A 48,696-nucleotide genomic window follows, 5' to 3' on the forward strand; every position below is an offset into this window, starting at 1 on the left:
CGGTACATAGCGATCATTTTAGCTTCAGTGATTTAATGAACTCCCCCACACTGATCCGCTTATCTGGCGATACTCTTACCATGACGCTGGGTGATTTTTTGACCCAACAACAAGAGGCAGGGCTGGCGAGCATTGTTGAATTGCGTGGTTTTAACCGCACTCCGCCAGAAACTCTGCTCCCTGAACTCCACGAGTGTTTATTCAGAACTCCCCATCCTGCCGCATGCAGTTGGACGGATCGGCAGCAGGCTCTACGACATTTACCCATTCGGCACCCGATACTTTTTTTACTCACATTCACCACCGGGAAAAGCACGTTTCCATTACAGGCTCCTCTTGCTTACCAGTTACCCCTGTTTCTGGCAGAGAATATATGGTCGGATGAACGGCCATTTGAGCAAAATACTGACATCACGCCTTCTCGTATTCCCCCAGAACTATGGCAGGCAATCTTTGTGGACAACCACCGGCCAGAGTACCAAGCTTGTGCGCCATGGGAAGCGCTAAAAGCAGCGCTACTCTCTTTACTTCCTGATGAACAAGCGCAAGCCGTTTCCCGTCTGGCTTATGGTCTCGGCCGTAGTACAACACTAGATATTGCGGCCACGATTGACGTTCTTGCCCCAGAATTAGGGCCATATGTTCAGGAAATGACTAGCGGCGAATCGGCAAGCGTACTTGAGCACCTTTTCCAGTTATAAGCAAAGGAATAACAATGAATAACCCTCTGGAAACATTTGAATCAATAAGAGATTTTTATATTTCGTATCTTGAAACGGCCTTCCGTATTGATTCATCAGACATACAGTCTGGACGGCGAGCGTTACTGGAACAGCAAGGGACATTATGCGCTGATCTATTTCTTGAACCGATGCCCCGATATCAGCACTATGGTTTAACTATCAGTGAATTACGAAATGATACTCATGGTCAGACATGGTTGCCTGGGTTTAATGCGCAACAAAGGAGGGCATTCATCGACCTCTGTTTAGGTGGACTTCTGCCCCGCAATAAAACAGATCCGACTAAGGGACGTTTTAATCTCTATACCCATCAACTGGACATGCTGAAAAGAGGGGTACAGCCAGGGAAGCCGGGCATCGTCACCTCCGGAACCGGCTCCGGTAAAACAGAATCATTTTTGCTACCGGTTCTGGCGCAGATCGCAAAAGAAGCCACTGGCTGGCCGAAAAGTCCGGCGTTGAAGCACTGGCAACCGTGGTGGCATAAGGTAGCGGATAAACAGCCCAGCTTCATGCGCGAGCATGAGGCCGCTGCACGTCCGAAAGCGGTACGCGCGCTGATCCTCTACCCGATGAACGCCCTGGTAGAAGATCAACTGGTACGTATGCGACGGGCACTGGATTCCAGCGAAGCTCATGATGTCATGGATGCGCATTTTGGCGGCAACCGAATCTTTTTTGGCCGTTATACCAGCGCAACTAAAGTAACTGGCTGGCTCAAACATCCCCGACTCAGTGAAGAAAAAAATGAGAAAAAGCGCGTGGCTAAAAAAATCACTGAGCTACGTGAGTATATGCAATTAACGGAAGAGACCCATCAGGAGGCTGTACGACAAGCACAGCAGGGCAAGGATAACGAATTGTCGTTTAATTTCCCCAGAACTGCTGGTGGAGAGGTTCTCAGCCGCTGGGAAATGCAAAAGACACCGCCCGATATTCTGATCACCAACACCAGCATGCTCTCAACGATGCTGGTTCGTGAGGTGGACGATCCTATTTTTGAACAAACCCGACAGTGGATTGAGCGTGACCCTGATGCCTATTTTTATCTTATCCTTGACGAACTTCATCTACAGCGAGGAACCGCCGGTACCGAAGTCAGCTACTTGCTTAAGCATTTGATCAGTCGGCTGGGGCTGGATCAGGAAAAACACCGACATAAATTGCGTATTCTGGCCTCCAGCGCCTCTTTACCCGTTGAAGGTCCTGAAGGTGAACAAAGCGTCGAATATTTATGGGGAATGTTTGGTCAGAGGGGACTACCCTCAGGTGCCACCTCCAGCGACTGGAGGGAATGTATTATCAAAGGCGACACCCTTCGCCCGGGCAATATGTCTCTTTTCCAGGGGGACTTGGATGCGTTTTATCACGCAGTGCTTCAGTTACAGCAAGCACCACTTACATCATTACAACATTGGCAAAATGTCGCCCGCAGCATGGGAATGACAACCAGTGAAGCTTCTACAGAGCAATTGGCGCAACGTGTCGTCTTACAGGCTGCCAACCTGCTTGAAAGTGGCTGCTATACGGACGATCATTCTCCGAGAGCCACGTCAATTACAATGCTCAGTTCACGCCTGTTTAATGCCCAACCCCATAGTGAAATAGCGCTCCGGGCATTAATCTGGTTGCGCTCGACTGAAGGAGACTGGCCGCAATGGTTTTCAAATGATTTTCCTGATGATATCGGCGCGCCGCGTTTCCGCGCGCATGCTTTTTTGCGCGCACTGGAAGGGTTATATGCCGCGCCATTGCCTGCCTCCAGTGTTGCATCTGCGCAAGAAGTCAATCACCGCTATTTTGGCGATCTTACCGTAGAGTCCGGCTTACGTTACGGCAAAGATAAAACATCGCGGCGTGTCGAATTACTCTATTGTGAATGTTGCGGCAATCTCTTTTTGGGCGGTAAACCTTCAGTCTTTTCTGGTTCAGAAAGTCGAATTGAACTTTTACCCAACGACCCGGATACGGAACAGCTACCGGAACACGCAAAATCAGTCATGGTAGAACGCCGATCTGCTGAAGAATACGCGCTATTTATGCCGGTCGTTGAACGTTTCTGGCCTAAAGGCAACGAAATGTTAAATGACGACGATGCTTTCGGTACATGGGGCGAAGCCAGCTACGATCCATTTACCGCCACTATTCAACACCCAGTATCGCTCTTAAAACCGCTACCGGAAAACCATATCGCGGGCTGGTTCTATTACGTCAAACCCGGTGAATTTGCCTCTCCGGAAAGAGGCCAGTCATCCAGCCAGTCACCGGGAACGGCGCTACCTTTTCAGTGTCCGGCATGTGGTACATCCTACAAATACGGCAAAGGTAAGCTCTCTCCAATCCGTAGCTTTCGCGTCGGTTTTTCGAAAACGACACAGCTACTGGCCAGCTCGCTAATGGCGGAACTACAGCGATCGGGTAACCGTGAGCAACTGGTAACGTTTTCAGACAGTCGTCAAGATGCCGCAAGGGCGGCGCTCGATCTGGAATCGGGTCATCATGACGACGTCAGACGAGAAATTGTTGTCCATTCGCTGCAGTCCATTGCGGCTGATAAACCGTCCCATAACCAACTAAAACTACGCCAGGCAGAGATAGATAACCGGAACAAAACACTGATTAACCTCAACGTAAGGTCGGATGAGGAAGAGGATGAACTGGATAAACTTGCTGATGAACGAAAGAAAATCAGAGGGTTATTATCAAAGCCTGAAGCTGACAGTATACCTCTGCGTGAAATCCTCGAACCTGAATCGCCGGATGCAGGTCAACCACTTGGCTTGCTGTTAAGGGCGCAGGTAGATGCAGGCATTCACCCTTCCGATCGTACTGGTATTGCCCCGGTTCCCGATCCTGAAAAATATGGAGAAGGCACGCTGACCTTTGCATGGCAACAACTCTTTGAAAAGAACGCGGAGGGGGCGTGGTGCTGGAAGGCGCTTCCATCCTATGAAGACAACCTGCTTGTGGCACGACAGGAGATTTCACGCGATCTGAAACGGCTGGTGGGGGAAAGCGTATTCAGTAAAACCTACTTCGCGCTGGAAGAGTCCGGTTGGGGTTATCCCTGCCTTCCCATTACCGGAAACGACTCACGGGAACATCTCGCGATTTATGACGCAATGTTTCGTGTGTTGGCAGACGCGTACCGGGTTACTCCTTCACAATATACAAAGCCAGAAACCCCATGGAGTTCAGCGCGCGATGTCAATCGTAGAAACCGCCTGTACCGCTTTACGCAGGAGATATGCCAGCGTTCAGGAGGCGAGCCATTATCTTTAATTGATAGTTTTCTCCGGCGACTGGAGCTGGCGGGTCATCAGGGCGGTATTATTGATATTGGTAAAGTGCACTTTCGCCTGGCGGAACCTACCGATCGCGTCTGGCGCTGCTCCCGTTGTGGGCGTATACACATGCACACCGGCGCTGGAATCTGTACTCGCTGCTACTCTCCTTTACCCGAAACGCCGTGCAGTGATGCAAAAACGCTCCAGATGCAACATTATCTCGGCAAACGCCTCTCGCATTCTTCTGGTATTCACCGGATGCGCTCAGAGGAGCTGACTGGAATGACCGAAAATCCGGCAGCAAGGCTACGCCGGTTTAAAGGTATTCTGATTGCCGACGATGATGATATTTTGCCAGAAGGAATGAAAGATTTTACGCCCGATCGAGATCTTGACCGGGCAGCTCGCGTAGTAGATGTGCTTTCCGTAACCACAACCATGGAAGTGGGAGTGGATATCGGTGATTTACGTGCGGTCTTTCAGGCCAACATGCCGCCACAGCGCTTTAATTATCAACAACGTGTCGGACGTGCCGGACGACGTGGACAAGCGTTTTCATTCGTATTAACCGCGTGTCGTAGCAAAAGTCACGATCTGTTTTACTTCCGGCATCCGGAAAAAATTACCGGCGATCTCCCTCCTCCACCGTTTTTGACCACAAAACTGGAAATGATCTGCCAGAGACTGGTACGAAAAATCTGGTTGGTGTCAGCATTCAAATGGTTAAGGCAGCAAACGGAAAAAGCAGATCACCCATGGTCAGTTGACGACTACGCACACGTCCCTGATAACCACGGTGAGTTTTTCCCGGTGCACTGGCTGAAAGAAAACCAAACGGACTGGCTGCCAAAAATCCGGCAGGCTATCGAAGCAACCATCCTGGCGCGCGATGAATTTGCACGGACTTGCACGCAGCAAGACCACCATTTGTTCCAGAAAATTATTCAGCCTTTGACGCCGGAACAACTGATTCAAGATATTAACGCCGTACTGAACGACAGTGCAATGGAGGCGAAAGGACTGGCAGAAGCGCTGGCGGAACACGGTAAACTCCCAATGTATGGCATGCCGACCCGATCACGCCTTTTGCTGACAAGGCCAGTCAGCTCAGGTGAAAAAGAAATCGAATTTGCCAGCATGGATCGCGATCTGGATATTGCGATACAGGAATTTGCCCCCGGAAAAATTCTGGTTCAGGATAAACGACGCTACTTTACAGCAGGTTACAGTGGAATGCTTAAACAGAGCAGAAAAAATCCACGATCATTTTATTCAAATGCCTGCGAACCGGGTGAACTCAGAACAATGACCGCATGTCCGGTGTGCAACATCTGGGTTCCGGCAAACTCTTTGACCACCGAATGTACGATATGCGGCGCCGTTATGGATAAGGCGGAACGCTATCAATGCTATGTTCCTTATGGATTTATCACAACGCTGGAACCAAAATCGGCAAAAGAGGATTTTGATCAAATCCTGACCACGGCCAGTCGTGTATCAATTGCAGAAGCCTACACTTTCTCTGCAATGCCAGAGCCTGACGTTAATGTGGCGATACAGCTTCAGCCGCAAACATGTCTGCACCGCCTGAATCGGGGAATTTACACCGATAAAACATGGCGTGGTTTCAGCGCAACACAGGGGAGCTTATCAGTTCCTTTCAGAAAACAGGGGAGTTCCCAGCCGCTTTGGGCGAACCGGATTTGGATGGATAGTCAAATTATTGAGGCCGATCTGTTAGTTAAAAATCGCTTTACCGATCGGGGAGAAACTCGAAACACATTTTATCTTGCCGCGCCTAAAGTGACTGATCTACTTGCGCTGATGGTTGCCCAAACCCCGCCGGGACTCCGGCTACAGTATTCTACTCTAACTCCTGCATTCAGAGCTGCTGCGCTCTCTGCGTCTTTTATCATTGTTAACTATGCATCAAAAGAGCTACTGGATATTGATCCTGAAGAAATCGAAATTCTGGAACCCCGCGTTCAAATGCTGAAAAACGGCAAGTCGGTACCGGTTCTGCAAATGGCCGATCGTCTGGTAAATGGTTCAGGGTTATGTGAACGGCTACAGCAGAAGGACGCATCCGGTTCTCTCATTATCCTTGAGGTCATGAAGAAGATTTTAAATAACAAAACGGCCTACCCACTGGCTGAGTTTCTGCAATCCGAACATCGCGAACGCTGTTTTCAGGGGTGTTATCACTGCCTGCACCGATACGGAAACCAGCCGTATCACGGATTGCTGGACTGGCGTCTGGGACTGGATGTTATTCAACTTCTTCTGGATCAAACCTATAACGCTGGGCTGAACGGTGATTTTACCTCTCCGGGCGTAGCTGACTGGCCGGAAAATGCCCTGCGATTAGCCAAAGAAGCCGCTTCGCTATACAGCGACAGTGACGTAAAAGTGATGGGGAATATACCCGTGATTCGCACCGGGGACGGGCGCTGGGCTGCCGTACTACATCCATTCTGGGATCCCGATGCTGCATTTGCTGCAAACCCCGAACTTGAGGCATTTTCATATGAGGTGGACATAGACGCTACGAATACTTTTGCTTTGTCCCGCCGCATGGGGACTGAAATGGCGAAATTACGGACTCAGGCGTCTTCACCTCAGGAGTGATAATGCAATGAATGAAATGACGCTATTGCGTACTCGTCCGGTGCTTCCTTCCCTGTTGGGGTGTTTCGCCGTTTGCCCGGCGAAATACCTACTGGAAAGTGAAGCTCATTCTTACGCTCGTTTACCGCTGCACCCGGGAGTGATTCTGGGCCAGGTAATACATCAACGGGTCAATTCAGTGATACGCAGGGAGGCCACTTTTGAGAATTATACCCTCAGGCAACTGGAAAATGATTTTTCGATCGAGCTGACAGCCAATCGACGTGCCGGGCCGGTAGCAAACTGGATATATGACCGTCACGGCGTTGCCGGGCTGGTGTCACGCCAAATGCTTGTTACCCAGATCCGCTACGTCAGATCGCTTATGCCGCCTGTTTTCGTAAAAGGGGGCCCTGCACACGAAAAAACATTACCCGTTGGCCGGGAGGTTATGCTGACCAGCAATGATTTCGATATGCATGGGCGGGCCGACTTCATATATCAGGAGCGGCCCGATCGGTTAAACGTAGTTGATTTGAAAACCGGAAGGATAACAGACGAACAAAACCAGCCGAAAGAAGCTAACCTGTTACAGATTGCGGCCTATGGCATAATGGTAAAAGAGCGAGCACCTGATATGAACATTGGGTTAGTTCTGACGGGGAGCCGTGATAGTTGGGAAGGGACACTGAATACAGACCTGATTGAACGGGTCACTACAATTATCAAAAATATTAATCGACTTTTGCCACGGAATATCCCGCTTTCAGTATATGAGTTGGCTTGTCCAGGTACGTACTGCTCCCATTGTTCCTGCCGTTGCTCGTGCCCGGCCTGGACAGAAAAGCTACGCAAGCAGATGCAACCGTCTCTTTCTGACCATCTGCATGGCGGAATCGATATCAGTGGAAAATTACTTGATGCCGAAAGTGATGATCATCTTCTTACGCTGAAGATCCTGCTACCCGATAATTCAGTTGTTAAGGTCTTTCGTGTGCCTTCAAGCACCATCCCAGATCCAACGGAAATAACAGGAAAGCAAATTGCATTGTACGGATTAAATACCTTCAGTGAGACACCAACAGAGTATTTTCCCCGCAACCTCTACGTCATCAATATGCAGGATACAAGAAGATCGGCGTTTCAGTTTCACTGGCAGAGTGAAGAAGAGAATTAGACCTAGGGAAAACGCTTACCTTAAACAACGCTTGATGATCTTACCCGTCATATATTGACGCTTAGCCAGCGGTGATTACTCATGACAAAACCAGCATCGACCAGCAAAATGGCTCGTAAGCAGTACACACTCTAATTCCTCTATGAAGCCCTGAAACTGGCTGAACGTATTGGTATCGCTGCCGCTGCCCGTAAGCTCAGCCTGTGACCTGCTCCCTTTTGATTAATACATGCGATTCTTTTTAATGTCTGCATATGGCACGGAGCGCACATATAGAGTCAATTAAGTTAGCGCGTCGGAACAACGCCGGCGGTCATTGATTGGTCACAGTTTCTAACATTACTAATGTATAGCATGAATGTCTTCGGCTGTTGTGCCCATCTGAATTAATCCCATTGTAAGCATACCTGTTTTAGTTCCATGCACTTTTTGAGAGTTCCGGGTTTTCAGCCATCAGCCGGTACTCTTCCGGCGTCAGGTTATTCAGAGATTCATGAGGTCGCTAGCTGTTGTATTCCATCAGCCAGTGCTCGATAATTTCCCTCGCTTCATTCAGGGTTCTGAACAGATAAAAATCCAGGATTTCTGTCCGGTACGTCCGGTTAAACCGTTCGATAAAAGCATTTTGTGTAGGCTTACCCGGCTTGATAAATTCGAGCTGCACGCCATGCTCTTCAGCCCACTGTGCCAGCGTCAGTGAGACCAGTTCTGGTCCGTTGTCCATCCGCAGTTTCAGTGGATAACCCCGGTTTGCCACGCTCCTGTCCAGCACCCTGACCACCCGCTGTGCCGGGATATTTAGATCGATTTCTATTGCGAGGGTCTCGCGGTTAAAGTCATCAACCACATTGAAGGTCCGGAAGCGTCTGCCGCAGACCAGCGCATCATGCATAAAATCGATGGACCAGCTCTGGTTAAGCGCTTCCGGCGTCGCCAGTGGCGCCGGGTTACGCGCGGGTAAACGCTGTTTTCCCTTGCGACGAAAATTCATTTTCAGCAGGCAGTAAATCCGGTGAACGCGTTTATGGTTCCAGGTATTGCCCTGCCTGCGCAGTAGCTGGAAAAACTTCTTAAAACCGTAGCGCGGATAGCGTTCTGCCAGCTCAGTCAGTGCATGGATCACCGGTTTATCACGCCGGGTATCTGGCTGATAAAAATACACTGTCCTGCTCAGCGATAACGTCCTGCAGGCCTGACGTAAACTCATGGCAAATTGTGCCGTCAGATAGCTGACAAGTTCACGCTTTATCGCTGGTTTTAAAGCTTTTTTCGATGACGTCTTTAAGTGCCCGGCACTCAAGGCTGAGATCAGCAAACATCTGTTTCAAACGTCGATTCTCATCCTCAAGGTCTTTGATTTTTTTAATATCGGCCGCTTCCATCCCGCCATATTTCGCCTTCCAGTTGTAGTAGCTGGCTTCCGAAATAGCGGCCTCACGGCACACATCCTTGACGGTACGTCCGGCTTCGACGGACTTCAGAACGGCGATGATCTGGTGTTCAGTGAATCGGGCTTTACGCATAGCGATCTCCTCAGGGGGACATAATCAGTATGTGGGAAGATCTCTAAAAGTGAATGGGCCGTTTTTTCGGGATGCTTACAAGTTGAGACATTATGAAATGAAAAATCCACGCAATTGCGTGGATTTTATAGCATTTTTCTATTTTTATGAGATTTAGCAAAACCTCATGAGACGATAAATTTTATTTAGACGTTAAACAAGAAGTTCATCACGTCGCCGTCTTTGACGATGTAGTCTTTACCTTCGGAACGCATTTTGCCGGCTTCTTTGGCGCCTTGCTCACCCTTGTAGGTGATGAAGTCGTCATAGGAGATGGTTTGGGCGCGGATAAAGCCTTTCTCGAAGTCGGTGTGGATCTTGCCGGCCGCCTGCGGGGCGGTGGCGCCGACCGGGATGGTCCAGGCGCGCACTTCTTTCACGCCGGCGGTGAAGTAGGTCTGCAGGTTCAGCAGCTCGTAACCGGCGCGGATCACGCGGTTCAGGCCCGGCTCTTCCAGGCCCAGCTCGGCCATGAACTCGTCGCGCTCTTCGTCTTCCAGCTCGGCGATGTCGGATTCCACGGCGGCGCACACGGCAACCACCACGGAGCCTTCGGCGTCGGCGATTTTACGCACGGTGTCCAGGTACGGGTTGTTCTCGAAGCCGTCTTCGTTGACGTTGGCGATGTACATGGTCGGCTTCAGCGTCAGGAAGCTCAGGTATTTGATCGCCGCCTTGTCTTCCGCGGTCAGATCCAGCGCGCGCAGCATGCCGGCGTTTTCCAGGTGCGGCAGGCATTTCTCCAGCGCCGCCAGCTCGGCCTTGGCGTCTTTGTCGCCGCCTTTGGCTTTCTTCTGCACGCGGTGGATGGCGCGCTCGCAGGTGTCCAGGTCAGACAGCGCCAGCTCGGTGTTGATGACGTCGATATCTTCGGCCGGATCGACCTTGTTGTTGACGTGGATGATGTTGTCGTTCTCGAAGCAGCGCACCACGTGGCCGATGGCTTCGGTTTCGCGGATGTTGGTCAGGAACTGGTTGCCCAGGCCTTCACCCTTGGACGCGCCTTTCACCAGGCCGGCGATGTCGACGAATTCCATGGTGGTTGGCAGAATGCGCTGCGGTTTGACGATCTCGGCCAGCTTATCCAGACGCGGATCGGGCATCGGCACCACACCGGTGTTCGGTTCAATGGTGCAGAACGGGAAGTTGGCTGCTTCAATGCCCGCTTTGGTCAACGCGTTGAACAGGGTGGATTTGCCTACGTTAGGCAGGCCGACGATACCGCATTTGAATCCCATGTTGTAATCACCTTAAATATCTTAACTATCAGTCGGTTAGGTTTAACCAACTGCATAAAGGGCAAAATAATGCCGCCATTATACACGTAATGGGCGTTTATCTCGATCAGACTTGCTTGGCCGGGGCGAACGCAGCGCGGACGGCCGGTTTTTATTTGAGATTTGCATCACATTTACCCATACTGGCCATTCCGATTAACCGACAGGAAACGCGCCGGATGTATTTCTTGCCTACGCCACCCTGAGCTGTGCCCGCCTGCACTCTGCCGCCCCTTGCGGCTCCCCATACCCGCTACGCGGGGAGATGATGTCATCTGTCATGAGTGAATAATGCATGTTTAACCTGAGTAACGTCAGGATCGCGGACGTTAAAAATGAAGTCCTGGCGGGCTTTGTGGTGGCGGTTTCGATGATCCCCGAGGCGGTCGGCTTTTCGCTGGTCGCCGGTCTTTCGCCAATTGTCGGCTTGCATACCGCGTTTATTATCGGCCTGGTCACGGCGCTGTTCGGCGGCAAACCGGGCATGGTTTCCGGCGCCGCCGGCTCCATTGTGGTGGTGCTGATGAGCCTGGCGGCGCAGTACGGCATGGGTTACGTGCTGTGGGCCACGCTGTTTGCCGGGGCGATTCAAATCCTGATCGGCGCCTTCCGGCTGGGCAAGTTCATTCGTCTGGTGCCGCTGCCGGCGATCCACGGCTTCGTCAACGGCCTGGCGATCGTCATCATGCTGGCGCAGCTGAAGATGATCGCCGGGCAGGGGCCGCTGATGTACGGCCTGGTGGCGCTGGCGATTGCGGTGGTGGTGCTGTTCCCGCGCCTCACCAAAGCCATTCCGTCTTCGCTGGCGGCGCTGCTGGTGGTCTCGGCGTTGGCGATTGGCCTCAACCTGCACACGTTGCGGGTGGGCGATCTGGCGGACATTTCCGGCGCGCTGCCGCACTTTAGTCTGCCGACGGCGCCGTTTACCCTGGAGATGGTGCGGGTGGTGCTGCCCTACGCGGTGGTGATCGCCCTGGTCGGTTTGATTGAATCGCTGCTGACCATGACGGTGCTGGATGAAATGGGCGGCAAGAAGGGCAACGGCAATCGCGAGAGTATCGCGCAGGGCGCCGGTAACGCGGTATGCGGCCTGTTCGGCTGCTTCGCCGGCTGCGCGATGATCGGCCAGTCGATCATCAACTTCACCTCGGGCGGGCGCGGGCGCATCTCCGGCACGGTGGGCGCCATCCTGCTGATTCTGTTCGTGGTCAGCCTGTCGCGCTATATCGGCCTGCTGCCGGTGGCGGCGCTGGCCGGGGTGATGCTGGTGGTGTGTTACAACACCTTCGAGTGGAGCTCGCTGCGCCGCTTGCGCCGCATGCCGAAAGCCGACGCGCTGGTAATGATCGTCGTCACGCTGATCACCATCTTTACCGATCTGGCGGTGGCGGTGATCAGCGGGGTGATTATCTCAGCGCTGGTGTTCGCCTGGCAGCAGGCGCGCATCCGCGTGCGCCAGCGGCAGGTGACGGGCGACGTGGCGGTGTATCAACTGGATGGCCCGCTGTTCTTCGGCTCCGCCGCGGCTTTCGCCGAGCTGTTCGATCCGCAGAGCGATGCGCAGAATGTGGTGCTGGATTTTGCCGGCACCCGGGTGATGGATTCCAGCGGCGTGGAGGCTATCGATAAGCTGACGGCGCGTTATCTGGCGGCGGGGAAAAGCATTCGTCTGCGCCACCTGAGCGCTGACTGCGTGCGCCTGCTCAAACGCGCCGGGCCGTTCTGCAGCCATGAGCTGGACGATCCGCAGTATTACGTGGCGGAAGAGGGCTTCACCGCCGATGAGCGCCGCGTGAGCGAGGAAACCTTCAACCCGCGCGGCTAAAAGCAGGCAGTGGGCAGGGCGCCCGCTGCGGCAAGGTTCAGGCCTGCGCCTTGAAGCTGTGCAGGCGCTGAACGGTTTTTTCCAGCCCGTCTTTCATCAGCATTTCGGTGCAGCGCAGCGACTCATCGATCGCTTCGTCAATCATCTTCTGCTCGCTGGCCGGCGGCTTGCCGAGCACGAAGCCCACCACCTTGTTCTTGTCGCCCGGATGGCCGATGCCGATGCGCAGGCGGTAGAAGTTCGGGTTGTTGCCGAACTTGTTCTGGATGTCCTTCAGGCCGTTGTGGCCACCGTTGCCGCCGCCGAGCTTGATTTTGGCCACGCCGGGCGGCAGATCCAGCTCGTCGTGCGCCACCAGGATCTCGCTGGGTTCGATGCGGTAGAAGTTGGCCATCGCCAGCACCGCTTTGCCGCTCAGGTTCATGAAGGTGGTCGGCACCAGCAGGCGAACGTCGTTGCCCGCCAGGTTCAAACGGGCGGTGTAGCCGAAGAACTTGCTCTCTTCTTTTAACTGCTGATTGTGGCGCTGGGCCAGCAGATCGACGTACCAGGCGCCGGCGTTGTGGCGTGTCTGGGCGTATTCCGCGCCCGGGTTGGCGAGGCCGACTATCAATTTAATACTGCTCACTGGGAGATTCGCTATGATCAGGGTAATGGAAAGTGCCTTAGTCTACCTGTCGGGGCGATGAATGACAAAACCCGATCTCTGCCGTCACCCTGGGTAAGAAAGATGAATGATTCATTAGCTTAATAATTCAATTTGTCCGCTAATTTTCAGCACTGTGTTAAGAAGTGTCAATAATTCTTTACCATTTGTGATCGCCTCCGCAATCCCCTTGCCGCAACAGGGACTATACTTAACTTATCAAAGTGGGTTAACAAGTTGCAGCGTTATCCCGGTTGGCACATGGCAATCATGGAGGTGGCATATGAAACGTAGAAGCGCGGACAGAGTGGGCAACTTTTTTATGGGACTGGGGCTGGTCGTGATGATCGGCGGTGTCGGATACTCAATTATTGCTGAAGTATCCCAGTTCAATCTGCCGCAATTTTTCGCCCACGGCGCCATCATGAGCATCTTCGTCGGCGCGCTGTTGTGGCTGGTGGGCGCGCGTATCGGCGGCCGCGAACAGGTGGCGGATCGCTACTGGTGGGTAAAACACTTTGATAAACGGTGCCGCAACGATCAACATCGTTCGTCGCATTGATTAAAAAAGCAGAAGGGAAGCAAGAGCGGGGCAAGGGAACATCTGCCGTGCATTAAGGTTTGAGGTCATGTCGGACTACAAGTAGAAAACCCGTTGTTGCTCGCGCACCAACGGGTTTTTCTTTTCTGCTGTCGGGCTCGCTATCTTTCCGGCGCAGTGGGCGCCGCACCGGAAAGACGACGAATTAATGCTCGAACATCGCAGAGATCGACTCTTCGTTGCTGATGCGGCGAATAGCTTCAGCCAGCATGCCGGACAGGGTCAGAGTGCGAACGTTTTTCAGTGCCTTGATTTCCGGCGACAGCGGAATGGTGTCGCAGACGATCACTTCATCAATCACCGAGTTCTTGATGTTGTCCACGGCGTTGCCGGAGAAGATCGGGTGCGTCGCGTAGGCGAATACGCGCTTGGCACCGCGTTCTTTCAACGCTTCAGCCGCTTTACACAAGGTGCCGCCGGTGTCGATCATGTCGTCGACCAGCACGCAGTCGCGGCCCGCCACGTCACCGATGATGTGCATCACCTGAGAAACGTTCGCGCGCGGGCGGCGTTTGTCGATGATGGCCATGTCGGTGTCGTTCAGCAGTTTGGCGATGGCGCGGGCGCGCACGACGCCGCCGATGTCCGGGGAAACCACGATCGGGTTTTCCAGGTTCTGCTGCAGCATGTCTTCCAGCAGGATCGGGCTGCCGAACACGTTGTCTACCGGTACGTCGAAGAAGCCTTGAATCTGCTCAGCATGCAGATCCACCGTCAGAACGCGGTCAACCCCTACGCTGGAGAGGAAATCGGCAACCACCTTGGCGGTGATTGGCACACGCGCGGAACGCACGCGGCGATCCTGGCGGGCATAGCCGAAGTAAGGGATAACGGCGGTAATACGACCTGCGGAGGCGCGACGCAGGGCGTCGACCATCACAACCAGTTCCATCAGGTTGTCGTTGGTCGGGGCACAGGTGGACTGGATGATGAAAATATCACCGCCGCGTACATTTTCGTTGATTTGCACGCTCACTTCGCCGTCGCTAAAACGACCTACAGCGGCGTCACCAAGGCTGGTGTACAAACGGTTGGCAATACGTTGTGCTAGTTCCGGGGTGGCGTTACCAGCAAAAAGCTTCATATCAGGCACGAGAAGAACCTCAGGCTTGCGTCCAGAGAAGATATTGTCATACGACCTCGCCAAGGAGCAGTCGGCGACGCCGGCGCAATATACATACGGGTATGTAAAACTAAAATTGAGATCGCAGGCAGCGCAGGGATAACAGGGCCAGGTGTGCATGACCCTGCGCAGCGAAACGTTGAGCTACGACTCAAACCGCCCGGAACGAATGCGATGTAGTGGGGAGACGTTAACGCCGCGCGCTACAAAACCACACAACCACTCCGGGGCTTGATTTAACACCTGACGGGCGGCGATTTCTGTGTCGAATTCAGCAAACACACAAGCACCTGTGCCAGTCAGGCGTGACGGGGCGTATTCTAACAGCCATGAAAGAAGCTGTTCAACCTCGCGAAAACGTTTTCTTGCGATCGGTTCGCAATCATTTGCGTACGGCGCCTGCAACAGCTCACTTAAGGAGCGAACCGGGGTGTCTCTTTTCAATTCGGGGTCGCCGAAGATAAGCGGTGTCGGGATACCGACGCCGGGATGCGCCACCAGATACCATTTTTCCGGCGGCTCGGCCGGCAGCAGGCGTTCGCCGATGCCTTCGGCGAAGGCGGCGTGGCCGCGCACGAACACCGGCACGTCGGCGCCGAGGCTAAGCCCCAACGCAGCCAGTTGGTCGTCGTCAAGGCCGCAGCGCCACAGTTCGTTCAGCGCCACCAGCACGGTGGCGGCGTTGGAAGAGCCGCCGCCTAGGCCGCCGCCCATCGGCAGGCGCTTGTCGATGCTGATGTCGGCGCCGCGCGGTGCGGTCTGCAGACCCTGTTCATCACAATAGCGCTGCAGCAGGCGGGCGGCGCGCACGATCAGGTTCTGCTCGTCCGGCACGCCGTCGACCGGCGTCAGCAGGTTAATGCGATCGTCCTGGCGCGGGTCAATGGTCAGGGTGTCGCCGTAGTCCAAAAACTGGAACAGCGTCTGCAGCAGGTGATAGCCGTCTTCACGACGGCCGGTGATGTACAGAAACAGGTTGAGCTTCGCGGGGGAGGGCCACTGGCGGATCATTTGAGCGTCCAGTTATCCATTTTCAGCTTGATGCGTTGGTCGCCCTGCTGCAGCTCCAAACGGTTCGGCAGCGTCGGCTGCACCTCGGTGCTGTAGCTCTGGTAATCCACTTTCCAGGTTTGACCGCCTTGCTGGTAGGTCAGTTTGCTCAGGCGATATTGGTCATCCAGCGCAAAATCGCTGGCTTCGCCCGGCAGGCCGACCATCCACTGGCGCAGGTTGTTCAGCGGGATCGCCATCCCGGTCAGCTTGCGGATCATCTCTTCCGGGTTGTCGCTGACGTAGCGTTTGCCCTGGTTGTCGGTCAGCTGAACCACGTTTTTCTGTACGTTGAGATCCATTTCCGTGCTGCCCAGCGGGTTAGTCAGCAGCAGGCGGTAGCGCTCCGGCGAAAACTGCTGCCAGAAGAAGCGGGCATAGACTTTTTTCTGATCAGACAAGTAGGCGAAGGAGCCGCGGGTCTGATAGGTGCTAAGCTGCTGCACCGCCTGCTCATGGGCGCGCCACTGCGGTGAGGTCGGGCTGGTGGCCGGGCCGGTTGGCTTGGTGGTGGTACAGGCGGCCAGCACCAGGCTGGCCAGCGGGATCAGACGGAGCAAACTAACTTTGCGTATTGGCATAACTTTTTCTTGTCCTTTTGTCCTTGCGGGCATGCGCGACGAAACCCGGATTCAGCGCTCACGCTAACGGGGCGGCGGCGGCGCGTCAATTTTTTGCTGCATCGCGTTGAATCTTGCCGCGTTTATCGGCGTAGTGCCAACGCGGCGCGCGCGTCGGGGTTGCCATTAAGCGTAACACAATCGCCTGAAGGCGGGGGAGGCGCTCCCGATAAGCGGTGCAGAGTTGCGCAAACGCCAACGTTATGTGCGCCGAATAGCGTGCGCGTCTTCGCAAACTGCGCTAAAATTTAAACCATCAACCTACCCTTTGACTATTTATCCCGCTGTATTTATTACTTATTCATTAATTGATGTCGTCTATGACAGCGATTGAACGGAAGATGCGGTTGTTACTTTTATTGATCCCGCGCATCAAGTAGAATGCCGCTCAACGAGAACCCGTACCAACAGAAGTATTACTCGAAGCAATGACCCTGCTGGCGTTAGGTATAAATCACAAAACCGCTCCGGTTTCTCTGCGTGAAAGGGTGACCTTCTCGCCAGAGTCCATCGATGAGGCGCTGACCAGCTTGCTCCAACAACCGTTGGTGCAGGGCGGCGTCGTGTTGTCCACCTGCAACCGCACCGAGCTGTACCTCAGCGTGGAGCAGCAGGAACACATGCACGAGCAGCTGGTCGCCTGGCTGTGCGCCTACCACAATCTGCGTCCGGAAGAGGTGAAGAAAAGCCTCTACTGGCATCAAGGCAATGACGCGGTCAGCCATCTGATGCGGGTGGCCAGCGGGTTGGATTCGCTGGTGCTGGGCGAACCGCAAATCCTCGGCCAGGTGAAAAAGGCCTTCGCCGAGTCACAACGCGGCCAGTCGCTGTCCGGCGAGTTAGAGCGTCTGTTCCAGAAATCCTTCTCCGTCGCCAAGCGCGTGCGCACCGAAACCGAAATCGGCGCCAGCGCAGTCTCCGTGGCGTTCGCCGCCTGTACGCTGGCGCGGCAGATCTTCGAATCGCTGGCCGATCTCAACGTCTTGCTGGTGGGCGCCGGTGAAACCATCGAGCTGGTGGCGCGCCACCTGCGCGAACACAAAGTGCGGCACATGATCATCGCCAACCGCACCCGCGAGCGCGCGCAGCTGCTGGCGGACGAAGTCGGCGCGGAAGTGATCACCCTGCCGGAAATCGACGAACGCCTGGCGGACGCCGACATCATCATCAGTTCCACCGCCAGCCCGCTGCCGATCATCGGCAAGGGGATGGTGGAGCGGGCGCTGAAAGCGCGCCGCAACCAGCCGATGCTGCTGGTGGATATCGCCGTACCGCGCGATATCGAGCCGGAGGTCGGCAAGCTGGCCAACGCTTATCTGTACAGCGTGGACGATCTGCACGCCATCATTCAAAGCAACCTGGCGCAGCGCAAAGCGGCGGCGGTGCAGGCGGAATCGATCGTGCAGCAGGAAAGCACCAACTTTATGGCCTGGCTGCGTTCGCAGGGCGCGGTGGAAACCATCCGCGACTACCGTTCGCAGGCCGACCAGATCCGCGCAGAGATGGAGGCCAAAGCGCTGGCCGCCATCGCGCAGGGCGCCAACGTGGAGCAGGTTATTCACGAGCTGGCCCATAAACTGACCAACCGTCTTATTCATGCCCCTACCAAATCCCTCCAGCAGGCCGCCGGCGACGGTGACGTGGAGCGGTTGCAGTTATTACGCGACAGCCTCGGGCTGGATCAGCATTAGTTTTCTCTATTAACAGGGTTTATTACCACGCATGAAGCCTTCTATTGTTGCCAAACTGGAAGCGTTACAAGAGCGCCATGAAGAAGTGCAGGCGCTGCTCGGCGATGCCGGCGTTATCGCCGACCAAGACCGGTTCCGCGCGCTGTCGCGAGAATACGCGCAGCTGACCGACGTCAGCCGCTGCTTCCTGGAATGGCGTCAGGTGCAGGAGGATCTGGAGACGGCGGAAATGATGCTGGACGATCCGGAAATGCGCGAGATGGCGCAGGAAGAGCTGAAACAGGCGCGGGCGAGCAGCGAAGCGCTGGAACAGCAGCTGCAGGTGTTGCTGCTGCCGAAAGATCCGGATGATGAGCGCAGCTGTTTCCTCGAAGTGCGCGCCGGCACCGGCGGCGATGAGGCGGCGATCTTCGCCGGCGATCTGTTCCGCATGTACAGCCGTTACGCCGAAGGCCGCCGGTGGCGCGTCGAGGTGATGAGCGCCAACGAAGGCGAGCACGGCGGCTTCAAAGAAGTGATCGCCAAAGTTTCCGGCGACGGCGTGTACGGCCAGCTGAAGTTTGAATCCGGCGGCCACCGCGTGCAGCGCGTGCCGGAAACCGAATCCCAGGGGCGCATCCACACCTCCGCCTGCACCGTGGCGGTGATGCCGGAAGTGCCGGAAGCCGAGCTGCCGGACATCAACCCGGGCGATCTGAAAATCGACACCTTCCGTTCCTCCGGCGCCGGCGGCCAGCACGTTAACACCACCGATTCGGCGATCCGCATTACCCACCTGCCGACCGGCATCGTGGTGGAGTGCCAGGACGAACGTTCACAGCACAAAAACAAAGCCAAGGCGATGTCGGTGCTGGGCGCGCGCATTCGCGCCGCCGAGATGGCCAAGCGCCAGCAAGCCGAGGCGTCCACTCGCCGCAACCTGCTGGGCAGCGGCGATCGTTCCGATCGCAACCGCACCTACAACTTCCCGCAGGGGCGGGTGACCGACCACCGCATCAACCTGACGCTCTACCGTCTGGATGAAGTGATGGAAGGCAAACTGGACATGCTGATCCAGCCGATCGTGCAGGAGTATCAGGCCGATCAGCTGGCTGCGCTGTCCGCCGAGCAAGAGTGATGGATTATCAACACTGGCTGAAAGCCGCCGCCGCGCGTTTGACCCACAGCGACAGCGCCCGGCGTGACGCGGAAATCCTGTTGGGTTTCGTGACCGGCAAGGCCAGAACCTTCCTGATGGCGTTCGGGGAAACCCTGCTGACGCCGCCGCAGCAACAGCAGCTGGAGACGCTGCTGGCGCGCCGCGAACGCGGTGAGCCGGTGGCCTATCTGGTGGGCGAGCGCGAGTTTTGGTCGCTGCCGCTGTCGGTCTCGCCCGCGACGCTGATCCCGCGCCCGGATACCGAATGCCTGGTGGAACTGGCGCTGGCGCGCCTGCCGCCGCAACCCTGCCACTTCCTCGATCTCGGCACCGGCACCGGCGCCATTGCGCTGGCGCTGGCCAGCGAGCGCCCGGATTGTTCGGCTATCGGCGTCGATGTGCAGCCGGAGGCGGTTGCGCTGGCGCAGCACAATGCGCACAAGCTGAAGATCGACAACGTCCGATTTTTACAGGGCAGCTGGTTTGCGCCCGTCGCGGGGCAACGTTTCGCGCTGATCGCCAGCAATCCGCCCTATATCGACGCCGCCGATCCGCATTTGTCACAGGGCGACGTGCGCTTCGAGCCGGGCAGTGCGCTGGTCGCCGCCGAGCATGGCTTGGCGGATCTGGCCGCCATCGTGCGCCAGGCGCCGCACTATCTGCAGCCGCAGGGCTGGCTGCTGTTGGAACATGGCTGGCAGCAGGGTGAGAGCGTGCGCGCGTTGCTGCAGGCCGCCGGATTTTCCGCTGTCGCCACCCACCGTGATTACGGCGACAACGACCGCGTGACGCTCGGCCAATGGCCGGGATAAGCGCCCTCATAATAACGACGCCCGGGCCATTTAAGGGAGCATCATGACTGCATACACCGCGTTGAAACATTTCCATTTGCTGACGGTCGCCATCAGTATTACCTTGTTTGTGCTGCGTTTCTTTTGGCAGTGGCGCCGTTCGCCGATCATGGGCCGCCGCTGGGTCAAGATAGCGCCGCACCTGAATGACACGCTGCTGTTCGTCAGCGGCATCGCGCTGGTGGTGACGTTCGGGTTTTATCCGCTGCTGGGTATGGACTCATGGCTGACCGAGAAGCTGTTTGGCGTTATTATCTATATCCTGCTTGGCTACGTCGCATTGGGCAAGAAGACCAAAAATCAGCGGCTGCGAACCGTGGCGTTCGTGCTGGCGTTGGGCTGCCTGTACCTGATAATTAAACTTGCCACGACGAAAATACCGTTTCTGATGGGATACCTATGAGTAGCATTGCTGATTTTGAATTTAACACCTCGCCGCTGAGCGAAGGGGTGATCCTGGTGTCGCAGTCGGTGCGGCGCGATTTCCCGGCTGCCGACGTGGAGCGCAAGCTGCAACAACTGGTGGACGAAGCGCGCGCGGTGGTGCCGGCCGATATCACTCAGGAGCAGCAACTGGATGCGCTCATTGAACTGTTCTACAAGACCTGGGGATTCGGCGGCGCCAGCGGCGTGTACCGCCTGTCGGACGCCATCTGGCTGGACAAGGTGCTGGAGGGGCGGCAGGGCACGCCGGTTTCGCTCGGCACCATCTTCCTGCACATCGCCAACGCGCTGGATCTGCCGCTGCTGCCGGTGATTTTCCCCACTCAGCTGATCCTGCGCGCCGATTGGCTGGATGAAGAGCTGTGGCTGATCAACCCGCTGAACGGCGAAACCCTGAGCGAACACCAGCTGGAAGTGTGGATTAAGGGCAACCTGGGCTTGGGTGCCGAGCTGGAAGACGACGATCTCGACGAATCCGAGAACATCATGGTGGTGCGCAAGATGCTGGATACGCTGAAGGCCGCTCTGATGGAAGAAAAGCAGCTGGAAATGGCGCTGCGCACCAGTGAAACGGTGTTGTGCTTCGATCCGGAAGATCCGTACGAGATCCGCGACCGCGGGCTGATTTACGCCCAGCTGGAGTGCAACCATATCGCGATTTCCGATCTCAACTATTTTGTCGAGCAGTGCCCTGAAGACCCGGTCAGCGAAGTGATCAAAGTGCAGATCCATTCGATTGAGCCGAAACAGGTGACGCTGCATTAATTTAATGACTCCGTGCAGTTTGCAAGGCGACGGTTACAACCTTAACAAAGGCGAAAGCATGAAACAGAAAGTGGTTAGCATTGGCGACATCGACGTAGCAAACGACCTGCCGTTTGTGCTGTTTGGCGGTATGAACGTGCTGGAATCGCGCGATCTGGCGATGAGCATCTGCGAGCACTACGTCACCGTGACGCAAAAACTGGGCATCCCTTACGTTTTCAAAGCCTCTTTCGACAAAGCCAACCGTTCTTCCATCCACTCGTACCGCGGTCCGGGCCTGGAAGAAGGGATGAAGATCTTCGAAGAGCTGAAGAAAACCTTCGGCGTGAAAATCATCACCGACGTTCACGAAGCGGCGCAGGCGCAGCCGGTTTCCGAAGTGGTTGACGTGATCCAGCTGCCGGCCTTCCTGGCGCGTCAGACCGATCTGGTGGAAGCGATGGCGAAAACCGGCGCGGTGATCAACGTCAAGAAGCCGCAGTTCGTCAGCCCGGGGCAGATGGGCAATATCGTCGACAAGTTCAAAGAGGGCGGCAACGACCAGGTGATCCTGTGCGATCGCGGCAGCAACTTTGGCTATGACAACCTGGTGGTCGACATGCTGGGCATCAACGTGATGAAGAACGTGACCGGCGGCCATCCGGTGATCTTCGATGTGACCCACGCGCTGCAGACCCGCGATCCGTTCGGCGCCGCGTCCGGCGGCCGTCGCGCTCAGGTGGCCGAGCTGGCGCGTGCCGGCATGGCGGTTGGCCTGGCAGGGCTGTTCCTCGAGGCGCACCCGGATCCGAACAACGCCAAGTGCGACGGGCCGTCTGCGCTGCCGTTGGACAAGCTGGAACCGTTCCTGGCGCAGATGAAAGCCATCGACGACCTGGTGAAGAGCTTCCCGGAGCTGGATACCAGCAACTAAGCGCTCATCGCCAAAAAAAAGCCCGACGCGTCGGGCTTTTTTACGTTTAGGCGCCGGTGGCCGCCAGCGCTTCCGGCAGCGTCGGGTAGAACTGCAAGCGGCCCTCGATCGGCTGCACCCGCGCGCGCGCCAGGGTTTTCAGCGGCTGGAACGGCACGTCGGTGATCACCAGCTTTTTATCCGCCGGCAGCGCGTCGATAAAGCGCCGCAGGGCGCTCAGGCCGCCGGCGTCGAGCACCGGCACCGCATCCCACTGCAGCACGATCGTCCGGTAATCCTCGCTGCGCGCCAGCAGTTCGCTAAAGATGCGCTCGGCGGCGGCGAAGAACAGCGGGCCATTCACTCGCAGCACCAGGCGGCCATCGTCGGCGCTCAGCTCGCTCAGCCGCGTCATGCGGGCGATGCGACGCATAAACAGCAGCGACGCCAACACGATGCCCACGGTAATGGCGATCACCATGTCGAACAGCACCGTCAGCGACATGCACAGCAGCAGCACCAGAATGTCGTCCTTCGGCGCCCGGCGCAGCAGGTAAATCACTTTGTGCGCCTCGCTCATGTTCCAGGCGACCATCAACAGCAGCGCCGCCATCGCCGCCAGCGGCAGATAAGAGAGCCACGGCGCCAGAACCAGCAGCGCCAACAGCACCAGCAGCGCGTGGATGATGGCGGAAACCGGCGAGGTGGCGCCGGCGCGCACGTTGGCGGCCGATCGGGCAATCGCAGCGGTCGCGGTGATGCCGCCGAAGAACGGCGCGATGATGTTGCCCGCACCCTGGCCGATTAATTCGCTGTTCGAGTTATGCTTCTTGCCGGTCATGCCGTCGAGCACCACCGCGCACAGCAGCGATTCGATCGCCCCGAGCATCGCCATCGAAAACGCCGCCGGCAACAGGGCGGAAACGGTTTGCCAACTCAGAGTGAACGGTTGCCCGCCGCCGCCCGGCAGATCCCAGGGCAGCAACAGCTGCGGCAGGATCGGCGGAATGCCCTGGCCGCTGCTGCCATCGGCCAGCAGGTAGCTGAAGCGGGAGCCGATGGTCGCCACCGGGTGGTCAAACAGCGTCAGCAGCCCCATCAACGCGGTGCCCGCCAGCAGCGCCGGCAGGTGCCCGGGCACCCGCAGGCCGAGTTTGGGCCAGAAGATCAAAATCAGCAGCGTCACGGCGCCGATCAGGGTATCGCCGATATCCAGCGTCGGCAGCGCCTGCAGCAGGGCATACAGCTTGCCGACGTAATTTTCCGGCGTGTGCGTCAGCTGCAGGCCGAAGAAGTCCTTGATCTGCATGGTGGCGATGGTGATGGCGATGCCGGAGGTAAAGCCGAGCGTCACCGGCAGCGGAATGTACTCGATCAGCCTGCCAAAGCGCGCGAGCCCCATCAGCAGCAGAAATACCCCGGAGATCAGCGTGGCGACCAGCAGGCCGGCCAGGCCGAACTGCTGCGAGACCGGATAGAGGATCACCACGAAGGCGGCGGTGGGGCCGGAGACGCTGTAGCGCGAACCGCCGCTGACGGCGATGACGATGCCGGCGATGGCGGCGGTATACAGACCATACTGCGGCGGCACGCCGCTGGCGATCGCCAACGCCATCGCCAGCGGAATGGCGATAATACCGACCGTCACCCCGGCGATAGCGTCTTTCAGCAACCGCGCCAGGTTATAAGGTTCCCGCCAGCAGGCGTCTATCAGCGCGCTGAAGGGGCGAATTTTGTTTATTTCATGCGTTTTCATCTACGGTGCGTACCAAATCTTCAAAAGTGAAAGGAATGGCGGGCCCGATGAGGTCCGTCTTGTCACGTGACAGATACCATACGCCTTTTGTTCAGCGGATTACCAGACCTGTATCAATTTGGCGCAGGAAATCAGAGAGTCGCCCTTTTGTTCGGCGCTAAATTTCGATAATAGAGAAGTCAGCCGCAGATTCTGCGGCTGAAAAGAAAGGTGACAGTCAAGGTTTTAACGGTTATTGCAGGGCGGGCAGGGATAAGCCGAGAAAATGGGCTAAAGTGCTCACCAGCAGCTGGTGATCTTCCTTCTGCGGCGCGCCGGAAATGCTGATGCTGCCGACGCAGCCGAGGCCGGTCAGGGTGAGCGGGAAGGCGCCGCCGTGCACCGAATAGTCACGCACGCTCAGCCCGTAACGCTCCTCCAGCGACGTTTGCCGCTGCTGCAGGCGCAGGCCGATGGCGTAAGAGCTTTTGTGAAAATGGTTCACCAGATTGCGCTTGCGCCGCACCCAGTCGGCAATGTCCGGCGTTGCCCCCGGCATGGCGTAATAAAACAGCGTCTGCCCGGCCAGTTGGATCTCGATGGCGATGCTCAGGCCGCGCCGCTCGGCGGCGGTTTTCAGCGCCGCGCCCAGTTCCCAGGCGGTGGCGGCGTCAAAATGGGTAAAGGCCAGCGTCGCTTCCTGTTCGCTGAGCGCTTGCAGTTCATCGTCGATATTCATGCGGTTCTCCCCCGATAACACAACGCACAGAGTAGCCTGAAGCGGGCGTCGTGAGATAGACGGCTTGGCGATAAGATAGAACTGCTACTCTATTAATAGACTGTGTAAAATGGCCGCCGCCGAAGCGGAGACGACAGGGATGCGTTATTCAACGTCTGCACATTACCCCCTGGCGATCCCGAGGAGCGCGCTGACTATTTATGACTTACATTGCGTCCATTTCTACCCTTTACAGCGACGCCTGCATCACCTACGCCACGCTGTCGATAAGCTATTTCCTTCTCAGCAAGAATGCCCCTTTTTCTTATCAATCCGCACTGTGGAAGCGGGTTGTTTTCGGCCTGCTGGCCGGGGTGGCGGTGCTGTATTTGAGCCAGGATCGGCTGGAGCTGACCGATAAGGTGCATTACAGCTTTGCGATGATCCCGATGATATTGGTGACTTTCTTCGGCGGCGGCGTCAGCGGGCTGGTGAGTTTTCTGTTCGCCATGACGCTGACCGGCGGTTTCACCGTCGATAACCTGTTCATCGCCTCGATCGTCGCGCCGCTGCTGTTGTCGCGCGTGTGGCTGAAAAAATCCCACCGGACGTTTTACCTGACGATCGGCATCATCGCGCTGTATCGCATCGCGGTGGTGTGGCTGCTGGTGGACATGAGCGGGCTGTGGCCGGATGTGTTGCTGTACCAGGCGGTTTCCGCGCTCTGTCTGGCGATTTGCTATCATGCACTGAATTTCAAAGAGCGCCATATCTACGCCTATTTCGCGATGCGCGCGCGCGCCACCACCGACAGCCTGACCCACATCAACAACCGCGCCAGCGTCGATTATCAGCTGATGCTGCAGCGTGCCGAGCGCCGCCCGTGCGGGCTGATGATCCTCGATTTGGATAACTTCAAAAGCATCAACGATACCTACGGCCATCCGGCCGGTGACGTGCTGCTGGCCAGCGTCGGCCGGCTGCTGCAAAACAGCGTGCGCAATGAGGACTTCGTCGGGCGCTACGGTGGCGAGGAGTTTATGGTGATCACCGCCAGCTACGATCCGCAGGTCATCGGCGGGGTGGCGGAGCGCATTCGCAGCGCGGTTGAAAGCTCGACGTTCTTGCTGAATGCGCACGACGAAGCGCACATCACGCTGTCGATCGGCGTGTCGCTGTATCTGCCGGGCATGAGGCTGGACAAGGCGATCGCCATGACCGACGAGGCCTTGTATGAGGCGAAGCGCAGCGGCAAAAACCGGGTGGTGACCAGCCGCGTGATGCAGCTGGCGCCGCTGGGCGCCGGATTCCCGCGCGAATAAGCCGCCCCCGCCGCCACGGCGGGGGCATTGGCTCAGACCGCCAGCGTGTGTTCGCGGAAGGCGTTCAGCAACTCTTCGGTGAACGTCAGGCGCTTCTGACGATCGGCCAGATCGAGCGTGAACTTCAGCTTGCTCGGGCCGTCCAGGCGGTAAACCTGCGGATTGCCCTGCAGCAGACCGATCAGATAGCCGGGATCGACGCGGTTATTGTCGCCGAACTCGATAAAGCCGCCGCGCTCGTTGCTCTCGATGCGTTTGATCCCCAGCTTCTGCGCATGCAGGCGCAGCGCCGCGCACTGCAACAGGTTGCGCGCCGCATCCGGCAACTGGCCGAAGCGGTCGATCAGCTCGACCTTCAGCTCGTCAAGCTCACCGTCGTTCTTCGCGCTGGCGATGCGCTTATACAGTGACAGGCGGGTATTGACGTCGGGAATGAAATCTTCCGGCAGCAGCGCCGGCATGCGCAACTCTACCTCGGTCTGGTTGCTGGTGAGATCTTCCAGCGACGGTTCGCGGCCGTTTTTCAACGCGTCGACGGCGCTTTCCAGCAGCTCCATATAGAGCGAGAAGCCGACGGTGGTCATCTGGCCGCTCTGGTCTTCGCCCAGCAGTTCGCCGGCGCCGCGGATCTCCAGATCGTGAGTCGCCAGCGCGAAACCGGCACCGAGATCTTCCAGCGACGCGATGGCCTCGAGCCGTTTATGAGCGTCGGTGCCCATGGCTTTCGGGTTTGGCGTCAACAGATAGGCGTAAGCCTGATGGTGGGAACGCCCGACGCGGCCGCGCAGTTGGTGCAGCTGCGCCAGGCCGAAGCGATCGGCCCGCTCGATGATGATGGTGTTGGCGCTGGGGATATCGATGCCGGTTTCGATGATGGTCGTGCACACCAGCACGTTGAAGCGCTGGTGGTGGAAATCGTTCATCACCCGTTCCAGATCGCGTTCGCGCATCTGACCGTGACCGATGGCGATGCGCGCCTCCGGCACCAGCTCAGCCAGGCGTTGCGCCGCTTTCTCGATGTTTTCCACGTCGTTGTAGAGGTAGTAAACCTGGCCGCCGCGCAGCACTTCGCGCAGGATCGCCTCGCGCACCACCAGACTGTCGTATTCGCGCACGAAGGTCTTCACCGCCAGCCGGCGCGCCGGCGGAGTGGCGATGATCGACAGATCGCGCATGCCGCTCATCGCCATGTTCAGCGTACGCGGGATCGGCGTGGCGGTCAGCGTCAGGATATCGACGTCGGCGCGCATCGCTTTGATGCGCTCCTTGTGGCGCACGCCAAAGCGGTGTTCTTCATCGACGATCAGCAGCCCCAAATCCTTCCAGCGCAGATCGCTCTGCAGCAGTTTGTGGGTGCCGATGATGATGTCCACTTTGCCATCGGCCGCGTCGTCCAGCACCTGCTGCTGCTCTTTGGCGCTGCGGAAGCGCGACATCATCTCGATGCGGATCGGCCAGGTGGCGAAGCGATCGCGGAAGTTGTCGAAGTGCTGCTGTGCCAGCAGGGTGGTCGGCACCAGCACCGCCACCTGCTTGCCGTTTTCCACCGCCAGGAAGGCGGCGCGCATCGCCACTTCGGTTTTGCCGAAGCCGACGTCGCCACACACCAGGCGGTCCATCGCCAGCGGCTGGCACATGTCGCTCAGCACCGCGTTGATCGCCTGTTCCTGATCCGGCGTGGTTTCGAACGGGAAGGTCTGGCAGAACAGCTGGTATTGTTCGCGGTTATGCTTGAAGGCGAAACCGGCCTTGGCGGCGCGCTGGGCGTAAATATCCAGCAGCTCCGCCGCGACGTCGCGCACCCGTTCGGCCGCTTTTTGCCGCGCGCGTGTCCAGGCGTCGCCGCCCAGTTTGTGCAACGGAGCGTTTTCATCCGCGCCGCCGGCGTAGCGGCTGATCAGATGCAGCGAAGACACCGGTACGTACAGCTTGTCCTCACCGGCGTAGGAGAGGATCAGGTATTCAGCCTTGATGCCGCCGGCTTCCAGCGTGGTCAGGCCGACATAGCGGCCAACGCCGTGCTCCAGGTGCACCACCGGCTGGCCGGGATGCAGCTCCGCCAGGTTGCGGATCAGGGTATCGGTGTTGATGGTGCGCCGGTTGTCCTGCCGGCGGCGGCTGACGCGCTCGCCGAGCAGATCGCTTTCGCAGATCAGTGCACGCTGGCGCAGGCCGTCGAGGAAGCCGTGTTCGGCGGCGCCGACCATCATGTAACGGCCCGCGGTTTCCGCCTGATCGAGACGCTGGATCAGCGCCGGCGCCAGCTTGATGCGGCCGAGCAGATCCTGCAGCGTTTCACGCCGCCCCTCGCTCTCGACGGAGAAAATCACGCTGCCGACGAAGCCTTCGATAAAGCGCCGCAGATTATCCAGCGGGGATTTATGCTGCGCCTGTACCGCCAGATCGGGCAGGGCATGGTAATCCAGATTGGTATTGCCGGCCTTGGCCGGCAGCTCATCGGTTTTCAGCGCGATGCGCGGCCAGGCTTTCAGCTCGCCGAACAGCGCGTCAACGCGCAGCCACAGCGTATCCGGCGCCAGCAGCGGGCGCATCGGATCGACGCGGCGGCTTTCGTAACGCTGGTTGACGTCCTGCCAGAAGCGCTCGGCGGCGCCCTCCAGATCGCCGGTATTGACGATCAGCGTATTGGCCGGCAGGTAGCTGAACAGCGATGGCAGCGGCTGGCTGAAGAACAGCGGCTGCCAGTATTCGATACCGGCGGGCCAGGCGCTTTTGCTGACCTGCTGATAGATGTGCTCGGCGTCGCGACGCACCTCAAACTGCTCGCGCCACTGGCTGCGGAACAGCTCGATGGCGTTCTTGTCGGTGGGGAACTCGTGGGCCGGCAACAGATTGATGGCCTCGACTTCGCTCAGCGTGCGCTGGGTATCGACGTCGAAGATGCGCAGGCTGTCGATTTCGTCATCGAAGAAGTCGATGCGGTAAGGCTCATCGCTGCCCATCGGGTAAAGATCGAGCAATGCGCCGCGGGTGGCGAATTCGCCGTGCTCCATCACCTGATCGACGCTGCGGTAACCGGCCTGTTCCAGCTGCGCGCGCAGCTTATCGCGCGACAGGCGCTGGCCTTTCTTCATCACCAGCGCGTGGCCGTGCAGGAATTCGTGCGGGCAGACGCGCTGCATCAGGGTGTTGACCGGCAGAATGATCACGCCGCGCGCCATGGTCGGCAGGTGATACAGGCTCGACAAACGATCCGAGATGATTTCCTGATGCGGCGAGAAGCTGTCGTACGGCAGGGTTTCCCAGTCGGACAGCGTGGTCACCATCTGGTCGGTGAACTGCTGGATCTCGTCGCGCAGCCGCAGGGCGTTTTGCATATCCGGCGCGATCAGCATCACCGGGCCAGGGTGGCGCTCGACGATCTCGGCGCACTCCACGGCGCAGGCCGCGCCGGTCAGTTGCCCCAGCTGGCGCAGATCGCCCGCGCGATCGGGCAGAGAATAACGAGGGGATGAAGAACGGTTACGGCTATCGGAAGTGCTCATTCAGGTATCTTTAATCAATGTGTTAGAGGGCGTCCCGGCACGGATAACCCAGTGCTTTTATGCTGTTTATAGTAGCCCAGCGGCCGGCAAACTGACATCGATAAAAGTGCCCTATCTCGTTAGTTATCGGGGCGACGATGCACGCAAGCGCGACGCCAACAAGGCGTCGCCGGGAGGAAAGATAGAACGCCAGTCAGCGCAAGATTAGCGCTTTTGATATTCGTCAAAGGACAAGTAATCCGTATTCAGCACAATTGACTCTTTGCGCGAAATAATCTTGGCCGGCATGCCTGCCACGATGCAGTTTGGCTCAATGTCACTGGTGACAACGGAGTTGGCGCCAATCGTCACATTGTCACCGATAGTGACCGGACCAACGATCTTGGCTCCGGCTGCAATGGTGACGTTATCGCCGATAGTGGCGACGTCTTCACGGCTTTTGAAGAGGTTGTTGCCGATGGTCACACCTTGCAGGATGGTGCAATTTTTACCAATCTTCACGTTGGGATGGATAACGATGCCGCCGAAGTGCGGAATAAGCAGGCCTTCACCGATACTGGCCTGATGGGGAATTTCGATGCCATATTTTATCTGCAGGCGCTTGAGATTTTTCACCAGTAGACGAAAACAAATTCTCTCAAAGATATTGCGTTTTTTGGCGTGAAAATCATTGTGCAGCCGCAAGGTGAAAATGTAGTTAAAGCCGACGTAGTTCTGTTGGAAAAGGGACTTGATTAGCCTTGCGATGCCGGACTTTCTGCTCGCGCGAAAGAAGTCGGCATAGATTTTATATTTTGTTTCCGTTCTCATTGATTGCCCTTGCGTTTAACCGATAACTATCATCAACTTTGTCAATGTTGACAGATAGTAGCATAGGGTGAAATCGCTGGCGATCCTGCGCGCAGAACCTTGAGTGAAACCCGCTTGGCCGGCGGCGTGTTGCAACGGTGGGAAACGGCAATGTGGCCAGTGCCTGGTGAGTTACAGAAGCAAACGCGATATCGCAGGTCTCACTATCATTTTCAGAAGAAACTGAGGCGGAACGCCGCAAGTATTTTGCCGATTCACTAAAAACAGTTAAGTGTAAACAAGGGGTTATCCGAGATGGGAAGGCCGGATTCGTACTGCTGTAAGAATCGTAAAAATCTTTATTTTTCATTTAATTGTTTTCAGGGCGACGATATAATCCATGATCACTTTGCTTAAGCCACGGCTATCAAACGGATTTCATGTATCAACCTGTCGCGTTATTCATTGGCCTGCGCTACATGCGCGGGCGAGCCTCAGACCGCTTCGGGCGGTTTGTTTCCTGGCTTTCCACCATCGGCATTACGCTGGGGGTGATGGCGTTGGTCACCGTGCTGTCGGTGATGAACGGATTCGAAAAGGATCTGGAAAACAACATTCTCGGCCTGATGCCGCAGGCGTTGGTCACCAGTCCGCAAGGATCGGTCAACCCGCAGCAGCTGCCGGCCTCCGAGGTGCAGAAGCTGCAGGGCGTCACGCGCGTCGCGCCGCTGACCACCGGTGACGTGGTGCTGCAAAGCGCCCGCAGCGTGGCGGTCGGGGTAATGCTCGGCGTCAATCCCGACGAGGCCGATCCGCTGACCCCATATCTGGTCAACGTCAAGCAACAGCAGCTGCAGCCGGGCCAGTACAACATCATCATCGGCGAACAGCTGGCGGGGCAACTTGGTGTCAAGCGCGGCGATTCGCTGCGCGTGATGGTGCCGAGCGCCAGCCAGTTCACGCCAATGGGCCGCATTCCCAGCCAGCGCCTGTTCACTCTCATCGGCACCTTCCACGCCAACAGCGAGGTGGACGGCTATCAGCTGCTGGTCAACCAACAGGACGCTTCGCGCCTGATGCGCTACCCGGCCGGCAACATCACCGGCTGGCGCCTGTTCCTGCAACAGCCGCTGACGGTCGATACCCTCAGCCAACAGGCGCTGCCGGCGGGCACCGTCTGGAAAGACTGGCGCGATCGCAAGGGCGAGCTGTTCCAGGCGGTGCGTATGGAGAAGAACATGATGGGGCTGCTGCTCAGTCTGATCGTGGCGGTGGCGGCGTTTAACATCATTACCTCGCTCGGCCTGCTGGTGATGGAGAAGCAGGGCGAGGTCGCCATTCTGCAGACCCAGGGGCTGACCCGCCGCCAGATCATGTCGGTATTTATGGTGCAGGGCGCCAGCGCCGGCATCATCGGTTCGCTGCTCGGCACGCTGCTCGGCGTGCTGCTGGCCACCAACCTGAATAACCTGATGCCGATCCTCGGCGCCTTGATCGACGGCGCTTCGCTGCCGGTGGCGGTCGATCCGCTGCAGGTGACGATCATCGCCGTGGTGGCGATGGCGGTTTCCCTGTTGTCCACGCTCTATCCTTCATGGCGCGCTGCCGCCGTACAACCCGCTGAGGCTTTACGTTATGAGTAACCATCTTTTGCTGCAGTGTGACAACCTGTGCAAGACCTATCAGGAAGGCAATCTGCACACCGACGTGCTGCGCAACGTCAGCTTTGCCATGCAGCAGGGCGAGATGATGGCGATCGTCGGCAGCTCGGGTTCCGGCAAGAGCACCCTGTTGCACTTGCTGGGCGGGCTGGACTCGCCGACCTCCGGCGAGGTGATCTTCAAGGGCGAATCGCTGAACGCCATGTCTTCGGCGGCCAAGGCCGAGCTGCGCAACCGCCAGCTGGGCTTCATCTATCAGTTCCACCATCTGTTGCCGGACTTCACCGCGCTGGAAAACGCCGCCATGCCGCTCTTGATCGGCGGCGCCAAGCCGGCGCAGGCGCAGGAGAAGGCGCGGGAGATGCTGGCGGCGGTCGGGCTGGAAAAACGCAGCAAGCACCGCCCGTCCGAGCTCTCCGGCGGCGAGCGTCAGCGCGTGGCGATCGCGCGCGCGTTGGTCAACAACCCGGCGTTGGTGCTGGCGGACGAACCGACCGGTAACCTGGATAAACGCACCGCGGACAGCATCTTCGATCTGCTCGGCGAGCTGAACGTGCGCCAGGGCACCGCTTTCCTGGTGGTGACGCACGATCTGCAGCTGGCCAAGCGCCTGAGCCGCCAGCTGGAAATGGCCGACGGCCACCTGCAGGCGCAGCTGACCCTGATGGGGGCCGAGTAATGGCGGGAGCCTCACTGTCCTTCCTGACGGCCCTGCGTTTCAGCCGCGGCCGTAAACGCGGCGGCATGGTGTCGCTGATCTCGGTCATCTCCACCATCGGCATCGCGCTGGGGGTGGCGGTGCTGATCGTCGGGCTGAGCGCGATGAACGGTTTTGAGCGCGAGCTGAAGAACCGCATTCTGGCGGTGGTGCCGCACGGCGAGCTTGAGCCGGTCAATCAGCCGTTCAGCGGCTGGCCGTCGATTCTGCAGCGGGTGGAAAAGGTGCCGGGCATTTTGGCCGCCGCGCCGTACATCAATTTCACCGGCCTGATGGAAAACGGCGCGCAGCTGCGCGCGGTGGAAGTCAAAGGTGTGGATCCGCAGCAGGAGAGCCGGCTGAGCGCGCTGCCGCAGTATGTGCAGGGCGACGCCTGGGCCAACTTCAAGCCCGGCGAGCAGCAGGTGATCCTCGGCAAGGGCGTGGCCGACGCACTGGGCGTTAAACAGGGCACCTATGTGACGGTGATGATCCCCAACAGCGACCCGGAAATGAAGCTGCTGCAGCCGAAGCGCATTCGCCTGCATGTGACCGGCATTTTGCAGCTCAGCGGCCAGCTCGATCACAGCCTGGCGCTGGTGCCGCTGGCCGACGCGCAGCAGTATCTCGACATGGGTGACAGCGTCACGGGTATCGCGCTCAAGATGAACGACGTGTTCGCCGCCAATAAACTGGTGCGCGACGCCGGCGAAGTGACCAATTCTTATATCTACATCAAAAGCTGGATCGGCAAGTACGGCTACATGTACCGCGACATCCAGATGATCCGCGCCATCATGTATCTGGCGATGGTGCTGGTGATCGGCGTGGCCTGCTTCAACATCGTCTCCACGCTGGTGATGGCGGTGAAAGACAAAAGCGCCGACATCGCGGTGCTGCGCACCCTGGGCGCTAAAGACGGCTTTATCCGCGCCATCTTCATCTGGTACGGGCTGTTGGCCGGGCTGCTGGGCAGCCTGAGCGGCGTGGTGATCGGGGTGATCGCCTCGCTGCAGCTGACTAACATTATCCGCGGCATCGAGAAACTGGTCGGTCATTCCTTCCTGTCGGGCGATATCTACTTCATCGACTTCCTGCCTTCCGAGCTGCACTGGCTGGACGTGCTGATCGTGCTGGCGACCGCCATTGTGCTGAGCCTGTTGGCCAGTTGGTATCCGGCGAGGCGCGCAAGCCGCATCGATCCGGCGCGGGTGCTGAGCGGACAATAACACCAACGGGGAGGCAGCGATGCCGCCCCGTTTTTTTAGCCTGGGGATGGGTTATGTACTACGGTTTCGATATGGGCGGCACCAAGATTGAGCTGGGGGTGTTCGACGACAACCTGCAGCGCATTTGGCAAAAGCGAGTGCCGACGCCACGTGAAGACTACCGGCAACTGCTGGCCACGCTGTGCGATCTGACCCTTGAGGCGGATGCGTTTTGCGGCCGGCGCGGCAGCGTCGGCATCGGCATACCGGGCCTGCCCAATGACGATGATGGCACGCTGTTTACCGCCAACGTGCCGGCGGCGATGGGGCGTCCGCTGCCGCGCGATCTGGCGGCGCTGATCGGGCGCGAGGTGCGCGTCGATAACGACGCCAACTGCTTTGCGCTGTCGGAAGCCTGGGACGACGAGTTCCGCCGCTACCCGACGGTGCTGGGCATCATCCTCGGCACCGGCGTGGGCGGCGGCCTGATCGTCGATGGCAAGACGGTGCCTGGGCGCAACTATATCGCCGGCGAGTTCGGCCATTTGCGCCTGCCGGTGGACGCGCTCGAGGTGCTGGGGCGTGATGTGCCTCGCGTTGCCTGCGGGTGCGGCCATCAGGGTTGCATTGAAAATTACATATCGGGCCGCGGTTTCGAATGGATGTACGCCCATTTCTATGGCCGGTGCTTGCCTGCCATCGAGATCATTGCCCATTATCAGGCAGGTGAGCCGCAGGCGGTGGCTCACGTCGACCGCTTTATGGACGTGCTGGCGATCTGCCTGGGTAACCTGCTGACGGTGCTGGATCCGCATCTGGTGGTGATCGGCGGCGGGCTGTCGAATTTCGACGCCATTTACCAGGCGTTGCCGCAGCGGCTGCCGGCGCACCTGCTGCGGGTGGCCCGGCTGCCGCGCATCGAGAAGGCGCGCTATGGCGACGCCGGCGGCGTGCGCGGCGCGGCGTTCCTCAATTTGGCGCGCCCAACGTAATGGGCGTTGAGGCCGGGCGTGAATGTATGCAGCCAACAACGCCGCAACGTCCAGTAAGAAGGGTAAACAGGGAAAAGTAAGGAGAGAGTTAATGTACACTCGCCATCGGCTGTGTCAGTTTCGCAAGAGTAAGCATGTGCTGCATCAGCGCTTTCGTTCACGCATTTTTCATCGTGACACCATGGCGGCGGCCGAGCTGAAAAAGCCGTTTGTGGTGGTGTTGACCGGGGCCGGCATTTCGGCCGAGTCGGGCATTCGCACCTTCCGCGCCGCGGATGGGCTGTGGGAAGAGCACCGGGTGGAGGACGTCGCCACGCCGGAAGGTTTTCAGCGCGATCCGGCGCTGGTGCAGGCGTTTTACAATGAACGCCGCCGCCAGCTGCAGACGGAGGAGATCGCCCCGAACGCCGCACACCGCGCGTTGGCGGATTTGGAAGAGTGGTTGGGAGACAACTTCCTGCTGGTCACGCAAAACATTGATAACCTGCATGAGCGCGCCGGCAGCAAGCGGGTGCTGCACATGCACGGCGAACTGCTGAAGGTGCGTTGCACCCAGTCGGGGCAGGTGTTCGAATGGCCCGGCGATCTCAGCGTTGACGATCGTTGCCATTGCTGCCAGTTCCCGGCGCCGCTACGGCCGCACGTGGTGTGGTTCGGTGAGATGCCGCTGGGCATGGATGACATCTACCAGGCGCTGAGCAAGGCCGATTTCTTCGTCGCCATCGGCACCTCCGGCCATGTCTACCCGGCGGCCGGCTTCGTGCATGAGGCGCGGCTGGGCGGCGCTTACGCCATGGAGCTGAACCTGGAACCGAGCCAGGTAGAGAGCCAGTTCGATGAGAAACACTACGGTCTGGCCAGCGAAGTGGTGCCGCGTTTTGTGCACAAGTTCCTGGTGGGCAAGGTGGCGCGGGCCGACCGGCCCTGAGAAAGGCATCAGGGCGCAATGCGCGCCCTGATGGGATGGCGGGCGTATTAGCGCCCGGCTTTCAGCTTTTGGAAGTAGCTTTCGTACAGCGTGCTGGCGTCGCCGACGTCGTTTTGCCACTCGCCGTGCTCAATCACCGCCTTATCCGGGTAGAGTGACTTGTCGTTGGCGATCTCCGGCGACAGCAGCTTCTTTGCCGCCAGGTTCGGCGTCGGGTAACCGATGGTCTCCGCCACCTGCACCGCGATTTCCGGCCGCAGCAGGAAGTCGATCAGCTTCAGCGCCCCTTCGACGTTGCGCGCGTTGGCCGGAATGGCCAGGCTGTCCATCCAGAAGATCCCGCCTTCCTTCGGCCAGACGATCTCCAGCGGCGTGCCGGCCTGGCGCGCCACAAAGGCCGAGCCGTTCCACACCATGCCGACGTTGACTTCCCCTTCCATAAACGGGTTGCCCGGGTTGTCGGAGTTGAAGGCCAGCACGTTCGGCATCAATTTCTGCAGCTCGTGGTAGGCGGCTTCGATCTCTTTCGGGTCAGTGGTGTTGCCGGAATAACCCAGCTTGAGCAGCGCCATCTGGAACACTTCACGCGCGTCGTCGGTCAGCAGCAGGCGGCCTTTGTACTGCGGTTGCCACAGATCGGCCCAGGCGGTGACGGTGGACGGATCCTGCGCGTCGCTGTTGACGCCGATGGCGGTAGCGCCCCAGATGTAAGGAATGGAATAGTCGTTGTTGGGATCGAACGGCTTGTTCAGCAGGGTGGGATCGAGATCCTTGAAGTGGCTGAGCTTGCTCTTGTCGATTTTTTGCAGCATGCCTTCCTTGCTCATCTTGGCGATGAAGTAGGTGGAGGGCACCACCAGATCGTACGCGCCGTCCTTGTAGGTCTTCAGCTTGGCGTACATGCTTTCGTTGGATTCATAGGTGGAATAGATCACCTTGATGCCGGTTTCCTTGGTGAACTGCTCCAGCAACCCTGGCGGGACGTATTCAGTCCAGTTATAGAAGTACAGTGTTTTGCCGTCAGAGGCGTTTGCAGAGCAGAAACTCAGCGCCATCATCCCGGCTGCGAGCAGATGTGACCACTTTTTCATGCAGCGTATCCTTCAGCAGTAGTGAGCCGAACCCGTATGGGCTGCCGTTTTCGGCCGCGCCATACCCCAGAAAGGGGCCATTATAGGGGCCGGGGCGGGGTGGGTAAAGGCGGTTATCCCGCTGGCAAATCAAGGGGTTCAGCGCCTTAAAGCGCATCACAATTTGTGTGTCTCGCGCTGGACAGGCGGTGAAGCGCGTGCGAAACAATAATTTTGGCGAATAAACGAGGGCAGCGATGAATTTCAAACAGGTCTTCAGCCAGACTGAGCTCAGCAAGACGGATCTGACGATTTTGCACTGCATTCTCGACAACCCGGACGCCTGCATCGACGACGGCATCCGTGCGGTGTCCGCACGCTGCTACAGTTCCCCCTCGACGCTGGTGCGGCTGGCTAAAAAACTGGGCTTTCGCGGCTATCTCGAACTGGTCTATTTCATCAAATTCAACCTGACGATGGCGCCGGCTTACCAGGCGGAACGCGCTACGTCGGCGGCACCGCCGGCCCAGCAGGCGCAGTTTCTCGATCTGCTCGACAACGGCAAGATCCTGATCCACGGCAGCGGTTTTTCGCAGCTGGTGGCTCAATATATGTACAACAAGTTTATGACGCTGGGTGTAGACAGTTATCTGTCGCTGTGGCCGGATTTCGACATTCTTGACCGTGAGACGCGCTTTCGCTTCGACATGGTGATCGTGATTTCAAAGTCGGGCAACAGCGGCTCGGCGCTGAGCTGGAGCGAGGCGGTGAAGCGTAACCGCATCCTGCTGGCGGCCTTCTGCGGCGACGGCGACAGCCCGCTGGCGCAGCAGGCCGACATGACCTTTCTGTTTGAGGATCGGCAAAAATACGATCACGATATCTACTATCCCAACCCGTTTTTCGGCCACTGTCTGTTGGGATTCGAGAATGTGATCACCGCCTGGTTTGAACGACGCGGCCGCTGACGGCCGCACCGTTTAGCGCCAGTGCCCGGCATACGCGCGGTGGGCCTGCAGGTACTCCTCTACCAGCGTTTTCGCCAGCGAGTAGGAGTTGACCAGCGGGTGCACCATCAGCGCCTTGATGGCCAGTTGGCGGTTGCCGGTCAGGATCGCCGCCACCGCCAGCCGTTCGTACTCTTTCACCTGCGAAATCAGGTTTTTCTGGGTGTCGGGAATATCGCGCATTTTGACCGGCTGAATGCCGGCGCTGCTCAATTCGCAGCTGATTTCGATCACGTCATCCGGGTGCAGAAAATCGAGCGTGTCGCGGTTTTGCATCGACACCACCACGCGTTTTTGCCGGCCGCTGTTGACCGCCTCCAGAATGTCGATCGCCACCCCGGCATAGCCGCCGCTGTCCGGCTGCTCGATAAACTGTTGCAGCGTCAGCATCTCGCGCGTTTTCACCTTGCCCTGGTTGGACTCGCGCTGCATGTAGGAGTTTTCGCGCTGCAGATAATGGCTGAAATAGACAGAGAAGGCGTGTTCCAACTGGTGGGGGATGTCCAGCTCGCCTAACTCTGACAGCATTTGGCGGTTGATCGCCGCGATTTGTTCGCCGCGGGTCTCGCCGCCCGCGACGATGGCGGCGATCGCCTGCTCACGATAGTAGTAATAATAGAGATACTCGTTGAGCATCAAATTGTCCGACAGCGCCACCAACTCCGGCGAGAAGTATTTCATGCAGGTATCACGATACAGGCGCGGATCCGCCAGCAACCGTTCCGTGACCGGTTCGCCGTTGACGCGCGCATTGCGGAACCAGGAAAGATGGTTGAGGCCGAAGCAGTCGACGCTCAGTTGGTCTTCGCGGCAGTCCAGCAGCTCGGCCAGTTCGCGGATAAACTCGCTGGGGGCGTCGCAGATGCCATAGACCCGGCGCTGGAAGCCGGATTTGATGATCGCCTCGGTCACCATGCCGGAAGGATTGGTGAAGTTGAACAGGACCGCGTCCGGTGAGGAAACCTGTTCGATCAGGCGGCAATAGTCGAGGATCGCCGGAATCGAACGCATCGCCATGGCGAAGCCGCCGGCGCCGGTGGTTTCTTGCCCGAGCAACTGATGATTGAGCGCGATGCGCTCGTCATGGATGCGGCCTTCCTCGCCGCCGATGCGCAGGGTGGTGATGATGTAGTCGGCGCCTTGCAGCGCCTGGCGCGGATCGCTGCTGAGGCTGAAAGCAATGTCGCCGCGAATGCGCTGGAATACGCCCTGCGCGAGGGCGCCGTAGATCGCCAGATGGCGCTCATCGGTATCCATAAACACCACTTCGGTAATGCCGATGCGATGGGCGTTATAGGCGATGGATTTGGCGAGGAACGGGGAACGCACGCCGCCGCCGCCGAGAACGGTTAATTTCATTCGATATCTCCCATTAATAAAGCGTTAGAGTGTCGCTAAATATTTTTCTACCTGATTTTTGACCTTGCCGACCGTGACGCCGTAAATTACCTGCACTTCACGGCGATTCTTCACTACGCCTTTGGCGCCGGTGCTTTTTAACGCGGCTTCATCCACCCGTGTCATATCCTTTAATTCCACCCGCAGTCGGGTAAAACAGTTATCGACGGAAATAATGTTTTCCTTGCCGCCCAGCGCGCGAATAATGATGCCGCTCGGCTCGTCCGGGGTATTTTTGCGGTTCCGGTAATCCTGTTTGGAATAGAGTCTGACGTCCTGATCATCTTCACGGCCCGGCGTCTTCAGATTGAGCTTCAGCACCAGCGTTTTGAACACCAGGTAATACACCGCAAACTGCACCAGGCCGATGACCACGTACAGCGGCCAGCGGGTGAGGGAAACCGGCAGCGGCAGGTTATAGGCCAGGAACTCGACCAGCCCGCTGGCGCCCCAGGGGCGCACCTGGAACAGGTTGCAGACCACCTGCGACAGCGCGGTCAACACGGCGTGGATCACCCACAGCAGCGGAGAGATAAACAGGAAGGTGAACTCTATCGGCTCGGTGATGCCGACCAGGATCGAGGTGGTGATGGCCGGGATTAGAATCGCCTTGGCCAGCATTTTCTTTTCCGGCTTGGCGGTGTGATAGAAAGCCAATGCCGCGCCCGACAGGCCGAAGATGGTCACCATCCCTTGCTGCGAGAAGCGCAGCGCTTCGTTCATCAGCGGCGAGATGCTCGGGTCGCGCATATAGGCCAGGAAAATCGCCTGCGAGCCGGAGACGGTCTGGCCGTCCTGCACGATCGAACCGCCGATGCTGGTAAGCTGGAACGGCGACCAGATAAAGTGGTGCAGCCCGGTGGGGATCAGGAATTTCTCAAAGAAGCCGTAGACGAATACCCCGAGCGAGCCGGCGCTTTTCATAAAGCCGGTCAGCGCGATCAGGCCCTGTGAGATCGCCGGCCACAGGTAGCTGAAGGCGACGGCGTACAGCATGATGATCGGCGTCATGGCAATCAGCACCAGCTTGGCGCCGCCGTAGACCGAGAACACGCCGTTGAGTTCGACGTTGCACAGGCGGTTATGCACCCAGGCGATGGTGACGCCGAGGATAAGACCGAGGAAAATGCCCATATCCACCACGGTAAAACCCAGCAACTCCGTCTGCCCGGTGCCGTAATATTCGCCGTTGATCTTGGCCGCGACATGGCCGCTGAATTGCAGATAAGAGGCGTTGGCGCCGAGGAACATGATAAAGCACATCACGGCGACCAGCGCCGCTTCGCTTTTCTTGTCTTTGGCCAGACCGTAGGTAATGCCGATGCAGAAAATCAGCCCGAGGTTGCCGAATAATGGCCAGAAGGTATCGCCGATCATTTTACCGATAGAGAAGACGGCGGAATGTTCATTGATTAATGTGGCATTGGTGAGAATAGAACTGAGCGCCAGGATCAGACCGATTACCGGCAGGAAAAATATCGGCCCCATCATGGCTTTGGAGAAAAGCTGCAGCTTGCTTAAGATATTATCGATAATACCTTTCATGGCAGTTCCTTTTTATATTTTAATGGATGACGACGTTGCTGAATAAACTCCCTGGAAGCGAGAAAAAAATAAGGCACCTTGCCTGAGTTCAGTTATAGGGGGAAGTTTTCGCCGCTGCAATCGGCGGGGCGGAAATAGGCACCGATGGTCAGGGAGTGACAACCGGTGCCGGTTGTGAAGGGGATCACAACCGGGCGCCGCAGCGCCCGGCGGGATGGGTTACTCGGCCTTGGGCGAGCGATCGCGCATCACCCACTGGCTGGCGATCACCAGCACCAGCGACAGCAGCAGCAAAATGGTGGCCAGCGCGTTGACCTCCGGTGAGACGCCGACTTTCACCATCGAGTAGATCTTCAGCGGCAAGATCTCGTAGCTCGGCCCGGTGACGAAGGAGGAGACCACCACGTCGTCCATCGACAGGGTGAAGCTCAGCAACCAGCCGGCCGCTACCGCCGGCAATGCCAACGGCAGGATGATCTTGCGCAGAATGGTGAACTCGCTTGCGCCGAGATCGCGCGCGGCTTCCAGCATCTTCACGTCGAAGCCTTTCAGGCGCGCGTAGACGGTCACCACCACGAACGGCAGGCAGAAGGTGATGTGCGAGAACAGCAACGACCAGAAGCCGAGCGAAATGCCCAGCAGCATGAACAGCACCAGCAGCGAGATGGCCATCACGATGTCCGGCGACATCATCACCACGAACAGCATGCCGCCGACAAACGGTTTGCCGCGGAAGCGGTAGCGGTACAGCGCCACCGCGGTCAGCGAGCCGATCAGCGTGGCGAAGGTGGCGGAGAGCACCGCCATGGTCAGCGAGTGGCCCGCGGCCTGCAGCAGGCTGTCGTTATTCAGCAGGGTGCTGTACCACTTGGTGGTAAACCCTTGCCAATTGATGCCGAAGCGCGAGGCGTTGAAGGAGTTGACGATCAGGATGACGATCGGGATATACAGATAGGCGTATACCAGCGTCATAAAGCCGCCGCGCAGCAGACGTCCGATCATGCCAGATCCTCCTTCTTGTTCAGCAGGCGTGCGGCCCGGTAATAAACCAGCAGCAACAGACCCATCACCAGCGTCAGGCAGATGCTGGTGGCCGCGCCGAACGGCCAGTCGCGGATATTGAGGAACTGGCTTTTAATCACGTTGCCGATCAGCAGGTTTTTGGCGCCGCCCATCAGATCGGCGACGAAAAACAGCCCCATCGCCGGCAGCACCACCAGCAGGCAGCCGGCGATAATGCCCGGCATGGTCAGCGGCACGATGATGCGGATAAAGGTTTGCAGCTTGCTGGCGCCGAGGTCGCGCGCCGCCTCCAGGCAGGACTTATCGAGCTTTTCGATGCTGGAGTAGAGCGGCATCACCATAAACGGCAACAGGATATACACCAGGCCGAGGACGACCGCTTCCGAGGTGTACATGATGCGCAGCGGCTTGTCGATGACGCCGATCCACAGCAGCGCGTCGTTGAGATAGCCGCGGGTGCTGAGAAACAGCTTCAGGCCGTAGATGCGGATCAGCGAGTTGGTCCAGAAGGGCACGATCAGCAGAAACAGCAGCAGCGGCCGCACCTTCTGCGGCAACCGCGCCAGGATAAAGGCGAACGGATAGCCGATCGCCAGGCAGCACAGGGTGGCGATCAGCGCCATGTTCAGCGAGTGCAGCAGCACCTGGGCGTACAACGGATCGAACAAGCGCCGGTAGTTGTCCAGCGTGAACACCATCTGCACCAGGTTGGCGTCGTCGCGGGTCAGGAAGCTGGCGCCGATGATCATCAGGTTCGGCATGAACACGAACAGCAACAGCCAGGCGACGACGCCGACGATCACCACATTCTGGAAGACTTTACGCGATTTCTTCATCGGCCAGCACCACCTCCCAGCTTTCAACCCAGGTTACCGCCATCTTCTGATTGAGCGAGTGATCGACGTCCGGATCGTCTTCGTTGAAGAACTCGCTGACCATCACCGTTTTGCCGCTCTCCAGCTCGACCACCGATTCCAGCGTCATGCCTTTGTAGTTGCGCTCGCGCACGTAGCCGATCAGCCCGTCGTGCTGCGCGCTGTCGTTCACTTCTTCCACCCGCAGATCCTCCGGACGCAGCAGCACCTTCAGCTTTTGGCCCGGCTCTACCGGCAGATCGGCGTAGATGTCGCACTCGCGGCCTTCCACGTTGGCGCGCACCCGCTGCGGATCGAGGCGTTGCAGGACCACCGCGTCGAAGATGTTGATCTCGCCGATGAAGCTGGCGACGAACAGGTTCTTCGGCTCTTCGTAGATCTCACGCGGCGTGCCGTCCTGCTCAATGCGGCCTTCGCGCATCACCACGATGCGATCCGACATGGTGAGCGCTTCTTCCTGATCGTGGGTGACGAACACGAAGGTGATGCCCAGTTTGCGCTGCAGCGCTTTCAGTTCGTTCTGCATCTGCTTGCGCAGCTTGTAGTCCAGCGCCGACAGCGATTCGTCCAGCAGCAGCACCTTCGGCTTGTTGACCACCGCGCGGGCGATGGCCACGCGCTGCTGTTGGCCGCCGGAGAGCTGGCCCGGCCGCCGCTTGGCAAAGTCGTCCAGCTGCACCATGCGCAGCGCCTCTTCGACGCGCGGCGTCAGTTCCGCCGCCAGCACCTTTTGCATGCGCAGGCCGAAGGCGACGTTGTCGAACACCGACATGTGCGGAAACAGAGCGTAGCTTTGAAACACGGTGTTGACGTGGCGATGTTCGGCCGGAATGGCGGTGATGTCCTGGCCGTCGAGCACGATGCGGCCCACATCGGCGTCTTCCAGACCGGCGATCAGGCGCAGCACCGTGGTTTTGCCACAGCCGGAGGGGCCGAGAATGGTGAGGAATTCGCCGTGGTTAATCGTCAGATCCAGATCGGCAATGATGGTTTTGCCATCGAACGCTTTGCTCAGGGCATGCAGTTCAACAAGGGGAGTCGGAGAGGATGTCTCAGTCATTTATCGTATTACTCTATCCCGTGGGCTAATGCAGATAGAACCGCAACTGGAAAAGACTGCCGGAGCTTGCGGGATACCCGCTGATCAAATGAAGCTCAAACCAGTTACGCCAATGGAAATTTTTCGAGCGCGCATGATAGACGCTGAATGCCGGAATTGAAAGCCGATCCGGCCCAGATGCCGCGTTTTTCATCATGATAGCGACAAATGACCCTGTGATGACAGCATTATTCCCCTCAGAAATCATCACAAAGATTAATGATATTGGCGAATTCTGGTTAAAAATGACCTGACGCAATATTTGATCCTGATCGGTTCCGCATAATGAAACGCGATATTCTGAGGGGCCGCTACCATGGACAAATTACTTGACCGCTTTTTCAACTACGTCTCTTTCGACACCCAGTCCAAAGCGAACGTAAAGCATGTGCCGAGCACCGACGGGCAGTTGAAGCTGGCGCGTGCATTGCAGCAGGAAATGATCGCGCTCGGCTTCGAGCGGGTGTCGCTCAGCGAACACGGCTGCGTGATGGGCACCTGGCCGGGTAACGTCGCCTGGCCGGTGCCGGCGGTCGGTTTCATCGCCCATCTGGATACTTCGCCGGATTTCAGCGGTAAACACGTCAATCCGCAGATCGTCGAGAACTATCGCGGCGGCGACATTGCGCTCGGCATCGGTGATGAAGTGCTGTCGCCGGTGATGTTCCCGATCCTGCACCAGATGCTGGGGCAGACGCTGATCACCACCGACGGCAAAACGCTGCTGGGCGCCGACGACAAGGCGGGCATCGCCGAGATCCTCACCGCCATGGTGCGCCTGCGCGCGCGCAAGATCCCGCACGGCGACATCCGCGTGGCCTTCACTCCGGACGAGGAGGTGGGCAAGGGGGCGCAGCTGTTCGACGTGGCGGCCTTCAATGCGGAATGGGCCTACACGGTGGACGGCGGCGGCGTCGGGGAGCTGGAGTGCGAAAACTTCAACGCCGCCTCGGTGACGATCAAAATCCTCGGCAACAGCGTACACCCCGGCAGCGCCAAGGGGGTGATGGTCAACGCGCTGTCGCTGGCGACCCGCATTCATCTGGCGCTGCCGGCGGACGAAGCGCCGGAGACCACCGAAGGCTACCAGGGCTTTTATCATCTCAGCAGCATCAAGGGCAGCGTGGAGCGCGCCGAAATGCACTACATTCTGCGCGACTTCGAGCGCGAAGGGTTCGAGGCGCGCAAGCGCAAGATGGTGGACATCGCTCGCGAGATCGGCAAAGGCCTGCCGCGCGATTGCTATATCGAAGTCAGCATCGAAGACAGCTATTACAACATGCGCGAACAGGTGGCGGAGCACCCGCACGTGATCGCTCTGGCGCAGCAGGCGATGCGCGATTGCGACATCGAACCGGTGATGAAGCCGATCCGCGGCGGCACCGACGGCGCGCAGCTGTCGTTCCGCGGCCTGCCGTGCCCGAACCTGTTCACCGGCGGCTACAACTACCACGGCAAGCACGAGTTCGTGACGCTGGAAGGCATGGAGCAAGCGGTGGCGGTGATCATGCGCATCGCGGCGCTGGCCGCCGAGCGGGCGCGGTAAACACCTTCGTTCCCCGGCCGGCTTGGCCCGCCCTCCTGATACAAGTCTCGTGGGCTCGGAGATGTGTATAAGAGACAGGGCTTGGCCGGCCCGACTATGCTTTTCTGATCCGCCCGGCGGGGCCCAGCGCGCCCGCCGTTATCTTCTTCTTCTGTTCTCTTTATGGTTCCCAGTCTCATGGTTGTTTCGTTCACCACACAACCCGCGGTGAGGGAATCCCATTATCCTTCGAGATAAAATGCTGTTTATGCATACAGTGTGGCTGTGTGCTTAACCGGTTTTACAGCTTCGGTGCGGTGAGCCCAGTCGCCAGGGGATGCTGGGGGAATGAGCGCTGTTAACCGCCATCAAACAGGACGTAAGAGGGTAGCAATCATGGCAGAAGAAAAGAAAAATGCTCAGGTGATTAACGGCGTTAACGACGATATTACCGAACTGAAATCGCTGTCTACGCTGCGCCAGCGCGTGGTCAGCGACGGTGAAATCGTCTCCAAATCGGCCAATGGTTTTCGGCTGGCAAATGGCAATACCGGCGTGATGCTGCGTAATGATGGCCGCGATTTTTACGCGCTGGCGACGCCGGGCGGCCAAGCGCTTAACGGGCAGTGGAACACCTTGCGCCCGTTCTCATTCAATTTGGCGTCTGGCCGGGTTGCGATGCGCAATGGAGTGGATATTTCCGGCGGTGCGGTGGTGTCGCACAACGCGGGTATCTCCACTTCGACCACCGGCCCGACTCCGCTTATCAATGGTCAGGTTTATGATGCGGCTGCCATGCATACTAATTTTACCAGCGGCAACGTCACTACGGTGATGTTAATGGGCTCGCGGATTGTCGCTGGTAAAGAAAATTATGGATTGCTCTCTTATCGAGACTGGCAGGGTAACTGGAACGAACTGCAGGTAAGGCCCAACGCCGAGCTTTCTGTAGGGCAATTGACTAAACGCAACCCCGATGGATGGATTTGGGCTGCTGGGAACCGTAGTGTTGACAATGATAAGGGACGTATTACCAATGGATTGCATTTGCAGGGGCGATACGACCTGTATGCCAACCTTTATCATCATGAATTTGTCGGCTCTCACCATTCGCTGGTGCTGAATGTCGCCAACGGTGGTGGGCAAGGCTGGTACGAATTCCGTAATGATGGTAACGCCTACACCAACGGCGCCTGGCACAGCAGCTCCGATGCCCGCATGAAAACGGACATCACCCAAATTGCCGGTGCATTGGACAAGCTGGCCAATATTGGCGGCTACACCTACCTCAAACAGGGCGTGCCGGAGGCCGGGGTGATCGCTCAGGAAGTGGAGAGCGTATTGCCGCAGTCGGTCACCCAAACCGAATTAAAACTTAATGACGGCAGCGTGCTGAAGGATGCGCGGGGCATCAATATCAACGGCGTGGTGGCGTTGCTGGTTGAAGCGCTTAAGGAAGAGCGCTCACTTCGAGATGCCGAGCGCGAAGCATTTGAAGCTCGATTGGTTGCTTTGGAAAAAGCGATTGCGAACGCCTGATTAATAAAATTTTTGTAGGTTGCGCAGAGTATTAATCGATGGTGCTGCTGGCGATAAGCACTTAAGAATTTACTCTGCTGCCACATCAACGAAATAAAAGGACTGGCATATGAGTGGCGGAGATGGAAAAGACAGCCGTGGCCCAACGGGTGGAATTAAAGGGGGGGCTTCAGACCAGGGACCCAATGTAGGGCACGGTGGATCTATGGATATAAATATTCCTGGCATGGGGGATGTGCATATCGATGGAGTACATGGTTTAAATCCCGGTAAAGATAACAGTACCAACTGGGATGATGGTAAAGGGAACGGTAATGGCGGCAGGGACAGTAGCAGCAGTGGAGATTCCCTGGGGGCAGCGATACGGCGGCAGGTTAACGCTATCAAAAATGACCCTAAAGTTAATAATATACTGAAAGATTTACAAAAAAAGGTACGTGCGGTTACAACTTATGCAAAGGTAGCTTTGAAAAGTGTTGAGGCTGACGGAAAAATACAGGTGCAGGTTGGTGAAATTCGTACAACCGATGAAGCCGCCGTCAGCAAGGCTATTACCTCTGTCTCACAAGTTAAAAATGTACTTGGCGTGGGGTTGCCTGCTCAAGGCGGGATCGTGTTCGCCGGTAATATCGATACCCATCATAGAATCGGTAATTATCAGAACATACCCAACGGCAACAATAACGGCAACAATTCTGCCGCAGAGGATAAGGCGTCATTAGCCACCTATTCCGAGGTGCTTAATGGAAAAATCCCACCGGGTTTCTGGCTTGATAATAATAGGGTGATGACTGAAATTACGGAGCAATATGAAATCAACGGCGGCGGCAAAGGGAGCGATCGCACAGGTTACCGGCAACGTAATGTCGAAGTGCCTTCTTTGACATCGGCCTATCAACAATTTAAGCAGGTAGAACGAGAAGTGGCCGAAGAGGCCCGAAAGGCGGAAGAGGCTCGCAGAGCCGAAGAAGCTCGTAAGGCCGAAGAGGCTCGCAAAGCCGAGGAAGCCCGAAAGGCGGAAGATGCACGCAAGGTAGAAGCAGCCAGAAAAGCGTTGTTCGCCAAAGCGGGTATTATGGACGCTCCGGCGTATACGCCGGAAAAGCTAAAAGCGGCCAATGCGGCGTTGGCGGCAGCAGGTGCCATGGTGCTCAACCGTGCGCCCGCGATGCTGCAGACGTCGGTAATCGGGCAAGGCGTGATGACGACCACGAGCGAACTGGCCGGCTGGGCAGCGAGCGCGTCGTGGCGGGCAGCCTACGAAGTCGGCAGTATACGCGCCGGCACTGTGGTCGCTGCCGGATCGGTGCTGGGGGCTTTTGCCCTTGGTTTCTACCCGACGGAGGTCGGTGCAGGGAGCGACCGGGTACCCGGGCGGGATGTCAATCTGTTTGCCCTCCAGGCGAGCCTGGCGGCAGCGGGCCGGGCGACCATCCAGCCCGGCATGACCTCGGTCGATTTGCCGGTGCGCGGGTTTATCACCACCGACGACGACGGGAGACAGAGCGTCAACTTTGTCAGGACAGGCGTCGGCGGCGTATCGCCGAGTGTGCCGGTATTCAGACCCGTTCGCGATGAGCTGACAGGGCTGGACAAAATCACGCTGCCAGCGGTGGTGGGCGCACCGGCCAGAACGATACTGATCAACCCGGTGCCGACTGGGCCGGCCGCGCCGGCGCATACCGGCAACGGCTCACCGGGGCCTAAATCGCCAGTGCATACCGGCACCGGCATCAGGCAGGCGGACAGCATCGTGGTCA

38 protein-coding genes and 3 pseudogenes (1 of these 41 cut by a window edge) are annotated in these 48,696 nt (G+C 57.9%); 22 read left to right on the top strand and 19 right to left on the bottom strand.

The annotated features are described in order from the left end of the window. The 4 genes and pseudogenes from MMS95_RS10475 to MMS95_RS10490 all read left to right on the top strand — a co-directional run. Positions 1-701: the 3' portion of a kinetochore protein gene (locus MMS95_RS10475; protein ID WP_242141649.1), read on the top strand. It extends 2,080 nt beyond the left edge of the window; the window shows 701 of its 2,781 coding nt (coding positions 2,081-2,781); its start codon lies off the left edge, out of view; its stop codon occupies positions 699-701. 14 nt (positions 702-715) lie between these two features. Next, positions 716-6,658, top strand: a complete 5,943-nt coding sequence (locus tag MMS95_RS10480) for a DEAD/DEAH box helicase (RefSeq protein ID WP_242141650.1) — start codon at positions 716-718, stop codon at positions 6,656-6,658. A gap of 7 nt (positions 6,659-6,665) precedes the next feature. After that, a complete protein-coding gene (locus MMS95_RS10485) occupies positions 6,666-7,814 on the top strand; it encodes a PD-(D/E)XK nuclease family protein (RefSeq protein WP_242141651.1) in 1,149 nt (382 codons plus the stop codon). Between the two features lie 81 nt (positions 7,815-7,895). After that, positions 7,896-8,015 (top strand): annotated as a pseudogene (locus MMS95_RS10490) (IS3 family transposase); the annotation flags it as partial. Between the two features lie 211 nt (positions 8,016-8,226). Here MMS95_RS10490 and MMS95_RS24265 read toward each other — a convergent pair. The 3 genes and pseudogenes from MMS95_RS24265 to ychF form a co-directional block, all read right to left on the bottom strand. Continuing rightward, positions 8,227-8,328 (bottom strand): annotated as a pseudogene (locus MMS95_RS24265) (integrase); the annotation flags it as partial. Further along, positions 8,320-9,337: pseudogene (locus tag MMS95_RS10495) on the bottom strand (IS3 family transposase); the annotation flags it as partial. The pseudogenes MMS95_RS24265 and MMS95_RS10495, both read right to left, overlap by 9 nt. Positions 9,338-9,522: 185 nt before the next feature. Further along, positions 9,523-10,614, bottom strand: coding sequence for a redox-regulated ATPase YchF (gene ychF / locus MMS95_RS10500; protein WP_033633304.1), 1,092 nt, complete (start codon positions 10,612-10,614; stop codon positions 9,523-9,525). A 334-nt stretch (positions 10,615-10,948) separates the two neighbouring features. Here ychF and MMS95_RS10505 point away from each other — a divergent pair, with 334 nt between their 5' ends. Next, a complete protein-coding gene (locus tag MMS95_RS10505) occupies positions 10,949-12,478 on the top strand; it encodes a SulP family inorganic anion transporter (RefSeq protein WP_085336328.1) in 1,530 nt (509 codons plus the stop codon). Between the two features lie 37 nt (positions 12,479-12,515). Here MMS95_RS10505 and pth read toward each other — a convergent pair whose 3' ends face one another. Then, the gene (gene pth, locus MMS95_RS10510) at positions 12,516-13,106 is read right to left on the bottom strand and encodes an aminoacyl-tRNA hydrolase (RefSeq protein WP_021504829.1); all 591 of its coding nucleotides are present in this window, start codon (positions 13,104-13,106) and stop codon (positions 12,516-12,518) included. Positions 13,107-13,407: 301 nt separating this feature from the next. Between pth and ychH the strand changes: the two genes are divergently transcribed. Further along, the gene (ychH, locus tag MMS95_RS10515) at positions 13,408-13,686 is read left to right on the top strand and encodes a stress-induced protein YchH (protein ID WP_004941056.1); all 279 of its coding nucleotides are present in this window, start codon (positions 13,408-13,410) and stop codon (positions 13,684-13,686) included. A gap of 184 nt (positions 13,687-13,870) precedes the next feature. Here the strand turns inward: ychH and prs are convergent, their stop codons facing one another. From prs to lolB, 3 genes are all read right to left on the bottom strand, one after another. After that, on the bottom strand, positions 13,871-14,818 hold the full coding sequence (gene prs, locus MMS95_RS10520; RefSeq protein WP_004941061.1) for a ribose-phosphate diphosphokinase: 948 nt from the start codon (positions 14,816-14,818) through the stop codon (positions 13,871-13,873). Positions 14,819-14,992: 174 nt separating this feature from the next. Beyond that, positions 14,993-15,859, bottom strand: a complete 867-nt coding sequence (gene ispE / locus MMS95_RS10525; RefSeq protein ID WP_048322990.1) for a 4-(cytidine 5'-diphospho)-2-C-methyl-D-erythritol kinase — start codon at positions 15,857-15,859, stop codon at positions 14,993-14,995. Further along, positions 15,856-16,479: a lipoprotein insertase outer membrane protein LolB gene (gene lolB, locus MMS95_RS10530; RefSeq protein WP_004941069.1), complete on the bottom strand. Its 624-nt coding sequence runs from the start codon at positions 16,477-16,479 to the stop codon at positions 15,856-15,858. Before lolB ends, ispE begins: the two co-directional genes overlap by 4 nt. 467 nt (positions 16,480-16,946) lie before the next feature. Here lolB and hemA point away from each other — a divergent pair, with 467 nt between their 5' ends. The 6 genes from hemA to kdsA are packed head-to-tail and all read left to right on the top strand — an operon-like array spanning position 16,947 to position 22,320. Next, on the top strand, positions 16,947-18,209 hold the full coding sequence (gene hemA, locus MMS95_RS10535) for a glutamyl-tRNA reductase (RefSeq protein ID WP_019454778.1): 1,263 nt from the start codon (positions 16,947-16,949) through the stop codon (positions 18,207-18,209). Positions 18,210-18,240: 31 nt separating this feature from the next. Next, positions 18,241-19,326 (top strand): peptide chain release factor 1, encoded by a 1,086-nt coding sequence (gene prfA / locus MMS95_RS10540; protein ID WP_015377573.1) that lies wholly within the window; start codon positions 18,241-18,243, stop codon positions 19,324-19,326. Further along, entirely contained in the window at positions 19,326-20,159 is an 834-nt protein-coding gene (gene prmC / locus MMS95_RS10545) for a peptide chain release factor N(5)-glutamine methyltransferase (protein WP_049188211.1), read from the top strand. Before prfA ends, prmC begins: the two co-directional genes overlap by 1 nt. A 40-nt stretch (positions 20,160-20,199) precedes the next feature. Further along, positions 20,200-20,601, top strand: a complete 402-nt coding sequence (locus MMS95_RS10550) for a SirB2 family protein (RefSeq protein ID WP_172575150.1) — start codon at positions 20,200-20,202, stop codon at positions 20,599-20,601. After that, a complete protein-coding gene (gene sirB1, locus MMS95_RS10555) occupies positions 20,598-21,407 on the top strand; it encodes an invasion regulator SirB1 (RefSeq protein WP_015377575.1) in 810 nt (269 codons plus the stop codon). Before MMS95_RS10550 ends, sirB1 begins: the two co-directional genes overlap by 4 nt. Before the next feature lie 58 nt (positions 21,408-21,465). Further along, the gene (kdsA, locus tag MMS95_RS10560; RefSeq protein ID WP_004941087.1) at positions 21,466-22,320 is read left to right on the top strand and encodes a 3-deoxy-8-phosphooctulonate synthase; all 855 of its coding nucleotides are present in this window, start codon (positions 21,466-21,468) and stop codon (positions 22,318-22,320) included. Positions 22,321-22,366: 46 nt separating this feature from the next. Here the strand turns inward: kdsA and dauA are convergent, their stop codons facing one another. Both dauA and MMS95_RS10570 read right to left on the bottom strand, forming a co-directional pair. After that, positions 22,367-24,055 carry a C4-dicarboxylic acid transporter DauA gene (gene dauA / locus MMS95_RS10565; RefSeq protein WP_015377577.1) on the bottom strand — a complete coding sequence of 563 codons (1,689 nt, stop codon included), beginning with the start codon at positions 24,053-24,055 and terminating at the stop codon, positions 22,367-22,369. 232 nt (positions 24,056-24,287) lie between these two features. Beyond that, entirely contained in the window at positions 24,288-24,773 is a 486-nt protein-coding gene (locus MMS95_RS10570; protein ID WP_004941092.1) for a heme-degrading domain-containing protein, read from the bottom strand. A gap of 200 nt (positions 24,774-24,973) precedes the next feature. Here MMS95_RS10570 and MMS95_RS10575 point away from each other — a divergent pair, with 200 nt between their 5' ends. Then, complete coding sequence (locus MMS95_RS10575; protein WP_015377579.1) at positions 24,974-26,074, top strand: GGDEF domain-containing protein; 1,101 nt, start codon at positions 24,974-24,976, stop codon at positions 26,072-26,074. Between the two features lie 32 nt (positions 26,075-26,106). Here MMS95_RS10575 and mfd read toward each other — a convergent pair whose 3' ends face one another. Continuing rightward, a complete protein-coding gene (gene mfd, locus MMS95_RS10580; RefSeq protein ID WP_021504825.1) occupies positions 26,107-29,580 on the bottom strand; it encodes a transcription-repair coupling factor in 3,474 nt (1,157 codons plus the stop codon). Positions 29,581-29,784: 204 nt separating this feature from the next. Next, complete coding sequence (locus MMS95_RS10585; RefSeq protein WP_049278649.1) at positions 29,785-30,390, bottom strand: serine acetyltransferase; 606 nt, start codon at positions 30,388-30,390, stop codon at positions 29,785-29,787. A 419-nt stretch (positions 30,391-30,809) separates the two neighbouring features. Here MMS95_RS10585 and lolC point away from each other — a divergent pair, with 419 nt between their 5' ends. The 5 genes from lolC to cobB all read left to right on the top strand — a co-directional run bounded on the left by lolC (position 30,810) and on the right by cobB (position 35,855). Next, positions 30,810-32,012, top strand: coding sequence for a lipoprotein-releasing ABC transporter permease subunit LolC (gene lolC, locus MMS95_RS10590; RefSeq protein ID WP_004941116.1), 1,203 nt, complete (start codon positions 30,810-30,812; stop codon positions 32,010-32,012). Then, on the top strand, positions 32,005-32,709 hold the full coding sequence (gene lolD, locus MMS95_RS10595; RefSeq protein ID WP_004941120.1) for a lipoprotein-releasing ABC transporter ATP-binding protein LolD: 705 nt from the start codon (positions 32,005-32,007) through the stop codon (positions 32,707-32,709). The genes lolC and lolD overlap by 8 nt, the downstream gene beginning before the upstream one ends. Further along, entirely contained in the window at positions 32,709-33,956 is a 1,248-nt protein-coding gene (lolE, locus tag MMS95_RS10600; protein ID WP_242141652.1) for a lipoprotein-releasing ABC transporter permease subunit LolE, read from the top strand. The genes lolD and lolE overlap by 1 nt, the downstream gene beginning before the upstream one ends. Before the next feature lie 53 nt (positions 33,957-34,009). Next, positions 34,010-34,927, top strand: coding sequence for an N-acetylglucosamine kinase (gene nagK, locus MMS95_RS10605; protein ID WP_242141653.1), 918 nt, complete (start codon positions 34,010-34,012; stop codon positions 34,925-34,927). A gap of 91 nt (positions 34,928-35,018) precedes the next feature. Continuing rightward, the gene (cobB, locus tag MMS95_RS10610) at positions 35,019-35,855 is read left to right on the top strand and encodes a Sir2 family NAD+-dependent deacetylase (protein WP_033633293.1); all 837 of its coding nucleotides are present in this window, start codon (positions 35,019-35,021) and stop codon (positions 35,853-35,855) included. A 47-nt stretch (positions 35,856-35,902) separates the two neighbouring features. Here cobB and potD read toward each other — a convergent pair whose 3' ends face one another. Together potD and MMS95_RS10620 are read right to left on the bottom strand one after the other, a co-directional pair. After that, complete coding sequence (gene potD, locus MMS95_RS10615) at positions 35,903-36,946, bottom strand: spermidine/putrescine ABC transporter substrate-binding protein PotD (RefSeq protein ID WP_033633291.1); 1,044 nt, start codon at positions 36,944-36,946, stop codon at positions 35,903-35,905. Beyond that, the gene (locus MMS95_RS10620) at positions 36,876-37,193 is read right to left on the bottom strand and encodes a hypothetical protein (RefSeq protein WP_134954151.1); all 318 of its coding nucleotides are present in this window, start codon (positions 37,191-37,193) and stop codon (positions 36,876-36,878) included. Before MMS95_RS10620 ends, potD begins: the two co-directional genes overlap by 71 nt. Between MMS95_RS10620 and MMS95_RS10625 the strand changes: the two genes are divergently transcribed. Beyond that, positions 37,183-37,893: a MurR/RpiR family transcriptional regulator gene (locus MMS95_RS10625; protein ID WP_088381485.1), complete on the top strand. Its 711-nt coding sequence runs from the start codon at positions 37,183-37,185 to the stop codon at positions 37,891-37,893. The genes MMS95_RS10620 and MMS95_RS10625 overlap by 11 nt on opposite strands. A gap of 12 nt (positions 37,894-37,905) precedes the next feature. Here the strand turns inward: MMS95_RS10625 and MMS95_RS10630 are convergent, their stop codons facing one another. The 6 genes from MMS95_RS10630 to MMS95_RS10655 form a co-directional block, all read right to left on the bottom strand. Continuing rightward, the gene (locus MMS95_RS10630; RefSeq protein ID WP_021504823.1) at positions 37,906-39,291 is read right to left on the bottom strand and encodes a glycoside hydrolase; all 1,386 of its coding nucleotides are present in this window, start codon (positions 39,289-39,291) and stop codon (positions 37,906-37,908) included. 24 nt (positions 39,292-39,315) lie between these two features. After that, entirely contained in the window at positions 39,316-40,875 is a 1,560-nt protein-coding gene (locus tag MMS95_RS10635; RefSeq protein ID WP_015377586.1) for a PTS transporter subunit EIIC, read from the bottom strand. Between the two features lie 219 nt (positions 40,876-41,094). Continuing rightward, complete coding sequence (gene potC / locus MMS95_RS10640; protein ID WP_021504822.1) at positions 41,095-41,877, bottom strand: spermidine/putrescine ABC transporter permease PotC; 783 nt, start codon at positions 41,875-41,877, stop codon at positions 41,095-41,097. After that, complete coding sequence (potB, locus tag MMS95_RS10645) at positions 41,874-42,734, bottom strand: spermidine/putrescine ABC transporter permease PotB (protein ID WP_004941149.1); 861 nt, start codon at positions 42,732-42,734, stop codon at positions 41,874-41,876. Before potB ends, potC begins: the two co-directional genes overlap by 4 nt. Further along, entirely contained in the window at positions 42,718-43,833 is a 1,116-nt protein-coding gene (gene potA / locus MMS95_RS10650; RefSeq protein ID WP_242141654.1) for a spermidine/putrescine ABC transporter ATP-binding protein PotA, read from the bottom strand. Before potA ends, potB begins: the two co-directional genes overlap by 17 nt. 25 nt (positions 43,834-43,858) lie before the next feature. Next, positions 43,859-44,131, bottom strand: a complete 273-nt coding sequence (locus MMS95_RS10655) for a hypothetical protein (RefSeq protein WP_126180994.1) — start codon at positions 44,129-44,131, stop codon at positions 43,859-43,861. A gap of 57 nt (positions 44,132-44,188) precedes the next feature. Between MMS95_RS10655 and pepT the strand changes: the two genes are divergently transcribed. From pepT to MMS95_RS10670, 3 genes are all read left to right on the top strand, one after another. Next, positions 44,189-45,418 (top strand): peptidase T, encoded by a 1,230-nt coding sequence (gene pepT / locus MMS95_RS10660; RefSeq protein ID WP_015377590.1) that lies wholly within the window; start codon positions 44,189-44,191, stop codon positions 45,416-45,418. A gap of 375 nt (positions 45,419-45,793) precedes the next feature. Beyond that, positions 45,794-46,936 carry a tail fiber domain-containing protein gene (locus tag MMS95_RS10665; RefSeq protein ID WP_156865510.1) on the top strand — a complete coding sequence of 381 codons (1,143 nt, stop codon included), beginning with the start codon at positions 45,794-45,796 and terminating at the stop codon, positions 46,934-46,936. 205 nt (positions 46,937-47,141) lie between these two features. Continuing rightward, on the top strand, positions 47,142-48,696 hold a 1,555-nt coding region (locus MMS95_RS10670), incomplete at its 3' end, for an S-type pyocin domain-containing protein (protein WP_242141655.1).

Origin of the sequence: Serratia sp. PGPR-27 (assembly GCF_022678525.1) — a bacterium.
In the GTDB taxonomy this organism is placed as follows: Bacteria; Pseudomonadota; Gammaproteobacteria; order Enterobacterales; family Enterobacteriaceae; genus Serratia; species Serratia nematodiphila.

Excerpts from the sequence above, each read along its gene's own strand:
- lolB (WP_004941069.1), bottom strand. The coding sequence starts at position 16,479 with ATGCCAATACGCAAAGTTAGTTTGCTCCGTCTGATCCCGCTGGCCAGC.
- nagK (WP_242141653.1), top strand. The coding sequence starts at position 34,010 with ATGTACTACGGTTTCGATATGGGCGGCACCAAGATTGAGCTGGGGGTG.
- hemA (WP_019454778.1), top strand. The coding sequence starts at position 16,947 with ATGACCCTGCTGGCGTTAGGTATAAATCACAAAACCGCTCCGGTTTCT.
- potB (WP_004941149.1), bottom strand. The coding sequence starts at position 42,734 with ATGAAGAAATCGCGTAAAGTCTTCCAGAATGTGGTGATCGTCGGCGTC.
- mfd (WP_021504825.1), bottom strand. The coding sequence starts at position 29,580 with ATGAGCACTTCCGATAGCCGTAACCGTTCTTCATCCCCTCGTTATTCT.
- pepT (WP_015377590.1), top strand. The coding sequence starts at position 44,189 with ATGGACAAATTACTTGACCGCTTTTTCAACTACGTCTCTTTCGACACC.
- MMS95_RS10485 (WP_242141651.1), top strand. The coding sequence starts at position 6,666 with ATGAATGAAATGACGCTATTGCGTACTCGTCCGGTGCTTCCTTCCCTG.
- MMS95_RS10585 (WP_049278649.1), bottom strand. The coding sequence starts at position 30,390 with ATGAGAACGGAAACAAAATATAAAATCTATGCCGACTTCTTTCGCGCG.
- MMS95_RS10575 (WP_015377579.1), top strand. The coding sequence starts at position 24,974 with ATGACTTACATTGCGTCCATTTCTACCCTTTACAGCGACGCCTGCATC.
- sirB1 (WP_015377575.1), top strand. The coding sequence starts at position 20,598 with ATGAGTAGCATTGCTGATTTTGAATTTAACACCTCGCCGCTGAGCGAA.
- dauA (WP_015377577.1), bottom strand. The coding sequence starts at position 24,055 with ATGAAAACGCATGAAATAAACAAAATTCGCCCCTTCAGCGCGCTGATA.
- MMS95_RS10570 (WP_004941092.1), bottom strand. The coding sequence starts at position 24,773 with ATGAATATCGACGATGAACTGCAAGCGCTCAGCGAACAGGAAGCGACG.
- ychH (WP_004941056.1), top strand. The coding sequence starts at position 13,408 with ATGAAACGTAGAAGCGCGGACAGAGTGGGCAACTTTTTTATGGGACTG.
- MMS95_RS10630 (WP_021504823.1), bottom strand. The coding sequence starts at position 39,291 with ATGAAATTAACCGTTCTCGGCGGCGGCGGCGTGCGTTCCCCGTTCCTC.
- MMS95_RS10505 (WP_085336328.1), top strand. The coding sequence starts at position 10,949 with ATGTTTAACCTGAGTAACGTCAGGATCGCGGACGTTAAAAATGAAGTC.
- potD (WP_033633291.1), bottom strand. The coding sequence starts at position 36,946 with ATGAAAAAGTGGTCACATCTGCTCGCAGCCGGGATGATGGCGCTGAGT.
- kdsA (WP_004941087.1), top strand. The coding sequence starts at position 21,466 with ATGAAACAGAAAGTGGTTAGCATTGGCGACATCGACGTAGCAAACGAC.
- lolC (WP_004941116.1), top strand. The coding sequence starts at position 30,810 with ATGTATCAACCTGTCGCGTTATTCATTGGCCTGCGCTACATGCGCGGG.
- ychF (WP_033633304.1), bottom strand. The coding sequence starts at position 10,614 with ATGGGATTCAAATGCGGTATCGTCGGCCTGCCTAACGTAGGCAAATCC.
- prfA (WP_015377573.1), top strand. The coding sequence starts at position 18,241 with ATGAAGCCTTCTATTGTTGCCAAACTGGAAGCGTTACAAGAGCGCCAT.
- lolD (WP_004941120.1), top strand. The coding sequence starts at position 32,005 with ATGAGTAACCATCTTTTGCTGCAGTGTGACAACCTGTGCAAGACCTAT.
- lolE (WP_242141652.1), top strand. The coding sequence starts at position 32,709 with ATGGCGGGAGCCTCACTGTCCTTCCTGACGGCCCTGCGTTTCAGCCGC.
- cobB (WP_033633293.1), top strand. The coding sequence starts at position 35,019 with ATGTACACTCGCCATCGGCTGTGTCAGTTTCGCAAGAGTAAGCATGTG.
- MMS95_RS10635 (WP_015377586.1), bottom strand. The coding sequence starts at position 40,875 with ATGAAAGGTATTATCGATAATATCTTAAGCAAGCTGCAGCTTTTCTCC.
- MMS95_RS10625 (WP_088381485.1), top strand. The coding sequence starts at position 37,183 with ATGAATTTCAAACAGGTCTTCAGCCAGACTGAGCTCAGCAAGACGGAT.
- potA (WP_242141654.1), bottom strand. The coding sequence starts at position 43,833 with ATGACTGAGACATCCTCTCCGACTCCCCTTGTTGAACTGCATGCCCTG.
- MMS95_RS10665 (WP_156865510.1), top strand. The coding sequence starts at position 45,794 with ATGGCAGAAGAAAAGAAAAATGCTCAGGTGATTAACGGCGTTAACGAC.
- MMS95_RS10480 (WP_242141650.1), top strand. The coding sequence starts at position 716 with ATGAATAACCCTCTGGAAACATTTGAATCAATAAGAGATTTTTATATT.
- prmC (WP_049188211.1), top strand. The coding sequence starts at position 19,326 with ATGGATTATCAACACTGGCTGAAAGCCGCCGCCGCGCGTTTGACCCAC.
- potC (WP_021504822.1), bottom strand. The coding sequence starts at position 41,877 with ATGATCGGACGTCTGCTGCGCGGCGGCTTTATGACGCTGGTATACGCC.
- ispE (WP_048322990.1), bottom strand. The coding sequence starts at position 15,859 with ATGATCCGCCAGTGGCCCTCCCCCGCGAAGCTCAACCTGTTTCTGTAC.